44 protein-coding genes, 1 pseudogene and 2 riboswitches are annotated in these 42,002 nt (G+C 66.9%); of the genes and pseudogenes, 24 read left to right on the plus strand and 21 right to left on the minus strand.

Features of this window, described 5'->3' with window-relative positions; all coding sequences use genetic code 11:
- The first annotated feature begins 30 nt into the window (after positions 1-30).
- From AC07YR_RS21290 to AC07YR_RS21345, 12 genes are all read left to right on the plus strand, one after another.
- Positions 31-372: a rhodanese-like domain-containing protein gene (locus tag AC07YR_RS21290; RefSeq protein WP_494735195.1), complete on the plus strand. Its 342-nt coding sequence runs from the start codon at positions 31-33 to the stop codon at positions 370-372.
- Positions 373-405: 33 nt separating this feature from the next.
- Complete coding sequence (locus tag AC07YR_RS21295; protein ID WP_494735172.1) at positions 406-702, plus strand: rhodanese-like domain-containing protein; 297 nt, start codon at positions 406-408, stop codon at positions 700-702.
- A 67-nt stretch (positions 703-769) separates the two neighbouring features.
- The gene (locus AC07YR_RS21300) at positions 770-1,132 is read left to right on the plus strand and encodes a thioredoxin family protein (protein ID WP_494735173.1); all 363 of its coding nucleotides are present in this window, start codon (positions 770-772) and stop codon (positions 1,130-1,132) included.
- Positions 1,133-1,315: 183 nt separating this feature from the next.
- The gene (locus AC07YR_RS21305; RefSeq protein WP_494735174.1) at positions 1,316-2,725 is read left to right on the plus strand and encodes an MBL fold metallo-hydrolase; all 1,410 of its coding nucleotides are present in this window, start codon (positions 1,316-1,318) and stop codon (positions 2,723-2,725) included.
- Between the two features lie 113 nt (positions 2,726-2,838).
- Positions 2,839-3,435 (plus strand): dihydrofolate reductase family protein, encoded by a 597-nt coding sequence (locus tag AC07YR_RS21310; RefSeq protein ID WP_494735175.1) that lies wholly within the window; start codon positions 2,839-2,841, stop codon positions 3,433-3,435.
- Between the two features lie 68 nt (positions 3,436-3,503).
- On the plus strand, positions 3,504-4,022 hold the full coding sequence (locus AC07YR_RS21315; RefSeq protein ID WP_494735176.1) for a GNAT family N-acetyltransferase: 519 nt from the start codon (positions 3,504-3,506) through the stop codon (positions 4,020-4,022).
- A gap of 91 nt (positions 4,023-4,113) precedes the next feature.
- A complete protein-coding gene (locus AC07YR_RS21320; protein ID WP_436058994.1) occupies positions 4,114-4,545 on the plus strand; it encodes a LexA family protein in 432 nt (143 codons plus the stop codon).
- Positions 4,538-5,854: a Y-family DNA polymerase gene (locus AC07YR_RS21325; protein ID WP_494735177.1), complete on the plus strand. Its 1,317-nt coding sequence runs from the start codon at positions 4,538-4,540 to the stop codon at positions 5,852-5,854. The genes AC07YR_RS21320 and AC07YR_RS21325 overlap by 8 nt, the downstream gene beginning before the upstream one ends.
- Before the next feature lie 23 nt (positions 5,855-5,877).
- Positions 5,878-6,636, plus strand: coding sequence for a prolipoprotein diacylglyceryl transferase (locus AC07YR_RS21330; protein WP_494735178.1), 759 nt, complete (start codon positions 5,878-5,880; stop codon positions 6,634-6,636).
- On the plus strand, positions 6,633-6,989 hold the full coding sequence (locus AC07YR_RS21335) for a hypothetical protein (RefSeq protein ID WP_436058997.1): 357 nt from the start codon (positions 6,633-6,635) through the stop codon (positions 6,987-6,989). Before AC07YR_RS21330 ends, AC07YR_RS21335 begins: the two co-directional genes overlap by 4 nt.
- A 1-nt stretch (position 6,990) precedes the next feature.
- Positions 6,991-8,604, plus strand: coding sequence for a radical SAM protein (locus AC07YR_RS21340; protein ID WP_494735179.1), 1,614 nt, complete (start codon positions 6,991-6,993; stop codon positions 8,602-8,604).
- 2 nt (positions 8,605-8,606) lie between these two features.
- Positions 8,607-8,948, plus strand: coding sequence for a hypothetical protein (locus AC07YR_RS21345; RefSeq protein ID WP_494735180.1), 342 nt, complete (start codon positions 8,607-8,609; stop codon positions 8,946-8,948).
- A gap of 13 nt (positions 8,949-8,961) precedes the next feature.
- Here AC07YR_RS21345 and AC07YR_RS21350 read toward each other — a convergent pair whose 3' ends face one another.
- Positions 8,962-9,312: a DUF3846 domain-containing protein gene (locus AC07YR_RS21350; protein ID WP_436059000.1), complete on the minus strand. Its 351-nt coding sequence runs from the start codon at positions 9,310-9,312 to the stop codon at positions 8,962-8,964.
- A 160-nt stretch (positions 9,313-9,472) separates the two neighbouring features.
- Between AC07YR_RS21350 and AC07YR_RS21355 the strand changes: the two genes are divergently transcribed.
- Positions 9,473-10,021, plus strand: coding sequence for a low molecular weight protein-tyrosine-phosphatase (locus AC07YR_RS21355; RefSeq protein WP_055806975.1), 549 nt, complete (start codon positions 9,473-9,475; stop codon positions 10,019-10,021).
- Positions 10,018-12,123 (plus strand): chorismate-binding protein, encoded by a 2,106-nt coding sequence (locus AC07YR_RS21360; protein ID WP_494735181.1) that lies wholly within the window; start codon positions 10,018-10,020, stop codon positions 12,121-12,123. Before AC07YR_RS21355 ends, AC07YR_RS21360 begins: the two co-directional genes overlap by 4 nt.
- A 15-nt stretch (positions 12,124-12,138) precedes the next feature.
- On the opposite strand, the gene cls is transcribed toward AC07YR_RS21360, so the two are convergent.
- Positions 12,139-13,614: a cardiolipin synthase gene (gene cls, locus AC07YR_RS21365; RefSeq protein WP_494735182.1), complete on the minus strand. Its 1,476-nt coding sequence runs from the start codon at positions 13,612-13,614 to the stop codon at positions 12,139-12,141.
- A 103-nt stretch (positions 13,615-13,717) separates the two neighbouring features.
- On the opposite strand from cls, the gene AC07YR_RS21370 reads away from it, so the two are divergent.
- Complete coding sequence (locus AC07YR_RS21370) at positions 13,718-14,662, plus strand: aminodeoxychorismate lyase (protein WP_494735183.1); 945 nt, start codon at positions 13,718-13,720, stop codon at positions 14,660-14,662.
- Positions 14,663-14,686: 24 nt separating this feature from the next.
- Here the strand turns inward: AC07YR_RS21370 and AC07YR_RS21375 are convergent, their stop codons facing one another.
- The 5 genes from AC07YR_RS21375 to AC07YR_RS21395 form a co-directional block, all read right to left on the minus strand.
- Positions 14,687-15,301 (minus strand): DinB family protein, encoded by a 615-nt coding sequence (locus AC07YR_RS21375; RefSeq protein WP_494735184.1) that lies wholly within the window; start codon positions 15,299-15,301, stop codon positions 14,687-14,689.
- A 103-nt stretch (positions 15,302-15,404) separates the two neighbouring features.
- Positions 15,405-16,532, minus strand: coding sequence for an EAL domain-containing protein (locus AC07YR_RS21380; RefSeq protein ID WP_494735185.1), 1,128 nt, complete (start codon positions 16,530-16,532; stop codon positions 15,405-15,407).
- A gap of 166 nt (positions 16,533-16,698) precedes the next feature.
- A complete protein-coding gene (locus AC07YR_RS21385) occupies positions 16,699-17,733 on the minus strand; it encodes a PLP-dependent cysteine synthase family protein (RefSeq protein ID WP_055806988.1) in 1,035 nt (344 codons plus the stop codon).
- A complete protein-coding gene (locus AC07YR_RS21390) occupies positions 17,730-19,325 on the minus strand; it encodes an aromatic amino acid ammonia-lyase (protein WP_494735186.1) in 1,596 nt (531 codons plus the stop codon). The genes AC07YR_RS21385 and AC07YR_RS21390 overlap by 4 nt, the downstream gene beginning before the upstream one ends.
- A 4-nt stretch (positions 19,326-19,329) precedes the next feature.
- A complete protein-coding gene (locus AC07YR_RS21395) occupies positions 19,330-20,625 on the minus strand; it encodes an NtaA/DmoA family FMN-dependent monooxygenase (RefSeq protein WP_494735187.1) in 1,296 nt (431 codons plus the stop codon).
- Positions 20,626-20,856: 231 nt separating this feature from the next.
- A riboswitch (SAM riboswitch) is annotated at positions 20,857-20,971 on the plus strand.
- A 34-nt stretch (positions 20,972-21,005) separates the two neighbouring features.
- On the opposite strand from AC07YR_RS21395, the gene AC07YR_RS21400 reads away from it, so the two are divergent.
- The 4 genes from AC07YR_RS21400 to AC07YR_RS21415 are packed head-to-tail and all read left to right on the plus strand — an operon-like array spanning position 21,006 to position 23,210.
- On the plus strand, positions 21,006-21,311 hold the full coding sequence (locus AC07YR_RS21400; RefSeq protein ID WP_494735196.1) for a DUF1737 domain-containing protein: 306 nt from the start codon (positions 21,006-21,008) through the stop codon (positions 21,309-21,311).
- The gene (locus tag AC07YR_RS21405; RefSeq protein WP_494735188.1) at positions 21,308-21,718 is read left to right on the plus strand and encodes a rhodanese-like domain-containing protein; all 411 of its coding nucleotides are present in this window, start codon (positions 21,308-21,310) and stop codon (positions 21,716-21,718) included. Before AC07YR_RS21400 ends, AC07YR_RS21405 begins: the two co-directional genes overlap by 4 nt.
- Positions 21,719-22,927, plus strand: a complete 1,209-nt coding sequence (locus tag AC07YR_RS21410) for an O-succinylhomoserine sulfhydrylase (protein ID WP_055806999.1) — start codon at positions 21,719-21,721, stop codon at positions 22,925-22,927.
- A gap of 46 nt (positions 22,928-22,973) precedes the next feature.
- A complete protein-coding gene (locus tag AC07YR_RS21415) occupies positions 22,974-23,210 on the plus strand; it encodes a hypothetical protein (RefSeq protein WP_494735189.1) in 237 nt (78 codons plus the stop codon).
- A gap of 116 nt (positions 23,211-23,326) precedes the next feature.
- On the opposite strand, the gene AC07YR_RS21420 is transcribed toward AC07YR_RS21415, so the two are convergent.
- The 7 genes from AC07YR_RS21420 to AC07YR_RS21450 form a co-directional block, all read right to left on the minus strand.
- Positions 23,327-23,719 carry a nuclear transport factor 2 family protein gene (locus AC07YR_RS21420; protein ID WP_436059011.1) on the minus strand — a complete coding sequence of 131 codons (393 nt, stop codon included), beginning with the start codon at positions 23,717-23,719 and terminating at the stop codon, positions 23,327-23,329.
- Between the two features lie 81 nt (positions 23,720-23,800).
- Complete coding sequence (locus tag AC07YR_RS21425; protein WP_028270955.1) at positions 23,801-24,124, minus strand: hypothetical protein; 324 nt, start codon at positions 24,122-24,124, stop codon at positions 23,801-23,803.
- Positions 24,125-24,152: 28 nt separating this feature from the next.
- Positions 24,153-25,379: a glutamate--cysteine ligase 2 gene (locus AC07YR_RS21430; protein WP_494735190.1), complete on the minus strand. Its 1,227-nt coding sequence runs from the start codon at positions 25,377-25,379 to the stop codon at positions 24,153-24,155.
- A gap of 57 nt (positions 25,380-25,436) precedes the next feature.
- The gene (locus tag AC07YR_RS21435) at positions 25,437-26,960 is read right to left on the minus strand and encodes a UDP-N-acetylglucosamine 1-carboxyvinyltransferase (protein ID WP_494735191.1); all 1,524 of its coding nucleotides are present in this window, start codon (positions 26,958-26,960) and stop codon (positions 25,437-25,439) included.
- 105 nt (positions 26,961-27,065) lie between these two features.
- Positions 27,066-27,869 (minus strand): energy-coupling factor transporter transmembrane component T family protein, encoded by an 804-nt coding sequence (locus AC07YR_RS21440; protein WP_436059013.1) that lies wholly within the window; start codon positions 27,867-27,869, stop codon positions 27,066-27,068.
- Positions 27,866-29,527, minus strand: coding sequence for an ABC transporter ATP-binding protein (locus AC07YR_RS21445; RefSeq protein ID WP_436059014.1), 1,662 nt, complete (start codon positions 29,525-29,527; stop codon positions 27,866-27,868). The genes AC07YR_RS21440 and AC07YR_RS21445 overlap by 4 nt, the downstream gene beginning before the upstream one ends.
- Before the next feature lie 16 nt (positions 29,528-29,543).
- Positions 29,544-30,176 carry an ECF transporter S component gene (locus tag AC07YR_RS21450; protein ID WP_055807022.1) on the minus strand — a complete coding sequence of 211 codons (633 nt, stop codon included), beginning with the start codon at positions 30,174-30,176 and terminating at the stop codon, positions 29,544-29,546.
- A gap of 73 nt (positions 30,177-30,249) precedes the next feature.
- A riboswitch (TPP riboswitch) is annotated at positions 30,250-30,390 on the minus strand.
- A 151-nt stretch (positions 30,391-30,541) separates the two neighbouring features.
- Between AC07YR_RS21450 and AC07YR_RS21455 the strand changes: the two genes are divergently transcribed.
- Positions 30,542-30,805 (plus strand): DUF4235 domain-containing protein, encoded by a 264-nt coding sequence (locus AC07YR_RS21455; RefSeq protein WP_055807026.1) that lies wholly within the window; start codon positions 30,542-30,544, stop codon positions 30,803-30,805.
- 25 nt (positions 30,806-30,830) lie between these two features.
- Here AC07YR_RS21455 and mnhG read toward each other — a convergent pair whose 3' ends face one another.
- The 6 genes from mnhG to AC07YR_RS21485 are packed head-to-tail and all read right to left on the minus strand — an operon-like array spanning position 30,831 to position 37,370.
- Entirely contained in the window at positions 30,831-31,307 is a 477-nt protein-coding gene (gene mnhG / locus AC07YR_RS21460) for a monovalent cation/H(+) antiporter subunit G (protein ID WP_436059015.1), read from the minus strand.
- On the minus strand, positions 31,297-31,575 hold the full coding sequence (locus AC07YR_RS21465; protein ID WP_028270962.1) for an MrpF/PhaF family protein: 279 nt from the start codon (positions 31,573-31,575) through the stop codon (positions 31,297-31,299). The genes mnhG and AC07YR_RS21465 overlap by 11 nt, the downstream gene beginning before the upstream one ends.
- Positions 31,572-32,117: a Na+/H+ antiporter subunit E gene (locus AC07YR_RS21470; protein WP_436059016.1), complete on the minus strand. Its 546-nt coding sequence runs from the start codon at positions 32,115-32,117 to the stop codon at positions 31,572-31,574. Before AC07YR_RS21470 ends, AC07YR_RS21465 begins: the two co-directional genes overlap by 4 nt.
- On the minus strand, positions 32,114-33,754 hold the full coding sequence (locus AC07YR_RS21475) for a Na+/H+ antiporter subunit D (RefSeq protein ID WP_494735192.1): 1,641 nt from the start codon (positions 33,752-33,754) through the stop codon (positions 32,114-32,116). Before AC07YR_RS21475 ends, AC07YR_RS21470 begins: the two co-directional genes overlap by 4 nt.
- On the minus strand, positions 33,751-34,338 hold the full coding sequence (locus AC07YR_RS21480; protein ID WP_436059018.1) for a Na(+)/H(+) antiporter subunit C: 588 nt from the start codon (positions 34,336-34,338) through the stop codon (positions 33,751-33,753). The genes AC07YR_RS21475 and AC07YR_RS21480 overlap by 4 nt, the downstream gene beginning before the upstream one ends.
- Complete coding sequence (locus AC07YR_RS21485) at positions 34,335-37,370, minus strand: Na+/H+ antiporter subunit A (protein ID WP_494735193.1); 3,036 nt, start codon at positions 37,368-37,370, stop codon at positions 34,335-34,337. Before AC07YR_RS21485 ends, AC07YR_RS21480 begins: the two co-directional genes overlap by 4 nt.
- 204 nt (positions 37,371-37,574) lie before the next feature.
- Between AC07YR_RS21485 and AC07YR_RS21490 the strand changes: the two genes are divergently transcribed.
- The 3 genes from AC07YR_RS21490 to AC07YR_RS21500 all read left to right on the plus strand — a co-directional run bounded on the left by AC07YR_RS21490 (position 37,575) and on the right by AC07YR_RS21500 (position 40,721).
- The gene (locus tag AC07YR_RS21490; RefSeq protein ID WP_436059020.1) at positions 37,575-38,978 is read left to right on the plus strand and encodes an MFS transporter; all 1,404 of its coding nucleotides are present in this window, start codon (positions 37,575-37,577) and stop codon (positions 38,976-38,978) included.
- Positions 38,979-39,042: 64 nt separating this feature from the next.
- On the plus strand, positions 39,043-39,525 hold the full coding sequence (locus AC07YR_RS21495; protein WP_436059021.1) for a cation:proton antiporter regulatory subunit: 483 nt from the start codon (positions 39,043-39,045) through the stop codon (positions 39,523-39,525).
- A gap of 5 nt (positions 39,526-39,530) precedes the next feature.
- Positions 39,531-40,721, plus strand: coding sequence for a cation:proton antiporter (locus AC07YR_RS21500; protein WP_494735194.1), 1,191 nt, complete (start codon positions 39,531-39,533; stop codon positions 40,719-40,721).
- A 103-nt stretch (positions 40,722-40,824) separates the two neighbouring features.
- Here the strand turns inward: AC07YR_RS21500 and dcd are convergent, their stop codons facing one another.
- Positions 40,825-41,400 (minus strand): dCTP deaminase, encoded by a 576-nt coding sequence (gene dcd, locus AC07YR_RS21505; protein ID WP_028270970.1) that lies wholly within the window; start codon positions 41,398-41,400, stop codon positions 40,825-40,827.
- Between the two features lie 155 nt (positions 41,401-41,555).
- Here dcd and AC07YR_RS21510 point away from each other — a divergent pair.
- Positions 41,556-42,002 (plus strand): annotated as a pseudogene (locus AC07YR_RS21510) (CAP domain-containing protein); the annotation flags it as partial.

The following is a 42,002-nucleotide window of genomic DNA, read 5'->3' on the forward strand; positions in this document are numbered from 1 at the left end:
ATCCCGCCCGACCCCAAAAAGGAGAACCTCATGGGCCTGATCGACGCGCTGAAGAAGGCTTTCAGCAAACCCTATAAAACCGTCTCAGTGGCCGAAGCCAAGGAGCTCCTCGCCTCCCGGGCGGTACTGATTGACGTCCGTTCCGCGCAGGAATGGCGGAGCGGACACGCACCACAGGCCAAGCACCTGCCTCTGGACAGGCTGCAGACCGGCGCACCCGGCCTGCAGAAGGGCCGGCCAGTCGTCGCGATGTGCCAGTCGGGAGTCCGCTCGGCGTCAGCCGCGCGGCTGCTCGCCGGCCAGGGCTACGAGGCGTATTCGCTCCGCGGCGGCATCGGGGCCTGGCGCCAGGCCGGCGAACCGGTCCGCTAAACACTCAACACACACTCCGGAAAGGAACCCGCCATGGCAGAAATCACCGTCACCGAAACCGAGCAGCAGCGCGCCAGTGCACAAATCCTCGACGTCCGCGAAGACTTCGAAGTCATCGACGGCATGATCCCCGGCGCCCTGCACATCCCCATGGGGCAGCTGCAGGCCCGCCTGTCCGAACTGGACCCTGAGGTTCACGTCATTGTGGTCTGCCGCAGCGGCAACCGCAGCGCCCGGGTGGCAGATGCACTCAATGCCGCCGGATTCAGCGCCGACACAATGGCCGGCGGCATGATCGCCTGGAGCCGGGCAGGACTCCCCGCCGCCTAACCGACCTGCCTCATCCGCAGCCACAACCCCCACCCGGCCCCGCCAGCCCCACGTAAGGAATTCAGCCATGGCAACCATCGACATCACGGAAGAATCGCTTGCCCGGACGCTTGAGGACAACGACATTGTCTTCATCGACTTCTGGGCCGGCTGGTGCGGCCCCTGCCGCATGTTCGCCCCCACCTACGACGCCGCCTCCCAGAAGCACCCGGACGTCACCTTTGCCAAGGTGGACACGGAAGCCGAGCAGGCCCTGGCGGCCGCCGCCGGCATCACGTCCATCCCCACACTGATGGCCTTCCGGGACAAGACGCTGGTTTTCTCCCAGCCAGGCGCCCTCAACGCGGCAGGGCTGGAACAGGTGATCCAAGGCGTCAAGAACCTGGACATGGCCGCACTTCGCGCGAAGGCAGCGCGGCAGCAGTCCTGACGACCGGACCGTGGGTATCGATAGTGGAAAAGCCAGCGAAATGGCGTGCCCGCGCCACCCGCTGAGGGTTGGGAAACCACGGCGGCAGACCATTTTGAATATACCCCCAGGGGTATTATGATTTTGAGTAGACCAACGGGGAACCAGCCAGGAACCCCACAAACTTTCACGAAGGAGAACCCCATGCTTCTCGAGCGCATCTACGACGAAGACCTCGCCCAGGCCAGCTACCTCATCGGTTGCCAGCGGAAGGGTGAGGCAGTTGTTGTCGACGCCCGCCGTGACATCGACACCTACCGCTCCCTCGCCGCAGCCAACGGCATGAAGATTGTGGCTGTCACGGAGACCCACATCCACGCCGACTACCTCTCAGGCACCCGCGAACTGGCTGCCGCAACGGGCGCCAAAATTTACGTCTCCGGCGAAGGCGGCCCGGACTGGCAGTACGGGTTCGACGGCGAGCGCCTGTTCGACGGCAGCAAGATCACCATCGGCAACATCACCGTCCAGGCCCTCCACACCCCGGGACACACGCCGGAACACCTGTCCTTCCTGATCACCGACGGCGCGTTCAGCGCCGAACCCGGATACCTGCTTTCCGGCGACTTCGTGTTCTCCGGCGACCTTGGGCGCCCCGACCTCCTGGATGAGGCCGCAGGCGGCGTGGACACCCGCTTCGAAGGCGCGAAGCAGCTGTTTACCAGCCTCCGTGACAAGTTCCTTACACTGCCCGACTTCGTCCAGGTCTACCCGGGGCACGGCGCCGGCAGCGCCTGCGGCAAGGCCCTCGGCGCCATCCCGTCGTCGACGGTCGGCTACGAACGGCTGTACGCGTGGTGGGGTCCTTACCTGGCCGCCAACGACGAGCAGGGCTTCATCGACGAGTTGCTCGACGGACAGCCGGACGCGCACGCCTACTTCGGCCGCATGAAGCGCCAGAACCGCCAGGGCCCGGCCGTCATGGGCGAACGCGCCCCGCTCGCGGAACTGGACACTGCCGCCGTCGCCCGTGACCTGGCGGCAAACAAGTTGACCTTCGTGGATACCCGACCCAACACCGAGGTGCACAAGGGCACCGTGGCAGGCGCCCTGAACATCCCCGCCGGCAAGTCCGTTGCGAGCTTCAGCGCATGGGCCGTTGACCCGGAACGGGACAGCCGCCCGCTGGTGCTGCTGGCTTCGGGACAGGAGCAGGCCCAGGAGATGTGGGACCACCTGGTCCGCGTCGGAATCGACAACGTGGGCGGCTACGTGACCAGCATCGACGGGCTGCCCGCAGCGACGCCGCGCCTGGTCCAGCCCGAGGAACTCGAAGGCTTCGACGCCGCAGTTGTCCTCGACGTCCGCAACCGTACCGAACACACGGCCGGGCACATCCCCGGTTCCAAGCAGCTGAGCGGCGGCCGGGTGCTCTGGAACCTGGACCAGCTCCCCACGGGCGGCACCATCGTGACCTACTGCCAGAGCGGCGTCCGCAGCTCCGTAGCGGCCAGCACGCTGCGCCACGCCGGGTACGACGTCGTGGAGCTCGACGGCAGCTACGCCGCCTGGGCCGCCCGGGAAGCGTCGCTGCAGTCGGCTTCGGCCCGCTAACCCGGGCCGTCTGGCCTGAACCGCAAAGGCCCCCGCCCGGATATTTCCGGGCGGGGGCCTTTGCGCGGGGGCGCACCATCGCGTCTACTGGCACCCGCCAGTAGCATTGGCGAATGAGCCAAGTCACATGCGATCTGACCATCTCCCTTGACGGGTTCCTCGCCGGACCGAACCAAAGCCTGGCGGAACCGCTGGGCGAGGGCGGAGAGCTCCTGCACAGGTGGCAGTTCGAAGAAGCCGAGTCCAACGCAGCGGCGCGCGAAGGCATCCTCGCGGCAGGCGCCTTCATCATGGGACGGAACATGTTCGCAGGGCCCGGGCCCGGGGCGTGGGGTGAGGACTGGCGGGGATGGTGGGGCGAGGAGCCGCCCTACCACGCACCGGTATTCGTACTGACCCATCATCCACGCGAGCCTCTGGAGATGCAGGGCGGGACGACGTTCAACTTCGTGACCGACGGGATCGAATCGGCGCTGGACCAGGCGCGGAAGGCCGCCGGCGGCAAGGACATCGCCATTGCCGGCGGAGCACAGACCGCCCGCCAGTATCTTTCAGCGGGGCTGATCGACGAACTACGCCTCCACATCGCACCCATTGTCCTGGGAGCAGGCGAGCGGCTGCTGGACGGCATCGGGAACCTCAACCTTGAGCCGACGGAAGTGAGCGGGACCAGCCTTGTCACCCACGTGCGCTATCGGGTAACCCGCTGAAGCGCTCACGCCCAATCGCCGAACGTCAGTTAGCGGACGTTGCGGTGGCAGTCGAATACGATCTTGTGATGCCTCTCCTTATCGCTCCGGACGTAAGCTACCAATCCTCCTGGCTGGAGGGATCCGCAGAGTTCGACGGCGCCCGGCGGGACGGCGGCGGCGCGGAGGACTGGCCCCTGGACGAGCTCAGGGACGCCGGGTCGTTCCGCCGCTTTGTCGATGCGCTCGTAGCGGATGCTTTGCCGGAGAGCCCGCGGAAGCCTGGGCACGTGCCCTGCACGTACTTGTGGATCGTCGAGGGCGACACATTCCTTGGCTCGCTGGCCATCAGGCACGAACTGAACGATTTCCTCCTCAACGAGGGCGGGCACATCGGCTACAGCGTACGGCCTTCCGCAAGGCGTCGCGGCCACGCAGCCAGTGCGCTGGCCCACGCCCTGCCGATGGCCCGGGAACTGGGAATCCCACGGGTCCTGCTCACGTGCGATGTCAGTAACGCTGGCTCCCGGGCGACCATCGAAAAGAACGGCGGCGCCTACGAGGACACCCGCAACGGCAAACGCCGCTACTGGATTGATATCGCCTAACGTGACGCGCCCGGACTGAACCGGACGGGCAGGAGTCCGGGCCAGGGTCTACACTGAACTTATCGAACATATATTCGAATAAGGGTGTGTTGTGGGCATAGTTATCGGTCCCCGCGTGATAGAGGCGGGCGCGTCCCTGCTGTCGGTGCTGATCTCCCCGGTGCCGGTCGCAGCGGGCTATCCCTCGCCCGCGCAGGACTACTTTGACGGCAGGATCGACCTCAATGAACACCTCATCAAAGACATCACCAGCACGTACATCGTGCGGGTGTCCGGGGATTCGATGGAAGGAGCCGGGATCAGCGACGGCGACGAACTGATCGTCAACCGCGCCCTCCGCCCCACAGACGGTTCGGTGGTCATTGCTGTCCTGGACGGCGAGCTGACCATCAAACGGCTCAGGATCACAGCATCCGGAGTACTGCTTCAGGCGGACAACCCCCGGTATCCGGACCTCCGGGTTCCAGCGTTGTCTGACCTGGTCATCTGGGGCGTGGCCACCCGCTGCCTGCACCATGTCTGAGACGCCGGAAAGGTATGAGACGCGGGCAACGGGCACCATCCGGCAGATCGCCCTGGTGGACGTCAACTGCTTCTACGCCTCCGCGGAACGGGCATTCGACCCATCGCTCGAAGGCCGCCCCCTGGTAGTCCTGTCCAACAACGACGGCTGCGCCGTCACCCGGTCCCCCGAAGCCAAGGCACTTGGGATCAGCGTCGGAGAACCATGGTTCAAGATCGCTCCCCGCGCCAAGGAATGGGGACTGGTGGCAAAATCCAGCAACTACGAGCTGTACGGGGATATCAGCGCCCGCGTCATGGAGCTGCTGTCCCGCTACTCGGCCTGGCTGGAGGTCTACAGCATCGACGAAGCTTTCCTGGGAGTCAAAGGCACTCCGGACGAACTGCTGCGGCTCGGACAAACCATCAAGTCCGCTGTCCGCCGCAACGTCGGAGTCCCGGTCTGCGTGGGAATAGCCGGCACCAAGACGCTCGCGAAGCTGGCCAACAAATGGGCGAAAAACAACCCGGGACTCAACGGCGTGTGCCACTGGGACTCCATGCCGGCACCTGCCCGCGAAGCACTGATGGCCCGGCTGTCCGTCATCGAGCTCTGGGGCGTGGCCACCCGGCTCACCAAGCGCCTGAACGGGATGGGCATCCACTCCATCCTTGACCTCGCCCGCGCCGATCCGGTGCGGATCCGGGACCGCTTCTCCGTTGTGCTGATGCGGACGGTGCTGGAACTGCAGGGCACTCCGTGCATCCCGTTGGAGGAGGAACGCATCGGCCGTGACCAGCTCATCTTCAGCCGGTCTTTTGCAACACCCATCACCGCCGCGGCGGACCTGAGGCAGGTCATGAGTGTTTATGGACAGCAAGCCAGTGCACGCCTGGCCAAGCACAATCTGCAGGCCAAGGTCCTCACGGCGTTCGCGGGCACGTCGCACTACAACCCCCAGGACACGTCCTATCCCTCGGTCTGCGTGACGCTGCCGATGCCCACCGCGGATCCCGTGCTTTTGACCCGCGCCTCGCACACCCTCCTGCCCCGGATCCAGGAAGGCACCAGATACGTCCGTGCGGGCATCATGGTCACCGACCTGAGGCCCACGGGGCATCAGTCGCCGCTGCCGGCATTTGCGAACCCGCACGAGGAACGCGGCATCGGACCGCTGCTGGAAGACATCACCCGCCGGTACGGCAGGGGTTCCGTGGGGCTGGGACACGCAGGCATCCGGGGAGGCCCGGACTGGTCCATGCAACGCACCATGCTCTCGCCTAGATACACGACTCACTGGGACGAGCTTCCCGTGGTCAAAGCAGCCTGAGCCCCCGCTGTTACACTCTGCTCATGATCGGGCTTCCCTTCGCGGGAGATGGGCTTGTGCACGGCGTTCTGACGGGGCTGGGCATTGTCGCGGCCCTGTTGTTTTACGCCCATGAAAAGCGCCGCCGCGGCCTCACGGATCCCCGGCTATGGCCCATCGCAGGCTTCGCTGTAGCGTTCGGGGCCATCGGATCCCGCGTCCTCACCTGGGATGTTTCCACGCAGGTTTCCCTGGCGGACTGGTGGGGCAGTGGCGACCGCAGCATCCTCGCGGGCCTGGTGGGCGCCTGGTTCGGAGTCCATCTGGGCAAGCGGCTGACCGGCTACCGTGAGTCCACCGGCGACCTGCTGGCTCCCGCCGTCGCACTGGCGATGGTTCTCGGGCGGGTCGGTTGCCTCCTCACCGAACTGCCGGGTACTCCGACCGGCGGGGCGTGGGGAATCGTACTCACGCCCGGGCAGGCTGCGTTGATCGGCGGGCCCGCCGGAGCAGGGCTCCATCCATCCTTTGCGTACGAGATCGTGTTCCATGCCATTGCGTTCGCCGTCATGTGGCGCTTTCGCGATCGCCTCGCGCACCCCGGGGACCTTTTCATCTGTTACGTGACCTCCTACGCGCTGTTCAGGTTCGGGGTGGAGTTTGTCCGCGGCAACGAGGTGCTCTGGCTGGGGATGAGCCGCCCCCAGTGGTTCCTGCTGGCGGTCCTCCCGCTGTTGGCCTGGCGGATGCGGCGGGTGTTCGGGAAACCGATCCGTTCTGAGTTGAAGGGAAGAGTGGCATGAGCGAGGACAACCCCGACGTTCCCCGGAACCCACCCCCGCCGGAATACCAGGGCGGGCCGCCGCAACAGCCAAAGCGCGGCTCTATGGGACTCGGAATCCTGTTGGGGGTTCCCGCCCTGTATGCCCTCTATTTCGGGACAACATTGGGTATCGCTCCGGATGAAGGGTACAAGACCTTCCTCGCTGGGCCTGCAGCGTTCATACCAATCGCCGTGTATCTGGCGGTGGCCGTTGTGCTGGCGGTCCGGCCACGCACGTCCCGGCTGGGTGCGGGGCTGCTTATCGGACTGGGAGTCTTCACCCTGCTCGGCGGTGGGATCTGCGTCGGATTCCTCGCGCAGATGAGAGCCTGAGATGAACCCGTCCTCGTTCTCTTCCCGGCAGGCGCTGCCCGGCCCTGGACAACCGCTGCGCGGTGACCGCATCCACCGGTATGTCACGGCGTTCTGTCCCCGCTGCCACGAGACAAACCCGCCGCTCGCCCAGGTGCGGCGCCTGTCCGGGGTGCTGCTTGTCCGTGACGACCGCGTGTGGCTCGAACGCGGCTGCCCCGACCACGGCCTGGTGCGCACCCTGTACGACGAATCCCCCGAAATCCTGCGGTACCTGGAGAAATGGCAGGCACCCACCAAACAGCATGTCCCCGACCAGGCGGACAACTACCGGCCCGTGCCCGAGGCGTACGCCTATGGACTTCCCGCCATGCAGACCCAGCACACGTGCATCCTTTTGCAGGACATCATCGAGCACTGCAATCTGCGCTGCCCCACCTGCTTCACCTCGTCCGGCCCGCAGCTGCAGGGGGTCGCGCCGCTCACTGAGGTGCTCGCGAATGTGGATACACGGCTGGCCCGCGAGAACGGGCGCCTTGATGTGTTGATGCTGTCCGGCGGCGAGCCCACGCTGTATCCCCATCTTGCCGAACTGCTCGAGGAGCTGGTTGCACGGCCGATCGTCCGGATCATGGTGAACAGCAACGGCATGTTGATCGCGACCGACGACGACCTGCTCGCCTTGCTGACGAAGCATCGCGACCGGGTGGAGGTGTACCTCCAATACGACGGCCCCTCCAAGGAAGCGTCGATCCACCACCGCGGGGGAGATCTGACCCGCTACAAGGATGCGGCAATCTCGCGCCTGTCCGAGGCGGGCGTCTTCACGACCCTGACCATGACGGCAACCCTTGGTGTCAACGACGGCGAGGTGGGCGACGTCGTCATGCGGGCGCTGGAGACCCCGTTCGTGGGTGGTGTCGCCCTGCAGCCCGTGTTCGGTTCCGGCCGCGGCCACGGCATCGACCCCGTGGACCGGCTCACCCACACGGGTGTCCTTGCACGGCTGGCCGGGCAAACCAACGGTGTGGTCTCGTGGCATGACCTGACGGCTCTTCCGTGCTCGCATCCGCACTGCGCGTCCGTGGGCTACATGCTGAAGGACGATTCCGGGGTCTGGCGGTCGCTGACCGCCCTCATCGGGCACGACCAGCTGCTGGCCTGGCTGGAGCTCAACCCCGACAGCATCGCCAACCGCATCGCCGACAGCGCGATCCCGCTCGAGCTGCGCAGCCTCATGAAGTCATCGCTGCTCGACCTGCTGAGCGAACAGTCATCGCTGTCCCACCCTCGGACGGCCGACCTCTGGAAGAACATCTGCACGCAGTGCGACCTCGGCATCGGGACGCTCACCACCCTGGCAGCCGGCAAGCTCCCGGGCCAGCAGCAGCGACTGCGCAGGCTCCTCGCCGAACGCGTCACCCGCATCATGGTGAAACCGTTCATGGACATTTCCACCATGATCGAAGAACGGCTCACGCAATGCTGCGTCCACGTGGGAACCAAGAGCGACGCCGGCGATCACCAGTGCGCCCCGTTCTGCGCAGTGCAGGCGTGGCCGGCCCTGTCCAAGCAACGGATGAGCACCGCCACGGGTCAGCAGCTGCTCCCGGTGCGTCAGCTCCGGGGAGGCTGATGATGAGTTCCGATTCGGACGCCCGGCGCATCGCGGCCGGACCGTTGCCCTCGCAGCTGGTGCCCCACCGGGACGGCATCCCGCAGGACGCCGCGCCGTTCGATCCGCTCCGCCTCTGCATCTTCGCCACGATCGCGTTGCTGGGCTGGCTGACCGGTCCTGTGGCCCTGGCTGTGTTCGCGGCCATCGGGTTCGCAGGCTACTGGAAAGCACGCCGGAGGGGCCTGAAGAAGTCGAACTGCTACCTGCGCGACACCAGGCTTGTCCTCGGCTATCTCGGCCTTCTCCTGGCCGCCGGCATCTGGGGGATCTACGCGCTGGCCGCGCGCCTGATTGGCTTCTGAGCAGGCATCCGGCTCAGGCAGCCAGCGGGGATCCGAACATTTCGGCGGCCCGCCGCAGCAAGTGCTCCGGAACGTCCGCTTCGCCGCCGCGCTCAGTCCGGCCCAGGAACACAGCGGTGCCACGGGCGGCATCGGACAGGTCAAGCCCCGCCTCGCGGATAAGTTGGGCAGCGCGGATGTTCGGCGGCAAGTTCATCAGGTGGCCTTCGGCGTTGAGGTAGACGTGCCAGTCGCCGCGGCTGACGGATTCAAGGTGTCCCCCCACCAGCTGCTGGAGGGTGTCAGTAGTCGCATCAATGGCCACGGTCCTCAGGGCGTCGCCCAACCGGACCGGAATGACCAGTGCAGTACATGTAGTGCTCATTTTTCTTTCCTCATACTGATAACTGAGATGCCACTCAATCTGTTCCCGCACGCGGCCGAATCCCGCCGGATGTGACAAAAACCGAAACAATAATGACCCGTCCGTAATGCGGACGGCCCGTGACTAGCCAAGAGGGGCCACCATCCCCCATGCTTGCTCCATGTCCTCAATGTCGAGCCCATACCGGATCATCGCGGTCTGCACCGGAAATATCTGCAGGTCCCCGATGGCCGAGCTGATGCTGGCCGAGGCCTTCGCAGCAGCGGGGCTCGCCGGCACCGTCGTCGTGGATTCAGCCGGAACCACAGCCTATGAGTCCGGCCGTCCCATCGATCCCCGCGCCGCCCGCAAACTGGCGGCCCACCAACTCACCTCGGACCGGCACATTGCGCGGGAGTGGCGCCCCGAGTGGTTCCGTGACCGCCAGCTGATCCTCGCCCTGGACGTGGACCACTACGGCTGGCTGCGGGCGACGGCCCCTGACGGCGAGGCGCTGGCCCGGATCCGGATGCTGCGCAGCTTTGATCCGGCAGTGGCTGGCCGTGACCTCTTGGACCAGGGCATCGAAGACCCCTGGTACGGCGGCCATGCGGACTTTGACGTCACCTGGGACCTCATCAAGGCTGCCGTTCCCGGAATCGTGGACCATGCCCGGCAGGAACTGCAGCAACAGAACTGGTCCGGGCAGCAGGTACGCTCTATTTCATGACCCCTGCACCCGTGATCATTGCCATCGATGGCCGGTCCGGCGCAGGTAAGACCACCCTCGCGATCGAGCTTGCCGCCCGGCTGCGGGAGCACCACAAGGTCTCGCTGTTCCATCTGGAGGACGTTTATCCCGGCTGGAACGGGCTGGCGGCGGGCATCGAGCGCTATGTCACCACCGTGCTCGCTCCGCTGAGCCGCGGCGAAGCTGCTGACTGGGTCAGCTGGGACTGGGAGAAGCACTACGACGGCCAGGCGCGCACAACACTGCCGGCAGAGATCGTGATCGTGGAGGGCGTGGGAGCAGCCGCGGCATCCGCCCGCCCGATGCTGGACGCCGTGATCTGGTCGGAATCTTCCAACGACGACCGCCGCACCCGGGCGCTGGCACGCGACGGCAGCACCTACGAACCCTTCTGGGACCAGTGGGCCGCGCAGGAGGATGAGTGGCTGGCAACGGATCCGGTGCCGGACCTTGCCGAGATCCGGGTGCTCAACCGGGCCGACGGCACCGCCCAGGACGACGTCCTCCAGGCGCTCCTGCACCTGCCGGCCCTCGCCGCAGTGCTGTTGCCGGAGCTCTCGGCACGCCTCGGCCTTCAGCTGCATGCCGAGCGGCTGGACTGCGTGCCTGATGCCGCCCGGCTCTTCCACACCCTCTACGGCCGCTCGCCACGCGCGGTGTGGCTGGACTCCTCGCTTCGGACGGAGGGGACGCCCGCCGAACGCAGCCGCTTCAGCATTCTGGCGGACGACGGCGGCAGGTTCGGCCAGGACGTCCGGCACCGTTCCGGCGTAACCCGGCTGACCATCGGCACCGCCACGGTGGCCACCGCCGGGCCGTTCTTCCGCTGGCTCGACGGTGTCTGGGGCCGCCGCGCGCTCCGCCCGCCGGAGGGCTACGCCTGCGAATTCACCCTCGGCTGGCTGGGCTATTTGGGCTACGAGCTCAAGCGCGAAACCGGCGGCAGCGACGTTTCGTCGGGAACCCCCGACGCCGCCATGATCTTCGCGGGCCGCGCCGTGGTCCTGGACCACCGCGACGGCAGCGTGTGGCTCCTCGCCCTGGAGGCCCCCGACACCGCGGAGTGGCTGGCACTGGCCCGCTCGGCGGTCACGGCGGCAGCGACTGCCGATCCTCTCGGAGGCACCGCCGTCGGAGGCACCGCCGTCGGGGTCGGCACCGTCGGAGGCGCCATGGAGACTGCCGTCCGCACCGGAACCAAGCCCGCTCCGGTGTTCACGGGCCGCGACACCGAAACCGCATACAAGGTCAAGATCGCCGACGCGCAGCATGAAATTGCCGAGGGGAACACCTACGAGGTCTGCCTCACAACCGCCGTCAGCGCCGACGTTCCCGCCGATCCCGCCGGACCGGGGCTGGACGCCTGGGCGACGTACCTTGCCCTGCGCCGGAAGAACCCGGCGCCGTTCGCCAGCTACCTGCGGTTCGGCGAGCTGACGGTGGCCAGCACATCACCGGAGCGTTTCCTGCGGATAGCGGCCGACGGCGCCATGCGCGCCGAGCCGATCAAGGGAACCCGCCCGAGGGCCGCGGAACCCGCGCGGGACGAGGAGCTGCGGCGCCAGCTGGAGGCCTCGCCCAAGGACCGGGCCGAGAACATCATGATCGTGGACCTGCTCCGCAACGACCTGAGCCACTTCGCCGTAGCCGGATCAGTCACCGTGAGCAGGCTCTGCGCCATCGAAAGCTATGCCACGGTCCACCAGATGGTCAGTACCATCGATGCGAAACTGAAACCCGGGCTGCCGCGCGCCGAAGCGGTGGCCGCATGCTTCCCCGCAGGGTCCATGACGGGGGCGCCGAAGATCAGCACCATGGCCATCCTGGACCGTTTGGAAGAGGCGCCGCGCGGGGTCTATTCGGGCGCCATCGGCTATTTTTCGCTGAGCGGGGCGATGGATACGGCGGTGGCCATCCGGACCCTGGTGATCCGCCCGGATGGTGCAGGCGGCTCGGAACTGAGCCTCGGCGTCGGCGGTGCCATCACGGCGGATTCCTCCCCGCAGGAGGAGTACGACGAAATCCGCACCAAGGCGTACGGAGTCCTCTCTGCGCTTGGCGCGGAGTTTCCGGAAGGCTGACCGCGGCAGGCTGAGCTACTGCAGGGTGGCCGTCAGCCGGGCGACGTTGTCCACGTACTTGACGGCCATGGGCCGCTCCATCCAGTCCTCGAGCGTCAGCTCACGGGAAATGCCCCGGTAGGTGTCTTCCACGGCGCGCATCTTGGCCACGATGTCGGCGCCCAGGAGCATCACCGAAACCTCCAGGTTCAGCGAAAAGGACCTCATGTCCATGTTGCTGGACCCTAGGACGGCCACTTCGTCGTCAATGGTGAAGTGCTTGGCGTGCAGCACAAACGGTGCCTTGTACAGGTAGATCCGGACGCCCGCTTCCAGCAGCGCCTCGTAGTACGACTGCTGTGCATGGTGGACCAGGAACTGGTCCCCCTTTTCCGAGACGAAAAGTTCGACGTCGACGCCCCGCTGCGCCGCCGTCGTCACCGCATAAAGCAGCGAATCGTCCGGGACGAAGTACGGACTGCAGATGGAGATCTTGTGCTGGGCGGAGTAGATGAGGGTGTTGAAGAGTCGCAGGTTGTTCTCGGTGATGAAGCCGGGGCCGCTGGGCACGGCCTGGGCGGTCACGGCGCCCGGGGCCGACTCCGGCCGGTGGGCCAGCTGGTCCTCCAGGGACTCGTCCGTCTCGCTGAGCCAGTCGGTGGCGAAGACCACGTTGAGTGTGGTGACAATCGGTCCGCGCAGGCAGGCCATGAGCTCCACCCATTCGCGTCCCACTTTGCGGTGCCGGGGGTTGTTGTAGGAGGGCTCGATCAGGTTCTGCGAGCCCGTGAAGGCGATTTCGCCGTCGATCACCATGATTTTGCGGTGGTTGCGCAGGTCGGGACGGCGCCACTGGCCGTGGACGGGATTCAGCGGGAGCATGGGCCGCCACTGGATCTTGCTTGCCTTGAGGCGTCTGATGAGCTTCCGATAGCCCTTGATCCGCAGGGTGCCGAGGTGGTCGAACAGCACACGGACCTGGACCCCGCGCTCCGCCGCCTCTTCCAGGGCCGTGAAAAGGTCGTCAGTGATGTGGTCCGTGCTCATGATGTAGAACTCGGCGTTGACGAACTCTTTGGCCTCACGGACGGCGGCGGCCATGGCCTTGATGGAGTCGGGGTACCCGGGCAGCAGCTCCACGCTGTTGCCGTCCACCATGGGCAGTGAACCGAGGGTCTTGTTCAGTTCGGCTGCCGAGGCCACCCATTCCGGGCCGTCGTACTCGCTTTCGACGGCGGCCAGCTGGGACGTCCCGGCGCGGACCCGCTTGTTCACGGCATCCTGCTGGGCCCGGCGCTTGCGGGAGAGTTTGAAGTTTCCGAACAGCAGGAACAGGATCAGGCCGAGAGCGGGCACGAAGAAGATCCCCAGCAGCCAGGCCATGGCCGTGGTAGGGCGGCGGTTGCCAGGAATGATGCCCAGCGCCAGCACCCGGATTATCAGGTCAACAATGCTCAACGCCAGCACGAGCCAGTAAGGCGCGGTGCCCACCAGCGGAAACGGCCACAACACAGACAGACTCCCACGGTTATTCCCCCGCCGGACCGGTTCCGGAAAGGCATCCAGCACAGCCTATCCCGCGGCCGGCATCCAGGGCCGAGGATAAGCTTGAGGCATGACTCCTGCTGCCCCGGCCACCGTTCTCGTGTTCCTTGATCCCCGCTTCGACGACGGCCGGATTGCCGATGCTTCACAGCCGCAGCTGATGGCCACGGACCAGGGTGCCACCCGGGGCGACGGTGTGTTTGAATCCATGCTGGCCGTGGGCGGAAACCCGCGCAAGCTCGACGCCCACCTGCGGCGGCTGCAGGGTTCGGCGCGCGCGCTGGAGCTGGCCATCCCCGCCGAGGACACCTGGCGCCGGGCCATCGCGACGGCGGTGGCCGAATACCGCTCCCAGCATCCCGCCACCACTCCGGCGGAGGACGAGACGGTGGTGAAGCTGATCTGCACCCGCGGCGCCGAGGGCGGAGCAGCCCCCACGTGCTGGGTTCAGGCTTCGGCGGTCCCGGCGGCAGGCCGGAGGCAGCGCGAAACCGGGATCGACGTCATCCTCCTGGACCGCGGCTACGACAGCGAAGTGGGCGAACGGGCACCTTGGCTGCTGCTCGGCGCCAAGACGCTCTCTTACGCGGTGAACATGGCGGCCCTACGCCACGCCCACAACCAGGGAGCGGACGACGTCATCTTCACGTCGTCCGACGGCCGCGTCCTTGAAGGCCCCACGTCCACCGTGTTGCTGGCTCACCTTGACACGTCCGACGACGGCGCCGGCGGCACCCGCACGGTGCGCCGCCTCATCACACCACAGCTGGACAGCGGCATCCTGCCGGGCACGTCGCAGGGCGCGCTCTTTGCCGCCGCCAAGGCCGCGGGCTGGGAGCTCGGCTACGGTCCGCTGGAACCGCGAGACCTCTTCGACGCCGACGCAGTGTGGCTTATTTCCAGCATCCGGCTGCTGGCCCCCGTGAACCACATCGACGGCAAGGAAATCGGCACACCCGCCCTGCGGAAGCAGCTGACCGACGAACTCAACGAGCTGTTCGCCACGATCGAGTAGAGCTCCCACCCCCCGAACGCTCTCTCACCTTTCGTCGCCTTCCCCCGGACGCTCTCTCACCTGGTCTGCGGCCGCGCGGGCTGCCGCGTCGATGCGGGCGCAGTGCGCTGCCCATTCCTCCGAAGTGCGCGTCGTCAGGTTGGGGTCGCCGGGCCGCTGGCCTGCTGAACCGTCGATGAGCTCACGGAGGATGTCCGCGTGGCCCAGGTGGTGCGCCGTTTCCACGCACATGTGCACCAGGATCTGGTGGAGGGAAACGTGCCTCCGCTCCTCCGGCCACCACGGAACCACCCCTGGCGCGTCCAGCGGCAGCGCGTCAATGGTGGCGTCACTGTGCGCGGCAGAAAAATGGTGGAGCTCGATGATCTGCTCCCGGGTCTCGTCCGCGGGCGCCCACAGGTCGGCGTCAGGCTCGGCATCGTCGTCAAGCCACGGGAGGTCCATCGGTGCCGGCCGCCCGAAGACCTCGCCGAAATAACCGAGTTCCACGCTGGCCACATGCTTGACCAGGCCGAGCAGGTTGGTACCTGTGGGCGTCAGTGGCCTCCGCGCGTCGTACTCGTCCAGCCCGTCGAGTTTGGCGAGCAGGTTCGCACGCCGGGTGCGCAGGTAGCTGTGCAGAGTTGCTTTGTCATCCATAGCGGGCACTATACCGACGCTCGCTCATTTCCTGAGCGCCCCGGCCCAGGCAGCAGGAAGCGACAGGGCGTCCCGTTATGAACAGCAGGAACTGCGAGAGCGTCTAGTTGGCCGGGCCGCCGGACCCCGAGGTGAAGGCTTCCTCGTCGGCGGCGGTCCGCCAGGCTGCCCAGTCCAGCGGCTGCACCGATGGGCGGCCCAGGAGGTACCCCTGCCCGAAGGCCATCCCCAGGTCCATGACCGCGGTCAGCTCGGCCTGGGTTTCGATCCCTTCCGCAACCAGGTCCGCGCCGATCTGCCGGGCAAACTCCACCATGGCTGCGCCCAGGGTTTTCTGGCCCGCCGCATGGTCGATTCCCGCAATGAGGTTGCGGTCGAGCTTGATGATGTCCGGGCTGAGGTGCTTGACCTGGCTCATCGAGCCGAAACCCGCGCCGGCGCCGTCAACAGCCACCCGGAGTCCGCGTAGCCGGAGCGGTGCAAGTGCCGTAACGACAGGATCGTATTCGTCCTCGGCCAGCCGCTCTGTCAGCTCAATGACGAGCCGGTCCATTGCCAGCCGGGAGTGCTCCACGAACGCCCGGAGCCGCGGGTCAAGGCAGGTGGCCGGTGAGAGGTTGAGCGCCACGTAGACGTTCTCCGGCAACTGCTCTGCGGCCACCAGGGCTGCCTGCAGCGCGGCAAATTCAAGGTCGGGCCCGAGGCCCACGGCCGCTGCCTCGTTGAACCAGTGATCCGCGCTGGCGCCGTCGTCGCTGACAAACCGTGTCAGTGCCTCAACACCGATGACGTCACGGGTGGAAAGTTCGTGGATGGGCTGGAACGCGGTGAGGAGCATCCTGTCACCGAGAATGGCCTCTATGCGGCGCCTGCTCCGGCGGGTGAACAGCACTGTAGCGCCGTAGTCCTCATCGGGCACGGGCAGGTCAGGGCTGGGCAGGTTGGCCTCAGAGTCGTCCGAATCCTGGCCCGTGATGCTCCGCGTGGCCATCAAATGTTCCAGGAGGGCGCGTTCGGGATTCCCCGGGTTCGATTCCATCCGGCTGCGCAACTGTTCGCGCGCCCACTCGCTCTGCGGAGTGGCGTCATCCAGTACAGACTCGATGATGTTCCACGCCTGGCCACGGATCGTCGGGTCACTCACGTCCGAAGGCGGGATCGACTGGGGTCCCCGGTACGCAGTCGTTTCCCCATCGGTCAATGCTGGAAAAGAAGTCTCATCCATTGACATGGTTTATTCCTTTATAAGTGCTGGTCCCGGCTGAGCCCGGGACCCGTCCTTGAAAACACCGCATGCCGATTCGCGGATGCGGGAACCACGAACGTTTCAAAAGCGTACAACGAGACCGGTCTGTCTGTCTGTAGCTGTATCCGAGTCGTAATGCTAAGCACGCGGCCTATTCCTCCACGAATTCCGCTGCCAGATGGATGTGGTTATCTGCCAGCCACACCGGGTTGAAAGCCTTGCTCAAATAGTTGCTGCCGGCGTCGGGCGCTATTGCCACCACCACCGAGCCATGCGGCGCGGCGCGCGCCACCCTCAGGGCGGCGGCCACGGCAAGCCCGGAGGAGGGCCCGAGGGACAGGCCCTCTTCGTTCAGCAGCCGGTGCTCCGTGGTGTACACCTCGTTGTTCGGAACGCGGAGGAAGCGGTCCACGACGCTGCGGTCGAAGATTTTGGGCCATTCGGCTTCCGGCCAGGAGTTCCCCACGCCGTCCACCAGGATCTCCCCGGGATGGCCCCCGCTGTACACCGAACCAACGGGATCCGCGGCGATCACCTCGACGTGGCCGCCGGTCTTTTCCTTCAGGTACCGGCCGTTGCCGCTGATGGTTCCGCCCGTGCCGATTCCGGCCACGAAATGGGTCACTTTCCCGGCCGTCTGCTGCCAGATCTCCGGCGCGGTCCCTTCGTAGTGGGCCCGCGGGTTTGCCGGGTTGTCGAACTGCTGGGGCCGCCAGGCGCCCGGGTTCTCGGCGGTGATCCGCGCTGCAACGGCCCGTGCGTTCTCCGGCGACTCCGACGGCGCGGCCCAGTCCGTCACCACCACCCTGGCGCCGTAACGGTGCAGCGCGGCGAGTTTCTCGGATGAGATGGTGTCCCCGGTGACCACCACCACAGGGTGCCCGGTCAATGCACCGATCAGCGCCAGCCCGATCCCGGTGTTCCCCGAGGTGCTCTCCACGATGGTTGCCCCCGGCCGGAGCTCACCGCTGCGCTCAGCCGCGCGGACCATGCTCAGTGCCGTCCGGTCCTTGATGGAGCCGCCCGGGTTATCCGATTCGAGCTTGACGTACACCGTGCTGCCGAGGCCTTTGGAGAGGACATCCAGCGGCACCAGCGGCGTGTTTCCCACCTGCGCCAGGACAGCTGCGGCGTCCGCCGCAACATCAGCAGCCTGAACCGCGTGCCTGCCTGTCATGATGCTCATCGTTGCCTTTCCGTGCTGCCGGCGGGGCCGCCGTCGAATGCGGCGGCCAGGAAGCCGGTGCCTAGGAAGCCGTCCAGTTCTACGGATGCCTGTTCTACGAGCGCTGCCGCCGGCAGATGCCGGGCCAGGAGGCCGGACAGACGGGCGACGACGGCGGCAGTCCCCTTTCCGAGCGGCCGCACCGCACGGGCTTCCGCCCCGCCCAGCAGGTACGCGGCGGTCAGAGCCTCGATCGCGAGCAACTTCCCGGCGGCGTCCACGGAACGCTCCAGCAGCTGGAGGGCCAGCGGCGCCAGGGTGGAGTGGTCTTCGATGTCCGCGGAGAGCGTGGGCGCCCCCAGCGTGGCCGGCGCCGCGAGGACCTTAAGCTCGGACAGCAGGCCGGCCGCCGAATACCAGAGCAGCCCGGGCAGTTCTTCGGGCTCCAGCGTGGCTCCGTTCCTGGCAGCCTCGAGGTGCCGCTGGCGGATCCGGCGCTGCGGCGGGTAAAGCTTGGCAATCCGGCGTTCGCTGCTGATCCCCAGATGGGCCAGTCCCAGGCGCAGCGCCTCGAAGGCCAGGGCCAGCTGCATGGGCTGGAAGTTCCCGCCGGACACCATCCGCCCGGAGCCGACGTCGGTGAGCGGGTTGTCGCCCCGGCCGTTGAGCTCCACCTCCAGGGCATCTTCCAGAGAAGTGACCTGCCACCGGACAGCACCGTGGGTCTGGGGCGCCGCCCGGAAGGACAGCGCGTCCTGCACGGAAACCTCCCGGGTGTGGTCCTCCAGCCAGCCGCCCTCCAGGAGCCCCAGCACGTGGGCCGCCGTGACCGCCTGACCGTGCACGGCTTTGGCAGCCTGCACCGCTGGCGAAAACGGGCTGAGGTTGCCCCCGCCGTCATGCCTTGCCGTCGCCTCAAGCGACAGCGCGAGCGCCGTGTCGGCAAGATCGGCGAGCCGCAGTATGCGGTGCAGCACCAGCGCGCCGACACCGATGGAATAGGAGTTGGAGCTGACCAGGGCCAGGGCCTCGCCGGGCGCCAGTTCCAGCGGAGCCAGCCCGGCGTCGGCCAGCGCCTGCCCGCCGGTCACCAGCTGCCCGTCCGCGCTGACAGCCTGGCCCTCCCCGATGGCGACGGCGGCCACTGCGGCCAGGTGGGTGAGGTCGGCGGAACCTACGGATCCTTCGCGCGGGATGGCGGGGACCACACCCCGGTTGAGCATGTCAGCGTAGAAGCGGGCTGTTTCCGGCCGGACTCCGGAGCCGCCGCGGCTGAAGCCCACCAGCCGCGCCAGGATCACGGCCCTGACCTCGTCGGCGCCCAGCAGGTCCCCCACGCCGCTGTTGTGGTACCGCACCACCTGAACCTGGTAGGCAAGGATCGACTTCTCTTCCACAGCGGTGTCCCGCCCGGAGCCCAGCAGCGTATTGAGGCCGTAGACGCGGTGGCCGGAGTCGATGGCCTGCTCCACCACCTCGCGCGAGCGCCCGATCAGTTCCAGGGCGTCCGTGCTGAGGACGAACTTCACGGCCGGGTCAGCCGCGGCCTCGGCGATGTCCCTGGCACGCAGGTGCGCCGTACCGATCAGGAAGTTGCCGCTGCCGTTGCCCATCGGACTAGAAGTCCAGCAGGTTCCGGCGGAAGCCGCCGTCGCCGTAGCTTGTCCGGAGCAGCCCGCGGCGCCGCAGCACGGGCGCCAGGCGGTCCAGCGCCCCGTGAACGGTGGCCGGGTCCACGAAGCCGGAGAACAGGAACCCGTCTCCGCCCACCGTGGCCCCTGTCTCCTCGAGGTAGTCCGCAATGTCCTCGGCGGTGCCGATGATGCTGTCCCCGGCGCCGCCGCTGCGCGCCTGCAGGAGCTGGCGCAGCGTGGAGCCGGGCGGACCGGCTTTGGTGAAGTGATCCAGGGTGCCCTGGTTGCTGTTCGTGGTGAGTTCAGGGAGCGGGGCGTCGAGGTCGAACTGTTTGAAGTCGATGACGGAGAGATAGGAGATGGAGTTCAGCTGGCTGTCGATGTCGCGCTGCGTGAGCCGGCGCCGCTGCTCCCGGAGTTCGTCCGCTTCTGCCCGGGACCCAACCACGGTGGGCTTGAGGACGAACAGCACCTTGACGTCGTCGGGGTTCCTCCCTGCCGCTGCCGCCTCGGCCCGGATCGAGTCCCGGTAGGCCTTCATGCCGTCCGCACCCCTGGCCAGCGCGATGGCGACGTCCGTGTTGGCACCCGCGAACGCCTTACCGCGCGGGGATGCCCCGGCCTGCACCAGCACCGGTTCCTCGGGTAGCGGCGCGGTGTTCAGCGGTCCGCGGACCTTGAAGAACTCGCCGTCGTGGTTGATGGGGTGGACCTTCGTGTGGTCCGCGAAGATACCGGCGTCCGCGTCCTCCACAATGGCGTCCGGCTCCCAGCTGCGCCAGAGCTTGCGCACCACGTCCACGAATTCCTCTGCTTTCTCGTAGCGGAGGTCGTGCTCGATCTGCTGGTCCAGGCCGTAGTTCTGCGCGGCCAGGTCGCTGCCGGAGGTCACCACGTTCCAGCCCACCTGGCCGTTGGAGAAATGCTGCAGCGTGGCCAGCAGCCGCGCCGCGGTGAACGGCGGGTAGAAGGAGGCGCTGACTGTTGGAACAATGCCCAGGTGTTCCGTGGCGGAGAGCAGGTACGGCACCAGTGCCAGCGGATCGTGCTTGGGCGCGAACGACGCCTGCGCCAGCGACACCTCGGCGCTGCCGCCGTAGGTGTCCGGCACCGTGAGGGAGTCTTCGATGATGAACAGGTCCAGCCCGGCCCGCTCGAATTCGCGCACGGCATGCTGGTACAGGGCGGGCTTTTTCCAGTCGTAGCCGATGCCGTAGCCTGGCGTGCCCCAGCCCTGGACGCCGAAGCCGTGACCCACAAACCAACCGAAGTGCAGCATGGGACTGACTGTATTCCCGTTCGATCCATTCACGGCTGCCTGATTTCATCCGGCGTTACAGCGGTTCATCTCCCGTCATTATCCTCCCGGCAGGGTCTTTTGTAACCGCAAGATGGGGTCACGCACGGGTCACTGGAAACAGGGCGCAGCGCCGCTTTCAGCCGTGTCCCGTTACGGAAGATGACGACGACGGCGGTGCAGGCCGCCGTCGTAAGTGTTACGTTTTTGGGGAGTAATGAGAACCGGTGCCAAGCCCTGACTGGCCGGTCGGCAACCCTCCTTCCACGGCGGGGTGCCTCAGGTGAATACTCGGCATATCGACCCATTCGAGCTGCAAGCGTGAGAGAAGGAGATCCGTCGTGTCTGACGCACCCGCCCCACTGGCTCCGGCCGCCGCCGGCCAGGAACTACCGGCCCAGGACCTGCCCCAGGAAAAGCTGGCCTACCGGCTCATCACCGGCCCCGATGACCGCTCCTTCTGCGAGCGCATCTCCGCAGCGCTGGCCGATGGTTATGTTTTGCACGGGAGCCCGGCGGCCACGTTCAACGGCACCAGCGTGATCGTGGCGCAGGCCGTGGTCCTGCCCGCAGCCATCGCCAGCTCGGACGCCGCGGTGGCAACCGCCGTGGACGAACTTGAGTTTGACCTCGACTTCCCCGGCGAGGGTTTCGAGGGCCACGCATGAGCTACGCCGGAGACCTGAGCCCCCAGGACGCCTGGGCCAAGCTGGAACAGGGCGCAGTCCTGGTGGATGTCCGCACCGAAGGCGAGTGGGCCCACATCGGCATCCCGGACACGAAAGCCACCGAAAACGATCCCCTCTTCATCCAGTGGACCTTCCCCGGCGGCATCCCCAACCCGGATTTCATTCGCCAGCTGAAGCAGCAGGCACCGGAGGACACCGGCGTCGAACTGGTGTTCCTCTGCCGTTCCGGCGTCCGCTCGGTCGCCGCGGCAATCGCCGCCACGCAGGCCGGCTTCACGGCCTACAACGTCCTCGAAGGCTTTGAAGGCGAACCGGACCGTTATGGCGAGCGCACCGTCAACGGCTGGAAGAACCGCGGACTACCCACCAACCTCGGAAAGAACTAAGTGACTTTCAATCCCGACGCCGCCGGCTGGAACCCCGACACCCAGGCTGTCCGCGGCGGCCTTGACCGCACCAACTTCCAGGAGACGGCTGAGCCGATCTTCCTCAACTCCGGCTTCGTGTATGAATCCGCGGCAGCCGCCGAACGCGCCTTCACGGGCGAAGACGAACGGTTCGTGTACTCCCGCTACGGCAACCCGTCGGTGGCGACGTTCCAGGAGCGGCTCCGGCTGCTCGAGGGCACGGAGGCGTGCTTTGCGACGGCGTCGGGCATGTCCGCCGTCTTCACTGCCCTCGGTGCGCTGCTGGCCGCGGGCGACCGCGTGGTGGCTGCCCGCTCGCTGTTCGGCTCCTGCTTTGTGATCCTGAATGAGATCCTGCCCCGCTGGGGCGTGGAAACGGTGTTCGTGGACGGCCCGGACCTGGAGCAATGGCGGGCCGCGTTGGCGGAGCCGACGACGGCGGTCTTCTTCGAGTCGCCGTCGAACCCGATGCAGGAGATCGTGGACATCGCCGCGGTCAGCGAACTGGCCCACTCGGCCGGGGCGACGGTCGTCGTCGACAACGTCTTTGCCACTCCCCTGCTGCAGCGCTGCGGCGAGCTCGGCGCGGACGTGATTGTGTACTCCGGCACCAAGCACATCGACGGCCAGGGACGGGTGCTCGGCGGCGCCATCCTCGGCACCAAGGAGTTCATAGACGGCCCGGTCAAGCAGCTCATGCGCCACACCGGGCCTGCACTGTCCGCATTCAACGCCTGGGTGCTGACCAAGGGCCTGGAGACCATGGCCCTGCGCGTCAACCACTCCTCCGCCTCCGCGCTTCGCCTGGCCGGATGGCTGGAGGAGCAGCCGGCTGTCAGCTGGGTCAAATACCCGCTGCTGAAGTCGCACCCGCAGTACGAGCTGGCCGCCAAGCAGATGAAGGCCGGCGGCACCGTGCTCACGCTGGAGCTCTCGCCGTCGGCGGGCCGCACGGCGAAGGAGGCGGCCTTTGCGCTGCTGGACGCGCTGCGGATCATCGACATCTCCAACAACCTGGGCGATGCCAAGTCGCTCATCACCCACCCGGCCACCACGACGCACCGCGCCATGGGGCCGGAAGGCCGAGCGGCCATCGGGCTCAGCGACGGTGTGGTCCGGTTGTCGGTTGGGCTCGAGGATGTCGAGGACCTCATCCGCGACCTGGAGCAGGCGCTCAAGCAGATCTGACCCGGGGCTTCTGTGACCGCCGTGTCTGCAGTGCCATGATGAAGGCATGCCCTTCTTTGGTGACATTGCTTATGGTGATGCCGGGCTGTCCCGGAACCGCGCCCAAGCCCGTGCCCGGGCAGCCGCGGTGCTTCTGATGCTGGCAGCCGCGGCCACCGCAGTATCGGGCTGCGGTTCGGCCGGAGCCTCAGATCCGGCCAGCACGAGTGCGCCGGGGCCCCAAAGCACCTCCACGCCGTCGTCGCCGCCGTATCCGTCCTCGCCGCTTGCCACGTACGAGTGACCAAGCCGGACTCGTGCCGGGATAACAACGTCTGGCAGGTGGGGCAGACGGACTGAATCGCCAGCCGCAGCGCCGAAGGTGCAGAAGTACCGGGTCGGATTTCGGAGTAGCTCCGGCTAGCCCCAGAATGCGTCGCCTTTCGCAGTGTCCTGGAAGAACTCCCGCGCCTCGGTAATCTTGCCGTCAGCCACCCGGAATGCGATTGCGCCGTCCTGGTCCAGGGACCGGCCGCCGGTCTCTGCTCGGTTGTGCTGGACCGCAACGGTGTTGGTTTCCCCGCCGATGATCTCCTCAACGGTCACCTTCAGGTTGCCTCCGGAACGCGTTCCGAGCTCACCGAAATAGGCCAGGATGGCGTCGCGTCCCTCCTTCTTTCCGGACAGCACGCCGTCTCCGGCAACGTGCCAGACTGCGTGCTCCGCGAACATTTCGCCAAGGGTTGCCATATCGCCTGCACTGAATGCCTCGTATCCGCGCCGGACCAGTTCAACATTCTCCTGGGTTCCCATTTCGGGTACCTTCCCGTCTTCGTCGTCGGGTAATTCTCGGACGGTTCAAGGCTATTCCCGCGGAATTTGATTGTCGATGAGTTAGGTGTCGAGCTCCCAGTGCAGGCGGATCGCTTCGGCGATGGGACCGGCCGCCACATCCACCGTGAAGGCCACAGGTGCGGTTCCGGTCTCTTCAATGACGGTGTCGTGGTAGACCCGGCCGCAGGCAGGGCACAGCGTGTAAAGGTCCTCATCCCCGGGCCATGCCGCGAGTCCCTCCGGCACGGGGGTGCCCTCGCCAAGGTGGACGGGCATGCCTTCAGAGTTGGCCTGGATCAGCCCCTCGTCGCTGACGGTGTTTCCGCAGACACAGGTGATGGTGGTGACATCATGGCCGGCGACTGTGGCGAATTCGGTTTCCATGGCGCGCTCCGGGGTAGTAGGAACCTGATCAGGACTGGCGGACGCGCAACAGCACCGGCGCCTGCTCGCGCGCGGTGATGGCTTCAGCCGGGCGCATGCTGACATCCACCGCGTGGGCCACCACGGCAGCCAGCCCGGCGGCTGCGTCCGAGCTGGCCGCCAGGCCCTCCTGCATGGCACGGCGCTGCTGTTCCGAGCCCGTGCCCCGGTCCAGGACCCTGCGCATGCCTTCGCGGGCCAATTCCAGCTCGCCCTGTTCGGCCAGGACGGGCGCCACGTAGTCCACCAGCGCCTCCACTACTTCAGCGGCCGGTGCCGGGCGGAACGTGCCGAAATCGAGCAGGTCTCCCCGAAGCCCGCAATTGCTGGCCTGCCACGCCGCCATCCTGAGGAGCACTGTGGGTACGGGGGCCGGGTCCACACCGGCCCGCCATTCCCTGCTGGCCGATTCCACCAGACCGCGCACAAGGACGGCGATCAGGGCCGCGTCCTCGGCATGCAGGCAGACGTCTGCCACCCGGACTTCCACGGTGGGGTGGTTCCGGGAGAGCCGCGCGTCGAAATAGATCATGCCTTCATCCAGCAGCACGCCGCTGTCGAGCAGCCGGGTGACCACGCGGCGGTACATGGAGTGGGTCCCGAAGATCTGGGACGGGCCCGACGTCGGCCAGCGGTTCCACGCCTGCGTGCGGTAGCTTTCGAAACCGGTCTCAACGCCGTTCCAGTACGGCGAGTTCGCGCTGAGCGCCGTGAGAACCGCCAGCTTGTCCCGGATCCGGTCGATGACGGCGACGCCTTCCTCAGCCGATTCGACGAAAGTGTGGACGTGGAAACCGCAGGTCAGCTGCTCATGGACGGTGAGGCCGAAGCGCTCCTGCATGGTGGCATAGCGGGGGTTCGGCGTGGTGTGCGTTGTGGAGGCAATGGGCGATGTTGCCAGCGCTGCCACGCGGGCATTGTGTTTCTTCGCGGCGCTGTCCGCCAGGGCACGCCCCTGGCGGATCTGCAGCAGCAGCTCCTCATAGTCCAGGCACGGGCGCGTCTGCGTCTCGATCTGCTCAAGTTTCAGCTCGGCAGTCAGCCCGGTGTCGCTGTCGTTACGGGCTGGATCGTGCGGGTCCGGAATCCGCGGTTTGTCCGGAGCGTCGTCGGCAGCGAGCTTCCGCCCTGTCAGGAGGGCGTCCGCCAGCGCCAGCGGCTCCCCGGTCACGGGGTCCACAATCAGCAGCTCTTCCTCAACCCCGAAAGTTCGCATGCATACATTGTGCCCCCGTGGCGGGCGGTTAGACAGGCGCCGTCACATAGCCGTCGTTTAGTCCTGGAAGTACTCGATCTTCGCGCCGATGGTGTTGAGGCGCTCGGCCAGGTCCTCGTACCCGCGCTCAATCACGTAGATGTTGCGCAGCTCCGAAACCCCGCGGGCGGCCAGCATGGCCAGCAGGATGCACGCGGCCGGGCGGAGGGCCGGCGGGCAGCCCACTTCGGCTGCGCGCCACCGCGTGGGTCCGTTCACGTAGATCCGGTGCGGATCCAGGAGCTGGACGCGGGCTCCCAGCTTGTTCAACTCGGTCAGGTAGATGGCGCGGTTCTCGTAGACCCAGTCGTGGATCATGGTCTGGCCTTCCGCGTTGCCGGCAATGACGGCGAAGAACGGCAGGTTGTCGATGTTCAGGCCGGGAAACGGCATGGGGTGGATCTTGTCCGTGGGGGCATGCAGCGCGGAAGGCTTCGTGGTGACGTCCACCAGCCGGGTGCGGCCGTTGCGGGCAAAGTACTCCCCGGAGATCTCCAGTTCCTGGCCCATCTGCTCCAGGGTGGCGAGCTCGATCTCCATGAATTCGATGGGAACCCGGCGGATGGTGACCTCGGAGTTGGTCACGATGCCGGCGGTGATCAGGCTCATCGCCTCGATGGGGTCCTCGGACGGGAAGTATTCGATGTCGACGTCGATGGACGGCTGCCCCGAGATCTTCAGCGTAGTGGTCCCCACGCCGTCGATCTCCACTCCCAGGCCCTGCAGGTAGAAGCAGAGGTCCTGGACCATGTAATTGGGGCTGGCGTTGCGGATCACCGTGGTGCCGCGGCGGTGGGCGGCCGCCATGATGGCGTTTTCGGTGACCGTGTCACCGCGTTCGCTCAGCACGAAGGTGCGGTTGTCGCCGTCGGCCGGAGGTGCCTGCACGGAATAGAAGCCGGACGTCGCTTCCACCGACAGGCCGAACTGGCGCAGGGCCTGCATGTGCGGCTCCACGGTGCGGGTGCCCAGGTCGCAGCCGCCCGCGTACGGAAGCCGGTACTCGGCGGATTCGTCCAGGAGCGGCCCCAGCAGCATGATCACGCTGCGGGTGCGGCGGGCCGCCTCCACGTCCATGGAGCCGAGGTCCAGGACGGCGGGGCGGCGGATCTGCAGATCGTTGGCATTGAGCCAGGTGCATTCGACGCCGATGCTGGTGAGGACCTCCACGATCCGGTTCACTTCCTCGATCCGGGCCAGCCGGCGCAGCGTGGTGGTGCCGCGGTTGATGAGGCTCGCGCAGAGAAGGGCCACGCCGGCGTTCTTGCTGCTGTTCACGTCCACCGACCCGGACAGCGTGCGGCCGCCTTCCACCCGGAGGTGCGTCATCTGCGGCCGTCCCACCTTGACGATGCTGCGTCCCACAATTGCTTCGAGCCGCTGGATCATCTTGAGGCTGAGGTTCTGCTTGCCCTGCTCCATCCGGGCGATGGCGCTCTGGCTGGTGCCCAGCTCGCCGGCAAGCTGCCCCTGGGTCCAGCCCTTCTCGGTGCGGGCATCGCGGAGCAGCAGGCCTACGTGTTCAGCAGTCTCTTGAGTCATAAGACGAAAATATCACCCATGAGCTATTAAGCGGCGCGAAACGCCGGAAACTGCAGTTGAAGTCACAGAATATCCACTTCGTGCGATATGTCGGTGACGTGTGGCCTATTTCTGCTCGAGAAACACCATGTTCCAGGTTCCCGCGCTGACGGCCGCCCATACGGCCGCGGCCGCAATCAACAGCCCGCCGAGGACCACCCAGACGTCCAGGGTGCTGTACGTGGACTCCCGCGCCCACGTCCGCTGCGCACCGCCGAACCCCCGCGCCTCCATCGTGACGGCGAGCCGGGACGCCCGGCGGACGGCCTGGACCAAGAGTCCGAAGCTCTGCCCCAGCGTTGCCCGGAGCCGCTGCACCGGGCTTCCGTGCGAGCCCACGCCGCGGGCGCGCCGGGCCATGCCGATGGTCTGCCATTCCTCAGCCATCAGGCCCACGAGCCGCATGGCGGCCAGAGTGCCCAGCACGAACCTGTGCGGCAGCCTGGCCTTCTGGGCGAGGGCGTCCGCCAGGTCCGTGGGATCCGTGCAGCTCATCAGCAGCACCGCGGGCAGGGCGATCGCCACTCCCCGCAGCAGGAAACCCAGCCCCAGCTCCAGCGAGCCTTCGCTGATGGACCAGATGCCGACGTCGAGCAGGATCCTTCCAGTGTCCGGCGCCAGGATCGAGGTGCTCCAGCCGCCCAGCGCCGCCGCCAGGATCAGCGGCCAGCCGCGCTGCCAGAGCAACGCGACGGTCAGTCCGGCCAGCGGGAAGAGCAGCAGTTCGAAAGCCAGGGCCACGGAGGCGGACACCCAGTCGATGGACAGCGCCAGCACCACGGTCATCAGCATGACGACGGCGAACTTGGCCAGCGGATTGGCCCGCGTGAGCAGGGCGTGGTTCGCGGTTAGGGTCAAGGCGTCCCTCACGGTGCTGCCACCTCCGGGTTGCGCAGGCCCGGTTCCTGCCCGGCGAATTTGAGTTCGGGCGCACCCAGTTTCAGCTCGGTGCCGCCCAGGACGTCGCTGAACTCCTGGTCGTGGGTCACGGACACCACGGCGGTGCCGGCGTCGAGCAGTTCCGACAGGAAGGACGCCAGCTCCGCCCAGGTGTTGGCGTCCTGGCCGAAGGTGGGCTCGTCCAGGATCAGCACCCGGGGATGGGCGGCCAGCACGGTGGCCACGGACAGCCTGCGCTTCTCGCCACCCGAGAGAGTGTAGGGGTTCGCGTCCACGAGCTTGGTCAGCCGGAGGCGCTCCAGGAGTTCATCCACGCGTTCCTCGCCATGGCCAAGATGCCGCGGACCGAACATCAGCTCGTCCAGCACCCGGCCGGTGACGAACTGATGCTCCGGTTCCTGGAACACGGTACCGATCCGCGCGATCAGCTGCTCCGCCTTCCACTTGTACGGGTCAATGCCGGCGCCTTCGCTGAGGTCCACCGTGGCGGAAACGTTGCCGGCCACCGGGCGCAACAGCCCGGCGAGGGTCAGGGCAAACGTGGACTTGCCGGATCCGTTCGGGCCCGTGATGGTCAGCGCCTGCCCGGCCCGGACCTGCGCCGTAATGCCGGATTGCACCGGTACCGGCGGAACCGCCTTGAACCGGCGCCGGCGTGGACGTTCGCGGGAAACGGCTAGGCGCTCCGCGGCCAGCAGGAGGTTCCCGTTACCGGGCACACCCGCGGCCGCCGGCACTCCCGCGCCGTTCACTCCCGCACCGTGCGCTCCCGCGGCACCCACCAGTGCGGCACCGGACCGTGCCCGGGTGGCGGGCACGTACCCGGGCACCCAGACGCCGGCGGCAACGAGCATGTCCCGGGCTTCTGCCAGGACCTGGTCCGGCGGCCCGTCCAGGAGCACTGCGGAATCCGTGGCCGAACCCGGCTGCAGCACCACGATCCGGTCCACCAGGTCTTTCCACACGCCCACCCGGTGTTCCACCACCACCAGCGTTGCCCCGGTCTTGTCCAAGCACCGGCCCACGGCGTCCCGGACCTCCAGGACCCCTGCGGGGTCAAGGTTGGCGGTGGGCTCGTCGAGGAGCAGCAGTCCCGGGCGCATGGCAAGGATGCCGGCGAGCGCCAGGCGCTGCTTCTGTCCGCCGGAAAGGGCCGACGTCGGGTGGTCCAGCGGCAGGCGGGCCAGCCCGACGTCGTCGAGCGCTTCTCCCACGCGTGTCCAGATGTCCGCACGAGGCACGGCAAGGTTCTCGGCGCCGAAGGCGACGTCGTCCCCCACGCGGGAAAGGACCACCTGCGTCTCGGGGTCCTGCTGCATCAGGCCGGCGCGGCCGCGCTGTGCACGCGGCGGGGCGCCGTCGATCAGGAGGGTGCCCGTCTCGTCTGAGTCGTCGGCGTCCGGCACGCCCTCGTGGTGGGCGCCGGCGTCGCTGTCGCCGAGCACGCCGGCGAGGGCGTGCAGCAGCGTCGATTTGCCGGCGCCGGAGGGGCCCAGCAGCAGCACGCGTTCGCCCGGCTGAATGTCCAGGTCCAGGCCGCGGACGGCGGGCCGGGACCGGCCGGCGTGCCGCCAGCCCCAGCCGCGTGCCGTGACCGCTGCCGGGCGGACGTTGTCCGAAGATGTCATGAGCGGGGTGCGTTCGTCAGGAGAAGACGGGCTCCGTTGCTGCCTTGCGGGAGGCAAAGGAGCTGAGCACACCGGTCCGGGCCAGGCCGCGGGTGGCGACCCAGGACAGCGCACCGGCAATGATGGCGCCGGAAATGGCGGTGAAAATGATGTAAGCGAGCTTGTCGCCGGCAGCGTAGGCGATGTTCCAGCCCCACGGAGCGAACGAGTCGTTCAGGCCGCAGAAGAGGCCTGCACCGGCACCGGCCAGCAACGAAACGGGCAGGTTGAACTTCTTGTAAACGAACACCGCGAAGATGATTTCGGCGCCGAGCCCCTGCACGAAGCCGGAGAACAGCACCGAGGCGCCGTACTGCGAGCCCATGATCAGCTCGCCGGTGGCAGCCACCGTTTCACAGAACAGGGCGGCTCCGGGCTTGCGGATGATCAGCATGCCCAGGACGGCGGGAATCATCCAGCCGCCGGCGATGAGGCCGGTCAGGGGCGGGTAAACGGCGTTCATGGCCGGCGAAACGGCGGCGGCCCCCTGGGACCAGGCCCAGAAAATGACGCCGCCGGCCACTGCGATCAACGCAGCCACCACAATGTCCACCACGCGCCAGGTGTACTTGCTGTGCGGCAACGCCTGCTTTGCAGAAATATCAGTCATGTCGTCCTCCTGAGGTACAGGAGGGGAGAGTGTTTCCCGGCCAGGGCCGCGGCTTCCGCCGCCTGCTGCCGGACACTCTGAGAACTCGACTCCCTTGCGCCGGTACTAACCGGATCAGGTTCGAGGGTCTGCGGCTGCCCGCACTCTCAGCGCCCGCCTCCGGTTCCTGGACTGCTCCAGTGACCCCGACGGCGACGCTCCCCTGTCGTATTAATTCGCCCTTATGGGCGTGGCTCAGTTTACACCCGCAGGCCCGCGAAATCCCGGGGCCGACTGTCACAATGCGCGGTGATGGGGGCGGGCTGATGCGGCTAGGCTAGGGGAAGCCCTGTTTCCGCCGTCTCCCACCTGTAAGGGGTACTGGAATGAGTTTTTTCATCAAGCTGCTTGGAACCGGAGTGAGCCTGCTGGCCGGATTCGCCGGCACGAAGGCCGTTGACGTCGTCTGGGAAAAGGTCACCGGCCGCAAGCCCCCCAAGGGCGACAAGAACGACGTCCCCACCACCCTGCGCAGCGCCCTGACCTTTGCGCTGATCTCCGCGGCTGTCAGCGCCATCATCCAGGTCCTGGCCAACCGGGGCACGCAGCGTGCCATCACCCGCTTCGCCAAGAGCCAGGACATCGTCTAGGCCCCAACCTTCCTACGGGGTCCCCCTAGGCTGGGGCGCCGTCATCGGCGGGACCGTCGTCGTGCGCTGCGCGTTTGTCCGGGTCCTGCCTGCCTGAGTCCTGCCTGCCCGGGTCCTGCCTATCGGCGGTTTTCTTGTCCGCTGCCTTCTGCACCACGGCCTCCAGCTCGTCCGTCGTCAGCAGCTCCCTGTGCAGGTGCTTGGTGCGGTAGCCGGCCCGGCCCACCATGTGCGCGGACACGGGAACGGTGAGGACCTGGAAGATCCACGCCACGAACAGCACGGGCCACACCCACCAGGTCCGCAGCTGCAGGCCAACCGAAGCCAGCAGCAGGAATAGGCCCAGCACCTGCGGCTTGGTGGCGGCGTGCATCCTGCTCATCAGGTCGGGGAAGCGCAACAGGCCAATGGCCGCGCCGAGGGACATCACGGCGCCCACCACCATAAAAACGGCCGAGACTGCGTCAATGATGGTGTCGACGGCGGATGGTTCAGGATTCATTGGGGTGCTCCCGCCGGTCGGCCACGAAGCGCGCCACCGTGACGGACCCGATGAACCCGATGATGGACAGCGCCACCAGCAGCATCAGGTTGTTCAGGTGCCGGTTCACGGCCATGTCGATGCAGAGCGTGGCCCCGATGATGGCCAGCAGCACGTCCGAGGCCAGCACCCGGTCCAACAGCGACGGGCCGATGGCGATCCGGACAATGGCGCCCGCTGCCGCCAGTGACAGGATCACGGCCGTTACGGTCAGGACGACTTCCATCATGCGCCCACCTCCTGTTTCAGTGCGGCCAGTTCTTCACGCGTGCCCATGATCCTGATCAGTGCTGCCTCGGCATCCCGGACTTCCTTGCGCAGGCTCACGATGTCCTCCCCGCTCCGCACGTTCAGCCCGTGGATGTAGAGCGTGGACGTGGAGCGGTCCACCTCCACCACCAGTGAGCCGGGAATCAGCGAGATGACGTGGCCGGTGGCAGTGACCATCAGGTCCGAATGGCTGCGGAGCTGGACGGCGACGACGGCGTTGGTCACCTTGGGGCCGCGGGCCACTGCCAGGTACAGCACCTGGCAGCTGGCGGCCACCACCTTGCCAAGGAAGACGATGGCAAACGGGACGGCACGCACAATGCTGAACCGGCCGCCCAGTTCCACCGGGGGCAGGTAGAACAACCGCGCCACCACCACGGCGATGAGGGCGCCGAACAGGAGGTTTCCGGGGCTGAAGTCCTGCCACAGCGCACACCAGACAAACACGAGCCAGACGAGGAGGGGCAGTTCCTGCCGGATAGAGATCCGTCGGCGGTTCATTTCTGGCCCTCCGGCTGCGGGCCTTCCGGCTGCGGGACCGCAGGTTCAGGCTGCGCGATCGGGGGCACGGGAGCGTTTTCGCCCAGCACCGCCTGGATGTAGGAGGACCTGTCCAGCATGTCCACGGCCGACTGGTCCGCCACCCTGAAGAGCGGCCCGGCGAAGACGGTGAGCGCCACGCCGAAGGCAACGAGCCCCAGGGTTGATCCCACCATGGTCCGCGGCAAGAGCGTGACGTTGCGTTTGCCCGCCCGGTCGCCGGTGTCGGAGTCCTCGGGGGCCGCCAGCAGCACGGGGTCGGGGTTCTCTGCGTCCTCGGGCTTGCGCCAGAATGCGCGGTTCCACACGCGGGCGACGGCAAGGAGCGTCAGCAGGCTGGTCACGACGCCTCCGACCACCAGGGCGTAGGCCAGCGGGGTGCCGAGCTGCACGCCGGCCTGCAGCAGCCCGAGCTTGCCCAGGAAGCCGGAGAACGGCGGGATTCCGGCCAGGTTCATGGCGGGTATGAAGAACAGCAGGGCCAGGATCGGGGACAGCTTGGCCAGGCCGGCCACCCGGTCGATCGACGAGCTTCCGCCGCGGCGTTCGATCAGGCCCGTGACCAGGAACAGGCTGGTCTGGATGGTGATGTGGTGGGCCACGTAGAACACCGCCGCGCCGAGCCCTGCCACGGAGGACATGGCAAGCCCGAACACCATGTAGCCGATGTGGCTCACCAGGGTGAATGAGAGCAGACGCTTGATATCGCTCTGAGCCAGGGCACCCAGGATTCCCACCACCATGGTCAGCAGTGCAGCCACCATCAGCGGGGTGTTCAGCGAGTCCCCCGGGAAGAGGAGCGTCTCGGTGCGCACCATCGCGTAAACGCCCACCTTGGTCAGCAAGCCGGCGAACACGGCCGTGACGGGGGCCGGCGCGGTGGGGTACGAGTCAGGCAGCCAGAAGGACAGCGGGAAGATGGCCGCCTTGATGCCGAAGGCCACCAACAGCATCACGTGCAGCAGCATCCGCGTACCGGAGTCCAGGTCTGCGAGCTTGATGGCCAGGTCCGCCATGTTGATGGTTCCGGTGGCCCCGTAAATCATGGCGATGGCGATCAGGAATAGGACGGACGACACCACGGAGACCACCACGTAGGTCACGCCGGCACGGATGCGGGGGCCCGTTCCTCCGAGCGTCATCAGCACGTAGCTTGCCGTCAGCAGGATCTCGAACCCCACGTAGAGGTTGAAGAGGTCCCCGGACAGGAACGCGTTGGACACCCCGGCCACCAGGATCAGGTAGGTGGGGTGGAAAATCGAGAGCGGTGCGTCCTGGTCGCCGTCGGCCATGCCCTGGCCGGTGGCGTACACCAGCACGGCGAGGCTGACCGTGGAGGAGACCACCAGCATCAGGGACGAGAACTGGTCCACCACCATCACGATGCCCCACGGGGGCAGCCAGCCGCCGATGTTGACGGCAGCCGTTCCGCCGTCCCAGACGGAGGCCAGCAGCACACACTCCAGGAGGAGGGTCAGCGCGAGCAGCGTAATACTGACGGCCCGCTGGGCCCGCGAGTGCCGGATCAGCACGAACGTCAGGGCGGCACCGAGGATGGGAAGTACGACGGCGAGCGGGGCAAAGCTTGCGATGTTCACTTCACGCCTCCTTCCGGGCCGGGGGTCACGTTTTGGGAGCCGGGCTGCTCTTCCGCGGCGGCGTCCTTGGCTTTGATCGTGCGGGCGCCCGCCTTCACGGTCGCGCCACCGTCCCCGGGGCCGGAAACGCCCGAGTCGGAAATTCCCCTGCCGTCCGAGCCGATCATTGTCAGCGGAAACTCGGAGGTCTCCACCGGAATCTCGGAGTCGTCCTCGGCATCGAAGCTGGGGGTTTCGGCGACGCGGATATCTTCCACGTCGTCCTGGATCTCATCGCGGCGGGCCAGCACCCAGGTTCGGTAGATGATGCCCAGCATGAACGCGGTCACCGCGAAGGAGATCACGATCGAGGTCAGGATCAGTGCCTGCGGGAGGGGGTCGTTGTAGTCGCGGGGGTCCGTGTCCTTGCTGAACATGGGCGCCAGGCCGGCGTAGCCGCCCGTGGCGAGGATCAGCAGGTTGGTGGCGTTGGCCAGCAGCATCAGGCCCAGCAGCACCCTGGTGAGGCTGCGTTCCATGATCAGGTAGATGCCGCAGGCATAGAGCGCGCCCATGACTGTCAGCAATGTCAGGTTGACGCTCATGCCTTCCCCCTCCCGGTGGTTTCGGCGGGAACGCCTTCGGGTTCCTGCCCTTCGGTCTCGCCGGCGGGGTCTTCTTCAAAATGTTCATCGATTTCGGCGCCCAGGCTGCGCAGCACGTCCAGCACCAGGCCCACCACCACGATGTAGACGCCGATGTCGAAAATAGTGGAGGTGACGAACTTGATGTCGCCGAATACCGGCAGCCACAGTTCGATAATGGCGCTCTGGAAAACCTGCCCGCCCAGCAGCAGCGGCACCACCCCGGATGCCGCGGCCGTAGCCAGCCCGATGCCCAGGAGCGTTCCGGCGCCCACCGGGGTGGCCTCCCGTAGTTCAAAGCGGCCGCCGGCAAGGTACCGGATGGTCAAGGCGAGCCCGGCCGTCAGTCCGCCGGCGAAGCCGCCGCCGGGAAGGTTATGGCCGGCCAGCAGGAGGTAGACGGAGAACACGATCATCGAGTGGAACACCAGGCGCGTCACCACTTCGAAGATGATGGAGCGGCGCTCGGGAGCCATGGTGCGCCCGGCCACCAGCCAGGCATCCCGGGTGGATGCTGCGAACTTGCGGCTCAGCGCCAGTGCGGCGCTGTCACGCGAGCTCTGGCCTGCGGCGGACCGCCGCCCCACTGTGCCCTCGGCCACGGACGTCGAGGCGCGGATGCCGTCGCCGCGTCCCTTCACGAAGATGAGGCTCGCCACGCCGGTGGCGGCGAGCGCCAGCACGGAGATCTCCCCGAAGGTGTCCCACGCCCGGATGTCGACGAGGGTGACGTTGACGACGTTCAGTCCGCCGCCGCCTTCATAGGCCAGCCGCGGGAACTCCAGCGCGACGGGGGTCGCAACCCGTGCACCCATGGCGTAGATGGCCACGAAGATCATGGTGACTCCGAACGCCACACCGATGATCACGCGGATCACCCGGTACTTGCCACCGGTGCGGTCGCGGAGTTCGGCCGGCAGGCTGCGCATGGCCAGGACGAACGCCACCAGGATGATGGTTTCCACCAGCATCTGGGTCAGGGCGAGGTCCGGTGCACCCTGGAGTGCGAACATCAGGGCGATGCCGTAGCCGGTCACGGAGACCATCAGCACCGCGAGGAACCGCTTGTTGGCCCGGACGGCCGCCAGCGCACCGATCACGATGCCGGCACCGGCCACCAGCTGCAGCGGCGAATTGGGATCGATGAAGTACAGGCCGTCGGGCAGTGGCTTCCCGGCAATGAGCAGCGCGGTCAGCGGAAGCGCGAACGCCACCGTCAGGATCACTGCGAGGTAGAAGAACAGCGAACCACGCTGCGTGCGTCCCGTAACCCAGACGGCAACGTCGTCCAGGGCGCCGATCGTCACCTGGTAGGCGCGGTCGCCATCCACCCACGCCGGCACGCGGCCCTGGGCACGGGCAACGATGCTGCGGCCGTAGAACATGGCCAGGCCCAGAACGAAGGTGATGGCCGTCAGGCCGAGTGCAGGGGTGAGGCCGTGCCACAGCGCGAGGTGCCCCGCGGCGCTGGCCGGATCCCCGCCGTCGTGCACGAAGTCCGCAGCGTACGGCTGGATCCACGCGTCCACCGGTGCCGGCCACAGGCCGTAGACGATGGTGAGGAGGCTCAGCAAGGCCGGGGCGGCGAGGAAGGACGGCTTGATGGCCTTGAACGGGGTGGGCTCGATGCCCGGTTTCGACGCGAAGGCGCCCCACATGAAGCGTGCGCTGTAGGCGAAGGTGAGGATGGACCCCAGGACCAGCCCTGCGATGACCACCATGCCCCAGGCACCGGAATCCGATGCCGTGCCGTAGTGCACGAAGGCCTCGAACACCGATTCCTTCGCCACGAACCCTGCCAGCGGCGGGATGCCGGCCATCGAGGCGGCACCGACGGCCGCGACAACCGCCAGTGCACGTGAGGACGTGTAGACGCCGGACAGCTTGCGGAGGTCACGGGTTCCGGACTGGTGGTCGATGATGCCCACCACCAGGAACAGGGTGGCTTTGAAGAGTCCGTGGGCCAGGAGGAGGGCCAGCCCGGCCAGCGCCGCGTCCGGCTTGCCGAGGCCCACCACCATGGTGAGGAAGCCCAGCTGGCTGACCGTGCCGTAGGCGAGGATCAGCTTGATGTCGGTCTGCCGGAGCGCGCGGTACCCGCCCACCAGCATGGTGGCCAGGCCCAGCCCCAGCACCATGGGCAGCCAGTACGCCGTTTCCGCGAACCCCGGCGCCAGCCGCGCCACGAGGTAGACGCCGGCCTTCACCATGGCCGCGGCGTGGAGGTATGCGCTCACCGGGGTGGGCGCCGCCATGGCACCGGGGAGCCAGAAATGGAACGGGATCAGCGCGGATTTCGTCACGGCACCGATGAGGATCAGGACGACGGCGGCCGCTACGGCCCCCGCTGCCGGCCCGGTCGCCAGCCCGGGGGCCAGCTCCAGGATGGACGAGATCCGGTAGGTTCCGGCGCTGAAGCCCAGGATGATGAGGCCCACGAGCATGGCCAGGCCGCCCGCGGTGGTGACCATCAGGGCCTGCAGGGCCGAGCGCCGGGCGGACAGCCTGGTGCGGGCGTAGCCGATCAGCAGGTAGGACAGGACGGTGGTGAGTTCCCAGAAGATGAACATCAGGAGCAGGTCATCGGCCGTGACCAGGCCGAACATCGCCCCGGCAAACGCCAGGAGCTGGGCGCCGAAGCCGCCGAGGTTGCTGTCCTTGTTCTTGAAGTAACGGGCGCAATAGACCAGCACCAGGGCGCCCACGCCGAGCACCAGCAGGGACATGATCCAGGCCAGCGGGTCCATCCGGAACGCGAGCTCGATCTTGAGCTCAGGAATCCAGGGAAGGAGCTCGGTGACCGCGCTGCCCGTGGAGGAGTGCGCCGCCTGGCCTGCCGCGACCTGGTACACGGCACCGTGCTGAAGGAGGAGCCAGACAAACGAGCCTGCGGGGACCGCAGCCAGCGCGTAGAACGAGTTCCTGCGGAATTTCCTGAAGAGAAACGGCGCCACAGCGGCCACCGCGAAATGCACGGCAAGGACTGTGATCACAGGTATCTCCGCAACGTCAGGATTTCGATTGTCAAAAGTTGGAGCAGGCGGTCATTCGTCAGGTTCGGTGCAGACAGTTTATCAAGCGGACGCAAACACTTTTGCCAGCGACCCGTCCGCTGAGCCGCGGATTCCCCGTGGCGCCGGGGAATTTCCACCGCCCCTTCACTCGCCGTTTAGCTAGGGGCGGATAGCATTCAGCCTATGAACCCCGCCACCGCCTCAGCGGCTACGCAGCCCCCGTCCGAGCTGGAGTCCGGAACACTGGCCACCAGCAAGGGCAAGGTCCTCGCCTGGGCCGCCTGGGACTGGGGCTCGGCGGCCTTCAACGCCGTGATGACCACATTCGTGTTCACGGTGTACCTGACGTCCAAAGCATTCGGCGGCGAGGACCAGGCCTCGGCGGTGCTGGGCGGCGCCCTGGCGATCGCGGGCGCGGCCATCGCCGTCCTGGCGCCCGTGACGGGCCAGCGTTCGGACACCGGCGGCCGCCGGAAGTTGTGGCTGGGAATCAACACGGCCGCTGTCGCGGTCCTGACCGGATTGTGCTTCTTTGTCTTTCCGCGGCCGGAGTTCCTCCTGCTGGGCGTCACGCTCATCGCCCTCGGCAACGTCTTCTTCGAATTCGCCGGGGTGAACTACAACGCCATGCTGGCGCAGATTTCCACCCCAAAGAACATCGGCAAGGTCAGCGGCTTCGGCTGGGGCATGGGCTACCTGGGCGGCATCGTCGCGCTGCTGATCGTGCTGCAGCTGTTCGTCCAGCCCAGCTTCGCGTGGTTCGGGGCCTCCACCGAGGACAGCCTCAACATCCGCCTCGTCGCGGTGTTCTCCGCGCTCTGGTTTTTCATCTTTGCGTTACCCGTCCTGTTCGCGGTGCCGGAGCTGCCCCGGCCGCAGCAGGCCGCCAGGCTGGGGTTCCTGGCCTCCTACGGTTTGCTGGTGCGCCGTATCAAAGCGATCTACCGCACCAGCCCGCACACCATCTTCTTCCTCCTCGCCAGCGCCATCTTCCGGGACGGACTGGCCGCCGTCTTCACGTTCGGCGGGATCATCGCTGCGGGAACCTTCGGCTTCGAACTGAAGGAAGTCATCTTCTTCGCCATCTTCGGCAACATCGTGGCGGCGGTGGGAGCGATGATCGGCGGCTTCCTGGACGACCGCATCGGGCCAAAAGCCGTCATCATCGGTTCGCTCGTCGGACTGCTGATTGCCGGCACGGTCATCCTGGTCCTGGGCAACGGCAGCTATGTCTTCTTCGGGCAGGCCTGGGCGGGCACCACCACCTTCTGGGTGTTCGGGCTCTTCCTGTGCCTCTTCGTGGGGCCGGCCCAGTCCTCCTCGCGTGCCTACCTTGCCCGGCTGGCGCCGCACGGCGAATCCGGGGAGCTCTTTGGCCTCTACGCCACCACCGGCCGCGCAGTCAGCTTCCTGGCGCCGACGCTCTTCACCCTGTGCATCGCCGTGGCCTCGCCGCTCGTGGCGCCGGGGGAAGCCCAGCGGTGGGGCATCCTCGGCATCATGGTGGTGCTGCTGGCAGGGCTGCTGGTGCTGCTGCCGGTCAAGCCGCCGGGAAAGGTGGAAATCGCGGTCGTTCCCGCGGCCTGAGCAGGCAGCGGGGAATTCGCCGTTTCAGCCCTCCAACGCCCTCTGCGCGGACTAGGCTGGTGCCATGAACGTGGATGAGACAGACCTCCCTGGCCTCGGCAGGCGCAAGGATTTCATGACCGCTTCGGGGCGCCGCATCGGCGTGGTGGAGTACCGCGAAGGGCAGACCGAACTGATCGTTTCCACGTGGGACGATCCGGACACGTGCCAGGCGTCCATTCCCCTGACCGCCGAAGAAGCCGCCGCCCTGGGCAACCTGCTGGGCGGGCAGCGGCTGGCGATGCAACTCTCCGAAGAGCACCGCGAAATCCCCGGGATCGTCACACGCCAGTTCTCCATTGCCGGAGACTCGCCGTTCCATAACCAGCCCATGGGCAAGGCCTGCATCCGCACCCGCAGCGGCGTCTCCATCGTTGCCATCATGCGGGAAGGCGAGGTGCTCCCCTCCCCCGGACCCGACGTCGTCCTTCACCCCGGTGACCTGCTCGTGGCGGTGGGAACGCAAGAAGGCCTAGATACGGCGGCCGATATCCTGCGCAACGGCTGAGCGGCATGGACCCGCTCGCGCTAACCCTCATCGAGCTGGGGGCCGTCGTGTTCTGCCTTGGCCTGCTGGCCAGGCTGGCCGGGCGGATCGGGATGTCCCCCATTCCCCTATATTTGGTGGGCGGGCTGTTTTTCGGGGCCGGCGGCCTGGTCAAACTCGAAGGCATGCACGAATTCGCACATCTTTCGAGCGAGATCGGCGTGATCCTCCTGCTGCTTATGCTCGGATTGGAATATACGGCGGCGGAGCTGGTCACCGGGCTGCGCCGGTCATGGCAGGCCGGCGTTCTGGACCTCGTGCTGAACTTCATTCCCGGGGCAGCGCTGGCCGTTCTGCTCGGCTGGGGCCTGGTGGGAGCCATGGTGATGGGCGGCGTCACGTACATCTCCTCCTCCGGCATTGCGGCAAAGGTGATCACGGACCTCGGCCGGATCGGTAACCGCGAAACCCCGGTGGTGCTGTCCATCCTGGTGTTCGAGGACCTTGCGATGGCCATCTACCTGCCCATCCTCACGGCCACCCTTGCCGGGGTCAGCTTCCTGGTGGGACTGCAGACCGTCGGGATTTCACTGGCCGTCGTCACGGTGGTGCTGGTGGTGGCCCTCCGGCACGGGCACCATGTGTCCAAGGCGGTGCACAGCGAAAATTCCGAGGTGTTCCTGTTGAACCTCCTCGGCGCTGCGCTCCTGGTTGCCGGCCTTGCCGCTGCCATGCAGGTCTCGGCCGCAGTGGGGGCGTTCATGCTGGGCATCGCCATATCAGGCGCCACCGCTCACAGCGCGACCCGGATCCTCGAGCCGCTGCGGGATTTATTCGCCGCCATCTTTTTCGTGGTCTTTGGCCTCAACACCGACCCCTCGTCCATCCCGCCGGTCCTGGGGTGGGCGCTGATCCTGGCGGTCCTCACGGCCGTCACCAAGATGATCACGGGAATCTGGGCGGCCAAGCGGGCAGGAATTGCCCTGCCGGGCCGTTTCCGCGCCGGGGCCGCATTGATTGCCCGCGGTGAGTTCTCCATCGTCATCGCCGGGCTGGCAGTAGCGTCCGGCGTGGTGCCGCACGACCTCGCTGCGCTGGCCACGGCCTACGTGCTCATCATGGCCATCATGGGCCCGCTGGCGGCACGCTACGTGGAGCCGGTGGTCAAGATGTTCCGCCGTCCGGCGAAACCCCGGCCGGCCGCCCGCCCCATCTGACGCTCTCTCAGATGCTGCCGCTTCTCGGGCGACGCTCTCTCAGATGCTGCCGCTTTTCGGGCGACGCTCTCTCAGATCCTGCCGCTTCTCGGGCGACGCTCTCTCAGATCTCGGTGCGGTGGAAGTTCAGGTAGCTGCGGCTGGCGGTGGGGCCGCGCTGGCCCTGGTAGCGGTTGCCATACTCACCGGAGCCGTAGGGGAATTCCGCGGCCGAGCTCAGCCTGAAGAAGCACAACTGGCCGATTTTCATGCCTGGCCACAGCTTGATGGGCAGCGTTGCCATGTTGGAAAGCTCCAGCGTGACGTGCCCGGAGAACCCGGGATCGATGAACCCTGCCGTGGAGTGCGTCAGCAGCCCCAGCCGCCCCAGCGAAGACTTTCCCTCAAGGCGCGCCGCAATATCGTCCGGCAGCGTGACGGTCTCATAGGTTGAGCCCAGCACGAACTCGCCCGGATGCAGGATGAATGGCTCTCCCGCGTCCACTTCCACCAGCCGCGTCAGCTCAGGCTGGTCCTCGGCGGGGTCGATGTGCGCGTACTTGTGGTTGTCGAACAACCGGAAGAACCGGTCAATCCGGACGTCCACGGAGGACGGCTGGACCATCACCGGGTCATACGGGTCCAGGACAATCCGTTGGGAATCAATTTCGGCACGAATATCGCGGTCAGAGATCAGCACACTCAAAAATACCGCATCCATTGCCGCCCCCGTTTTGCAGCGTTACTGTTGCTGCTGTTACGAAATGTCATCGTCGATACAGAATGAGGTTGATGTTGCGGTTGTGACGGTGCACCTCCCTTTGAAGGGGCGGCACCAAAGGATCTGGGGTTGGCTTGAGGAAAATTTCGGCACGGACACTGGCGGCCATGATCTGCGCTCTGGCTCTCATTCCGCCTGCCGCCGGCCAGCTGGGGGGATCTTCCTCAAGCCCGGAACCCCTCTCCTCCTCTGCGGCCGGTCATCAAACGGCGGGTCAACAGACACCGAGCGTCGCCTTGGGCACGCCGTCGTTCGCGTACGACGGCGGCACGGACGCCGCAGGTAGCGCACAGGGCCAGCGGCTCGCCCCCGCCGTGGACCCCAACATCACTCACGGGACCCAAACCGGAGCCGCTGCCGCTTTGGCCGCCACCGGAGGAACGACGCCCGCGGCCCCCGCCGGGACCCTGTCCACCGAAGCTCAGCCGGACTTCCCGGCAGCCGAGGGTTCCCCGCCCGAGCCGGTGTCCATCCCGCCGCTGTCCGCCACGGAGTCGGACCTCGCAGCCATCCCCCAGGCC

The sequence above is a fragment of the Arthrobacter sp. GW460-12-1-14-TSB2 genome (assembly GCF_059423525.1).

What these genes read in the sequence shown, in the direction of transcription:
- AC07YR_RS21350 (WP_436059000.1), bottom strand. Translation starts at nt 9,312, where the DNA reads ATGAGCACTACATGTACTGCACTGGTCATTCCGGTCCGGTTGGGCGAC.
- AC07YR_RS21415 (WP_494735189.1), top strand. Translation starts at nt 22,974, where the DNA reads ATGCCCTTCTTTGGTGACATTGCTTATGGTGATGCCGGGCTGTCCCGG.
- AC07YR_RS21295 (WP_494735172.1), top strand. Translation starts at nt 406, where the DNA reads ATGGCAGAAATCACCGTCACCGAAACCGAGCAGCAGCGCGCCAGTGCA.
- AC07YR_RS21420 (WP_436059011.1), bottom strand. Translation starts at nt 23,719, where the DNA reads ATGGGAACCCAGGAGAATGTTGAACTGGTCCGGCGCGGATACGAGGCA.
- AC07YR_RS21375 (WP_494735184.1), bottom strand. Translation starts at nt 15,301, where the DNA reads ATGGATGACAAAGCAACTCTGCACAGCTACCTGCGCACCCGGCGTGCG.
- AC07YR_RS21305 (WP_494735174.1), top strand. Translation starts at nt 1,316, where the DNA reads ATGCTTCTCGAGCGCATCTACGACGAAGACCTCGCCCAGGCCAGCTAC.
- AC07YR_RS21325 (WP_494735177.1), top strand. Translation starts at nt 4,538, where the DNA reads ATGTCTGAGACGCCGGAAAGGTATGAGACGCGGGCAACGGGCACCATC.
- AC07YR_RS21435 (WP_494735191.1), bottom strand. Translation starts at nt 26,960, where the DNA reads ATGACTCAAGAGACTGCTGAACACGTAGGCCTGCTGCTCCGCGATGCC.
- AC07YR_RS21370 (WP_494735183.1), top strand. Translation starts at nt 13,718, where the DNA reads ATGACTCCTGCTGCCCCGGCCACCGTTCTCGTGTTCCTTGATCCCCGC.
- AC07YR_RS21390 (WP_494735186.1), bottom strand. Translation starts at nt 19,325, where the DNA reads ATGGGCAACGGCAGCGGCAACTTCCTGATCGGTACGGCGCACCTGCGT.
- AC07YR_RS21490 (WP_436059020.1), top strand. Translation starts at nt 37,575, where the DNA reads ATGAACCCCGCCACCGCCTCAGCGGCTACGCAGCCCCCGTCCGAGCTG.
- AC07YR_RS21310 (WP_494735175.1), top strand. Translation starts at nt 2,839, where the DNA reads ATGAGCCAAGTCACATGCGATCTGACCATCTCCCTTGACGGGTTCCTC.
- AC07YR_RS21495 (WP_436059021.1), top strand. Translation starts at nt 39,043, where the DNA reads ATGAACGTGGATGAGACAGACCTCCCTGGCCTCGGCAGGCGCAAGGAT.
- AC07YR_RS21315 (WP_494735176.1), top strand. Translation starts at nt 3,504, where the DNA reads ATGCCTCTCCTTATCGCTCCGGACGTAAGCTACCAATCCTCCTGGCTG.
- AC07YR_RS21340 (WP_494735179.1), top strand. Translation starts at nt 6,991, where the DNA reads ATGAACCCGTCCTCGTTCTCTTCCCGGCAGGCGCTGCCCGGCCCTGGA.
- AC07YR_RS21455 (WP_055807026.1), top strand. Translation starts at nt 30,542, where the DNA reads ATGAGTTTTTTCATCAAGCTGCTTGGAACCGGAGTGAGCCTGCTGGCC.
- AC07YR_RS21330 (WP_494735178.1), top strand. Translation starts at nt 5,878, where the DNA reads ATGATCGGGCTTCCCTTCGCGGGAGATGGGCTTGTGCACGGCGTTCTG.
- AC07YR_RS21465 (WP_028270962.1), bottom strand. Translation starts at nt 31,575, where the DNA reads ATGATGGAAGTCGTCCTGACCGTAACGGCCGTGATCCTGTCACTGGCG.
- AC07YR_RS21405 (WP_494735188.1), top strand. Translation starts at nt 21,308, where the DNA reads ATGAGCTACGCCGGAGACCTGAGCCCCCAGGACGCCTGGGCCAAGCTG.
- AC07YR_RS21380 (WP_494735185.1), bottom strand. Translation starts at nt 16,532, where the DNA reads ATGTCAATGGATGAGACTTCTTTTCCAGCATTGACCGATGGGGAAACG.
- AC07YR_RS21355 (WP_055806975.1), top strand. Translation starts at nt 9,473, where the DNA reads ATGTCCTCAATGTCGAGCCCATACCGGATCATCGCGGTCTGCACCGGA.
- AC07YR_RS21345 (WP_494735180.1), top strand. Translation starts at nt 8,607, where the DNA reads ATGAGTTCCGATTCGGACGCCCGGCGCATCGCGGCCGGACCGTTGCCC.
- AC07YR_RS21425 (WP_028270955.1), bottom strand. Translation starts at nt 24,124, where the DNA reads ATGGAAACCGAATTCGCCACAGTCGCCGGCCATGATGTCACCACCATC.
- AC07YR_RS21470 (WP_436059016.1), bottom strand. Translation starts at nt 32,117, where the DNA reads ATGAACCGCCGACGGATCTCTATCCGGCAGGAACTGCCCCTCCTCGTC.
- AC07YR_RS21450 (WP_055807022.1), bottom strand. Translation starts at nt 30,176, where the DNA reads ATGACTGATATTTCTGCAAAGCAGGCGTTGCCGCACAGCAAGTACACC.
- AC07YR_RS21385 (WP_055806988.1), bottom strand. Translation starts at nt 17,733, where the DNA reads ATGAGCATCATGACAGGCAGGCACGCGGTTCAGGCTGCTGATGTTGCG.
- AC07YR_RS21360 (WP_494735181.1), top strand. Translation starts at nt 10,018, where the DNA reads ATGACCCCTGCACCCGTGATCATTGCCATCGATGGCCGGTCCGGCGCA.
- AC07YR_RS21500 (WP_494735194.1), top strand. Translation starts at nt 39,531, where the DNA reads ATGGACCCGCTCGCGCTAACCCTCATCGAGCTGGGGGCCGTCGTGTTC.
- AC07YR_RS21480 (WP_436059018.1), bottom strand. Translation starts at nt 34,338, where the DNA reads ATGAGCGTCAACCTGACATTGCTGACAGTCATGGGCGCGCTCTATGCC.
- mnhG (WP_436059015.1), bottom strand. Translation starts at nt 31,307, where the DNA reads ATGAATCCTGAACCATCCGCCGTCGACACCATCATTGACGCAGTCTCG.
- AC07YR_RS21300 (WP_494735173.1), top strand. Translation starts at nt 770, where the DNA reads ATGGCAACCATCGACATCACGGAAGAATCGCTTGCCCGGACGCTTGAG.
- AC07YR_RS21445 (WP_436059014.1), bottom strand. Translation starts at nt 29,527, where the DNA reads ATGACATCTTCGGACAACGTCCGCCCGGCAGCGGTCACGGCACGCGGC.
- AC07YR_RS21335 (WP_436058997.1), top strand. Translation starts at nt 6,633, where the DNA reads ATGAGCGAGGACAACCCCGACGTTCCCCGGAACCCACCCCCGCCGGAA.
- AC07YR_RS21395 (WP_494735187.1), bottom strand. Translation starts at nt 20,625, where the DNA reads ATGCTGCACTTCGGTTGGTTTGTGGGTCACGGCTTCGGCGTCCAGGGC.
- AC07YR_RS21430 (WP_494735190.1), bottom strand. Translation starts at nt 25,379, where the DNA reads ATGCGAACTTTCGGGGTTGAGGAAGAGCTGCTGATTGTGGACCCCGTG.
- AC07YR_RS21290 (WP_494735195.1), top strand. Translation starts at nt 31, where the DNA reads ATGGGCCTGATCGACGCGCTGAAGAAGGCTTTCAGCAAACCCTATAAA.